Below are 54,544 nucleotides of genomic sequence, written 5' to 3'. Positions count from 1 at the left end.
TCACGGCCGGCTGGCAGAATCTGATCGCGCGAATGCGCGATCCCTACCGGCCCGAGCTGCACTACATGCGCGGGCCGGGCCCCAAATGGCGCGCGAAGCATCCCGTCCACGCCGCGTCAGCCGGTTGAACCCCGTGATCCGATTTAGAACGATCCCAAGAGAACGATCCCAGGAAATCGCGCCGAAGGCCGGGACGCGGTGTCGCAGTTCCCGGACGCGCTCGTTGCGAGATCGCAACACGATCGCCGATAAGTCCAACACTGGATGGGTTCTAATCGCCGCGCAACGGCGCGCGTCCTTCGTCGTGCTAGTGACGGCACAACGGAGACTCTGGAATTCAGGTAGCGAAGTTGACTGCAACGACCAAATCCCTGCGGCGGTGGGGTGCCGTCCACAAATGGACCAGCCTGATCTGCACGTTGTTCATGCTGCTGCTCTGCATCACCGGCCTGCCGCTGATCTTTCACGATGAGATCGACGATCTCCTGCACAGTTCGGTCAAGCCGGCCGAGGCGCCCGCAGGCACACCGGCGGCCGATCTGGATCATCTGCTCACCAACGCGCTCGCCCAAGCGCCGGGCAAGGTACCGCATTTCCTGATCTGGGATCGCGACGAGCCCGGCGCGATCTGGGTCAGCGTTGGCCCGACGATCGACGCCGATCCGACCAACAACCTCCTGATCCGGATGGATACGCATACCGGCGCCTATCTCGATTCCCCTGACGTGACCGGACGCTTCACCTACATCATGCTGAAGCTGCATACCGACATGTTCGCGGGGCTGCCCGGCAAGCTGTTCCTCGGATTGATGGGGATCCTGTTCTGCGTCGTGATCATTTCCGGCATCGTCGTCTACGCGCCGTCGATGCGGAAGCTGCGCTTCGGCGCCTACCGCGCGCAGCGGACCCGCGTCGTGCGCTGGCTCGACGTGCACAATCTCGCCGGCATCCTGCTGGTGGCCTGGACGCTGGTGGTCGGCGTCACCGGGGTCATCAACACCTGGGCCGACCTCGTCCTCAAGATGTGGCAGTTCGGCCAGCTCGCCGAAATGACCGCGCAGTACAAGGACCGACAGGTGCCGTCGAAGCTGACCTCGCTGAACGGGGCGGTCGAGGTGGCGAGGCACGCGGTACCCGGAATGACCCCGAGCTTCGTCGCCTTCCCGGGAACCCTGTTCAGCAGCAAAAGCCATTACGCGGTGTTCCTGCACGGCGATACGCCGCTGACCTCGCGGCTGCTGAAGCCCGCGCTGATCGATGCGGAAACCGGCGATCTGACCGACAGCCGCGACATGCCCTGGTATGTGTCGACGCTGTACGTCTCGCAGCCGCTGCATTTCGGCGATTACGGCGGCATGCCGCTCAAGATCGTCTGGGCGCTGCTCGACATCCTCACCATCTTCATTCTGGCCACCGGCGTGTATCTGTGGATGCGCCGACGCAAGGCGGGCGTGAGCGTGGAGCGCGCCATCGCCAGCGCCGCCTCGATCGACAATCCCGCGCTCACGTCGTGACATCAGCATGGTCGCACATCGTTCATTGACCCAGATCTTCGCCGCCCCGCTCGTGATCGCAATCGTGAGCACGGTGGGATTGATCAGCGCGCTGGTCGGCGACGGCTGGTGGGATGCCGTCTCCTGGGTGTCGCTTGGCCTGCCGGTGCTGCTCTATCTGCTGTTCATCTGGCGGCGGCGGCCGAATTGATCAGGCTCGCTTGATCGCCGTTCCCTGATCGAACGGTTTGGCCGTCGACTTCGGTCCACCTCTCCCAAAGGAGAGGTAAGCCGTCGCTGCTGTTCCAATTGGACCGCCATGATGGGTTGGACGGCGCGCTCGATGCCCTAAAGCGCGATGTGATTAGGTTGAATCGTCATCGCGCTTTAGCTCTTTGACTGAGCATGATCTTTTCGGAAAACCGCTTCGCACCTTTCCGGAGCATGCTTTAGATCAGTGCGTCCTTACGCAGTGTCGTTTCGATCTCGCCGAGGATGCGCGCCAGCCGCTCGGCCCATGCGGTCTCTCCGGCCTGGTCGGAGATCAGGTCCTGGCGGATCTCGATGCCGGAATTGATCAGGCCGCGCTGTTCGCCATGCACGGGAATCGTGTAGTCGGTCTCGTCGCTGACCGCATAGGGCTCGTTGTCGCCGACCACGAGATCGGCCTCGCCGCGCAGATGCTTCAGCAGCAGCGGCGGCAGCGCCTCGTCGTGGTGGTAGAGCGTGCCGATGTGCCAAGGACGCGCGATGCCGGCATAAATCGGCGTGAAGCTGTGCAGCGACACCAGCACTGTCGGCATGCCCTGACGCGCGCGCTCGTCGATGACCGCGTCGATGCGCTGATGATAGGGATCGAAGATCTGCCTGCGGCGCAGCTCGGCAGCCTCGCGCGACAGGCCTTCATTGCCGGGAATGGTGGTGGCTTCGCTGATCAGCGGGACCGAGCTTGCGACATGCGGCGGACGATTGCAGTCGATCACGAGCCGCGAGTAGCGCTGCGCGATCAGGTGCGCGCCGAGCAGGTCGGAGAGCTGCGTCGCGACGCCGGCGATGCCGATGTCCCAGGCGATGTGCTGGACGAGCTCGCTTTCGGGCAGGCCGAGGTCTCCGAGCCGGGAGGGAATCAGCCTGCCGTAATGATCGCAAGTCAGTAGGAACGGCGAGCGGCCGTCAGGATTATGTTCAAGAACCGGTGAAACATCGGTGTTTGTCAGCAGAAAGAACGGGCCACCGGCGTGATTCACGGGCTTTTTCCTCAACTTTGCCTATTCAAGGGGCATGCTGGTTTGGAATCAAGCAGCATTCTCTATAGATTTGGCGGCCGAAATCACGATGATTGTTTGAAGATGCCGCTCCTGACCATCCATCACAAGACAGTTTATCGCTATGTGCGCCCGGTGGCGTTCGGCGAACACCGCATCATGCTGCGACCCCGCGACGGCCATGATCTGCGCGTGCTCGACAGCGCACTTGTGATCGACCCCCAGCCGATGTCGCTGCGCTGGATCCACGACGTGTTCGGCAACAGCGTGGCGATCGCCACCTTTGACGAGCGCGCCGACACGCTGTCCTTTGTCTCGACCGCGACGGTGGAGCACAATGCGGCCGATACGTTCGCGCTGACGCCGGACGATGCCGCCTATTTCTATCCGTTCCTCTACGACGATGAGGAATTCCCCGATCTGCAGCAGTTCATCACGCCGCAATATGGCGATCCGAACGGCGAACTGTCCGCCTGGGCGCGGCGCTTCCTCGATGTCGAGGCGCCGACGCTGACGTTCAAGATACTCAGCGACATGACCCATGGCATTCGCGAGGCGTTCAGCTACCGCAAGCGGTACGAGCAGGGCACCCAGCATCCGCTCGATACGCTGCGGACGAAGTCCGGCACCTGCCGTGACTACGCGCTGTTCATGATCGAGGCGCTGCGCCGGCTCGGCATCGCCGCGCGCTTCGTCTCCGGCTATCTCGCGATGCCGCCCGGCAGCGCGCATGGCTATGTCGGCGGCGGCTCGACCCACGCCTGGGTGCAGGTCTATCTGCCGAGCGCGGGCTGGATCGAGTTCGACCCGACCAACGGCATCGTCGGCACGCGCGATCTGATCCGCGTGGCGGTGGCGCGCGATCCGCGCCAGGCGATCCCGCTGCATGGCGTCTATCTCGGCGCCGCGGATGCCTATCTCGCCATGGATGTCGACATCAAGGTGGTCTCGGTGGGTGAGAGCGCTGCGGAGCGGGAGACGGCCTGACGATGCTGATCAAGGTCGGCTTCGAAATCACCTACACGGCGCCGCAGCCGACCCCGATGGTGATCATGTTGTCGATCCATCCGTCGCGCTACGCCGACATCGTCGGCACCGAGCGCATTTCGGCCGAGCCCGATGTTCCGATCGGCCTCTATCGCGACGGTTTCGGCAATGTCTGCGGGCGTCTGGTTGCGCCAGCTGGTGGCGTCACCTTCCATGGCAGCGCGCTGGTGCGGGATTCCGGATTGCCTGACATCGTCAATCCGGCGGCGCAGCAGGTTCCGATCGAGCAACTGCCCGACGAGATGCTGCTCTATCTGATGCCAAGCCGCTATTGCGAGACCGACAAGCTGACGGACATCGCCTGGTCGCTGTTCGGCAACACGCAGCCCGGGTGGGCACGGGTGCAGGCGATCACCGATTTCGTGCATCACCATGTGACGTTCGGCTACCAGCACGCCCATCACATGAAGTCGGCGCACGACGTGTACGGAAGCGGCACCGGCGTCTGCCGCGACTTCGCGCATCTGGCGCTAACCTTCTGCCGCTGCATGGGGATTCCGGCGCGCTACTGCACCGGCTATCTCGGCGACATCGGCGTGCCGCGCGATCCGGCGCCGATGGATTTTTCCGGCTGGTTCGAGGTCTATCTGTCGGGCCAGTGGTACACCTTCGATGCCCGCCACAACACGCCGCGGATCGGCCGCATCCTGATGGCGACCGGCCGCGACGCCGCCGACGTCGCGCTCACCACGAGCTTCGGCCGCATGACGCTGACCAAGTTCGTCGTGGTGACCGATGAGGTGGAGGCGGCTTGATTCTTTTCGCCCATTCCGTCATTCCGGGCTCGCGGCTTCGCCGCGCCCCGGAATGACAGGTTGGCCATGACCTCCGATCTTCTCTTCGTCTACGGCACGCTGATGCGCGGCTTCGATCATCCGATGGCGAAGTTGCTTGCCGGCAATGCCGAATTCCTCGGGCCGGCGCAGTGCCGCGGCCGGCTCTATCTGGTGAAGCATTATCCCGGCCTCGTCGTGTCGGACGATCCCGCCGACATCGTGCACGGCGAACTGTTCCGCCTGCGCGAGCGCGAAGCGATGTTGCGCGAATTCGACATGTACGAAGCCTGTGGCGAAGGCTTTCCGCCGCCGACCGAATATGTCCGCGAGATGCTCAACGTCACGCGCGCCGACGGCAGCGTGAGCGAGGCCTGGACCTATCTCTACAACTGGCCGGTCGCCGAGCTGCCGCGGATCGCATCAGGAAAATTCCTCGAGCATTGATTGCTTCAAATTTCCCGCTCGACGCGGATGTCGACCTCGCGCTCGACATAGCTCCATTCCTCGGTCGCGCGCAGCATGGCGACCAGCTCGTCGAACAGGGCGACGTGCTCAGGCGCGAATTCGAACCAGGTCAGAAAGTCGAAGGGCATGCCGAGGTCGCGGGCGTGAAACAGCTGGCGGGCGATGGCGGGGAGGAATTTCAGGGTGCCGGCGATGTGGTGCGACTTGTCCTCGAAGATCTCGCGGCGCTCCGGCTGCGTCAGCTCCCACCAGGCCGCGGATTTCCGGATCGGGATCAGGGCCGCATGCGTTGCCTCGCTGCGGCCGAGCCCGGCCTGCACGGCGGCAAGCTTCTCGCGTTCGTCCTTGTCGGTGTAGCGCAGATAGCTGGCGACGCCGGCGAGCCGCCAGGAGGTCTGCGCCGGCAACAGCGGCAGCGCGATCGACTCGCTGGTCACTACCGACAGCGCCGCAACCTTCGGCAGCGTCTCGCCCTTCACCCGCGTGATGGACGTGACCAGCCAGCCGCCGCTTCGCCCGCCTCTGAATGTCGTGAACATGGCCTATCCAATCCCGGAAGCGCGGATGGGGCAAGCGCGCTGCGCGGCCTCTCCACTGTCATTCCGGGGCAGCCCGAAGGGCTGAGCCCTGGATCCATTCCTCCGCCTGCTCTGCGGGCCGATGGAGTCCGGGCTCGATGCTTCGCATCGCACCGGGGAGTGACGAGGGGTGTGGATAGCGGGAGCAGGCGGATAAACTTGATACGCTGAGGCCCGCCTCACTATATCGATGACCGATTCGTTCCGAGCCCGAGCCACATGCGTTTCACGCCCGAATTCCTCGATGAGCTGCGCGCCCGGCTGCCGGTCTCGGAAGTCGTGGGCCGGCGCGTCAAGCTCAAGAAGGCCGGGCGGGAGTGGAAGGGGCTGTCGCCGTTCCAGCAGGAGAAGACGCCGTCCTTCTTCGTCAACGATCAGAAGCAGGCTTGGTTCGACTTCTCGTCCGGGCTGAATGGCAACATCTTCGACTTCCTGATGAAGACCGAGGGCGTGACTTTCCCCGAGGCGGTGGAACGCCTCGCCGCGATGGCGGGTGTCCCGCTGCCGGCCGTGACGCCCGATGCGGCGCGGCACGAGCAGCATCGCCGCACCCTGCACGACGTGATGGAACTGGCGACCAAGTTCTTTGCCGACACGCTGGCCTCGCGGGGGGGCGCCAAGGCGCGCGGCTATCTCGCCGACCGCGGCATCTCGCCGGCGACCCAGCTCCAGTTCCGGATGGGCTATGCGCCGCCGGATCGTTTTGCGCTGAAGGAGCATCTCGGCGCGCAGGGCATCTCGACCGAGGACATGGTGGAGGCGGGGCTCTTGGTGTCCGGCGAGGACAAGCCGGTGCCGTTCGATCGCTTCCGCGACCGCGTCATGTTCCCGATCACGGACGCCCGCGGCCGCGTCATCGCTTTCGGCGGCCGGGCGCTGGAGAAGGACGTTCCGGCGAAGTACCTGAATTCGCCGGAAACCCCGCTGTTTCACAAGGGCGACAATCTCTACAATCTGTTCACCGCGCGCCAGGCCGCGCATGACGGTGCGCAGTTGATTGTCGTCGAGGGCTATGTCGACGTCATCGCGATGGTCACCTCTGGCTTCCCCGGCGCCGTCGCGCCGCTCGGCACCGCGCTGACCGAGAACCAGCTGGCGATGCTCTGGAAGATGGTGGACGAGCCGATCCTCTGCTTCGACGGCGACCGCGCCGGGCGGAAGGCGGCCTATCGCGCCGCCGACCTTGCCTTGCCCCAGCTCAAGCCGGGAAAGAGCCTGCGCATTGCGTTGCTGCCGGAAGGGCAGGACCCGGACGATCTCGCCCGCTCCGGTGGCCGCGGCGCGATCGAGGAGGTGATCTCGGCGGCGCGTCCGCTCGCCGACATGATTTGGTCGCGCGAGATCGAGGGCGGCAATTTCGACACGCCCGAGCGCCGTGCTGCGCTCGAGGCGCGCATCGGCGAACTCACCAATGGCATCCGCGACGAGGTGGTGCGCCGCTATTACCGGCAGGACCTGCAGGAGCGGCTGCAACGCAACTTTGCCCCGGAGGGCGGCCGCGGCGGTTACGGCCGCGGCGGCTACGGCGACAGGGGCAATTTCGGCGGTGGTCGCGGCGGCGAATCACCGCGCCAGTTTACGCCCCGGGGACCTACCCAGGGTGGCCGGTTCAGCGCCAAGGGCGGCGGCTCCCCCGGGATTTTACGGGGTCCCTATCAGGCTGCCAGCCCCCAGCTTGCCAACAGCCCGATCATGCGCGGCCAGCGCAGCGCGATCTCTCGCCGCGAGGCGCTGATCCTGCAATCGCTGATCAATCATCCCTGGCTGCTGCACGATCATCTCGAGGAGGTCGCAGCCCTCGAGCTTGCCCACCCCGAGGCCCACAAGCTCCGGGCCGCCATCATCGCCGCCTTTGCCCACGATCATCACCACTCTCCGGATGCCGAGGAGCAGGCCGAGAAGATGCGCGCCGACCTTGAAGCCGGCGGATTATCGCAGATTCTTCAAAGGGTTGAACGGGTGATCACAACCCAGGCGGTGTGGGGGGCGCAGATCGGTGCCGCGCGCGAGGATGTTTTATCAACCTGGCGTCAACTCGTTGCCTTGCATCAGAAAACCCACGCCTTACTTAGGGAAAGAAAAGATGCGGAAGCGGCCTTGGCTGAAGACTCCAGCGAGGCCAATCTGGCATGGTTGCAGGATATCCAGGCCCGGATGGCAGAAGCCGACGGGACCGAAGCCCTGATTGAAGGGTTCGGCGAATTATCGGGCCGGTTCCAGCGTAATGTCTGATAACAAAAATGCTGCGGACGGCGCTCGCCAAACCCGCAAAAAGACTCGCCAAATCCATGGTTTGGCTGCAAAAACAGGGTTAAGCGAAACTTAATAGCCTCGCGGCTATTGCAGATTGGAAACCGTCGAGACGGATGACAGGGGTGGCGAGATTTTGCGCCGCCCTTTGTGCGTCGAGAGAGTAAATCTAGATTTCGTGCGGATGCGCGTGCGTGGCGCCATTCTGCATGACCGCGTTTCGGGAGCTTAGTGAATGGCCACCAAGGCAAAGACGCTGCAGGTTAAGGACAAGGAAAAGGACGACAAGACAGCGGATGCTCCTGAGAAGGATGCCGCTGACGCGCCGTCGCCGTTGCTCGACCTGTCGGATGCCGCGGTGAAGAAGATGATCAAGCAGGCCAAGAAGCGCGGCTTCGTGACCTTCGATCAGCTCAACGAAGTGCTGCCTTCCGACACGACCTCGCCCGAACAGATCGAAGACATCATGTCGATGCTCTCGGACATGGGCATCAACGTCACCGAGGCCGACGATAGCGAAGGCGAGGACGAGAAGGACGACGGCGACGACGAGACCGACAACGAACTCGTCGAGGTCACGCAGAAGGCCGTCACCGAGGTCAAGAAATCGGAGCCGGGCGAGCGCACCGACGATCCCGTGCGCATGTATCTGCGCGAGATGGGCACGGTCGAGCTGCTGTCGCGCGAGGGCGAAATCGCCATTGCAAAGCGCATCGAGGCCGGCCGCGAGGCGATGATCGCGGGCCTCTGCGAAAGCCCCCTGACCTTCCAGGCCATCATCATCTGGCGCGACGAGCTCAACGAAGGCAAGATCTTCCTTCGCGACATCATCGATCTCGAGGCCACCTATGCAGGGCCCGAGTCGAAGGGCGGCATCAATCCGAACCTGATCGGCAACAATGCCGGCGAGGGCGCTGCCGCTGAGGCCAACGGCGCGGATGCCGCCGCGCCGGCCCATGTCGCGCCGCCTGCCGCGCCGCCGTCGCCGACCCCGTTCCGCGCCGCGCCCGCCGGTGGCGAAGCCGGCGTCGAGGAGAAGGATCCGGCCGAAGCCGCCGCCGAGTCCGACATGGACGACGACGAGTTCGAGAACCAGATGTCGCTCGCCGCCATCGAGGCCGAGCTGAAGCCGAAAGTGGTCGAGACCTTCGACAAGATCGCATCCGAGTACAAGAAGCTGCGCCGCCTGCAGGAGCAGGACATCGCCAACCAGCTGCAGAGCGAGTCGCTGTCGCCCTCGCAGGAGCGCAAGTACAAGAAGCTGAAGGACGAGATCATCGTCGAGGTGAAGTCGCTGCGCCTCAACCAGGCTCGCATCGATTCACTCGTCGAGCAGCTCTACGACATCAACAAGAAGCTGGTCTCGTTCGAAGGCCGCCTGCTGCGCCTCGGCGACAGCCACGGCGTCGCGCGCGAGGACTTCCTGCGCAACTACCAGGGCTCCGAGCTCGATCCGCGCTGGCTCAACCGCGTCTCCAAGCTGTCGGCCAAGGGCTGGAAGAACTTCGTTCATCACGAGAAGGATCGCATCAAGGACCTGCGCCACGAGATCCAGTCGCTGGCGGCGCTGACCGGGCTTGAGATCGGCGAATTCCGCAAGATCGTGCACGGCGTGCAGAAGGGCGAGCGCGAGGCCCGTCAGGCCAAGAAGGAGATGGTGGAAGCCAACCTCCGTCTCGTGATCTCGATCGCCAAGAAGTACACCAACCGCGGCCTGCAGTTCCTCGACCTGATCCAGGAAGGCAATATCGGCCTGATGAAGGCGGTCGACAAGTTCGAGTATCGCCGCGGCTACAAGTTCTCGACCTACGCCACCTGGTGGATCCGGCAGGCGATCACCCGTTCGATCGCCGACCAGGCCCGCACCATCCGCATCCCCGTGCACATGATCGAGACGATCAACAAGATCGTTCGCACCTCGCGCCAGATGCTGAACGAGATCGGCCGCGAGCCGACCCCGGAAGAGCTCGCCGAGAAGCTCGGCATGCCCTTGGAGAAGGTCCGCAAGGTCCTCAAGATCGCCAAGGAGCCGCTGTCGCTCGAGACGCCGGTGGGTGACGAAGAGGATTCGCATCTCGGTGATTTCATCGAGGACAAGAACGCGATCCTGCCGATCGATGCGGCGATCCAGTCGAACCTGCGCGAGACCACCACGCGCGTGCTGGCCTCGCTCACCCCGCGTGAAGAGCGCGTGCTGCGCATGCGCTTCGGCATCGGCATGAACACCGACCACACGCTGGAAGAAGTCGGCCAGCAGTTCTCGGTCACCCGCGAGCGCATCCGCCAGATCGAAGCCAAGGCGCTGCGCAAGCTGAAGCACCCGTCAAGGTCGCGCAAGCTGCGGAGCTTTTTGGATAACTAGGCTCTTGGCGGAGGCGAACAAAGGGGCCTGCTCTGGACAAGTCAGGGACGACCGTCCGAGCTTTGTCGAGGGGCAAGCATGAGGAGGCGCGCGGACGGGAGGTTGCAGGCATTCTTGAATGCGCACGCGCCGGTGCAAACGCTGTTGCCCTTCGTTCATATTACGCGTGCCTACAGCTTCGACGAAATGTTGGTGACCGAGCGGCTTGAGCCGGTCAAGGGCGATGACAATTTTGAGGAACCGCTAATATATTTGTTTTACGGGCGACCAGCCTACCGAGCGAAACGCGGAAACAACGCGAGGCTGGAGTTTGAATGGCCGGTGGTCCTCCTGTTCGATCCTGAGAAGATACAGAACGTTCTGCGCATTTACCCATTCGATACTGGGGCGTTCTTTCTCAAATTCTACGAGGAATTCTTTGATCCACTAGCAAAGGTCGACGACTTTGCCCTGAATCCCTCTCTTGCAGGTATTAGTCAGTTTGTTGGAGCGTTCTATACGGGCAACAAAGAGTACTTCGATGGTGGCAGTCGAAAGAACGTTCAAATCGAAACTAGACAGTTCGAGGCGCAGGGCCTTCTCGAGTTAGCCCGGCTACCGGGCGTCCAAGGGGCCAAATCCAGCCGGCGCGAACGAGATGAGCGGTCCTCCGCAATAGAAGTGCAAGTGTCGAAAGCGATTCCCTTTCGCGACACGTTGCTCGGAGTTGTGTTGCCCGAGCCCTATCTTGACGACGACGAGATCAAGAAGGCGCTAGCCTATTGGGGCGTCAAGGAAATCGAGACTTATGGAACGCTACACAACACCAGTGGTGACGTTTGGGTCGGACAAGTGTACCAGACTGTCCGGAAGCTCTATGAGCGGCTAAAGCTCTTCAAATGACGCGCCGCTTTGAACCCGTGCAAGACTTGGTGGCGCTGAATGTTTCGACGGCGTGTTTGGTAGGGTAGCTGTCCTTGCCCCGCCCGATGAACTGGTTGAGCTACTTCATAACTTGGCGCAACGCTATCCAAGCAATTCCCGCATCTCGAAGCTTTTGGCATTGACATATTTCGAAATAGGAGAGGTAGCCCAATCAGTTTCGATCTATAAGTCCATCGTAGAGCAGTTCCCGCGCGACCTTGATGCGCAGTTTCAGCTTGCCGACGTGTATTTGAAGACTTCAAATCTTGATTCTGCATTACGCTTGTACGAGAATCTTGTAGATCGGGCGCCTCGAAAGAGGAAATATAGGAAGGCCTTGATTTCTACGTTGCGCGCAGTTGGTAGGCGTGAGGAGGCCGAGAGATATTTATAGCACAACGGCCCGCTATTGAGCTAAGCGACGCCGAGGTCAAGCTTTGCGATCTAACCGCTGCGAGCCGTGCTATTTCTCGACTGATCGATGTCGACCGTAACGATTTACCATTGGCTCCGCTTCGTGGGTGTGTCTTCAGCCAGACGCTGCAGGCGGCTGTGTGTTCATACCATCCGCCCCGCTACTTCTTCTTCGCGCCGACGCGCTCGATGGTCTTGATTTCGAGCGGCGGGCGGCCGCCCTTTTCGGCGATCTCGCGGTCCTGCTCGCGCAGGAAGGCGCGCACCGGCTCGTCGCCGTCCAGCCCGCCCAGCAGCTCCGACGGCACGCGGCGGTTGGAGCGCTGCGAGCCGTCTTCATAGAAGACGTTGAAAAAGGCGAATTCGCCTTTGGGATTGGTCCCGGGTTTTTTCGGCATGCGCGGCTTGTCCCCGATCAGGCCGCCGCTGTCAAAGCAAATCGGCTGCGTACCCGCGCCGGTCTGCCCTGCGCAATCCTGCGGCGAAGGCTCTTGCGATGCGATCGGACGTAATCTGGCGACGTGTCAGGATGACAACGGCCTGCGAGATGTCCACCGTTCTCTTGCGTCCGGTGTCCGCCTCAGCCCTCGAACAGCACGAACGCCGCCCACACGCTGGCGTCCCTGGCGCCCGCGACCTTGCCGTCGCGCGCATCACGCCTCGTCTGGCGCAGCGCGTCCGAATAGGTCAGGCCCTCTGCGAGGTGCTCATAGAAGCGCACGGTGAAGTTCGCGGTGCCCTCGTCGGCGACCGGCCACAGTGTCAGCAGCGCGCGGCGGGCGCCGGCGATGCCGAGCGCGGTCGGCAGGCCGCGCAGGCCGCTGACGAAACTCTCGTCGCCGCGGCCGGTCTCGCAGGCCGAGAGCACCAAGAGATCAAGTCCCGAGAGGTCCCAGTCCATCACCTCGAAGGCATAGAGATAGCCGTCCTTGTCGTCGCGCAGCGGAAACCTGCTGTCGCCTGCGCCGGACAGCACGATGCCGCTCTGCCAGAGCGTATCGAGGCCGGACGCCGTGCTGTCGTGATAGAAGCCGTGGGTTGCCAGATGCGCGATGCGCGCCTTGCCGATCGCCTCGCGCAGTGCGGCTTCGCTGACGCCGCGCCCGGTCAGCATCTCGACCGGCGCGCCGCGCGCGCGGGCGAGTTTTGCGATCGCCTCGATCTCGGTCTTCGTGCCGGGCAGCGGCATCGGCCCCGGCTGGCCGTATTCGATGCCGCCGGCGAGCAGCATCGCGCCCGTGCGATCGAGCTTTTCGCGCGCATGGATCGCGATCAGCGCGTCGGGGCTGGTCAGCATCCGGATCGTGGCGCGATCCTCCTGCAGGCCGCCGTCGGCGCCAGGCAGAAGCGAGAACGGCACGGCAAACAGGAAGCCGTCCGGCACGACATAGAGCGTGGTCTTGTCCTTCAGCAAAGGCTCCAGCGGCGCTAGCAGCCGTGCGTGGAGGTTCTGGAAGCGGCCTTTGCTGTCGAGCGCCCTGTCGTCGGGCGTCTTGTTGCCTGCTGCCTTGGTGTCTGGATTCGGCGCGACGGCTTGCGTCGCACGCAGCCGCGCGATCTCGGTGCGCACGCCGGTGTCGACCATCCGGCCGGGATCGCCGAGATCGACCACGCGGGGCTCGCCCGTTGCGGTCTCGACGATGGCGTAGAGCACGGTTGCGGACAGCGGCTCCTTCGATTGCCGATCCGCCTTCCATTGTCGCGTGATGAAATAGTTGATGACGGCCTCGTCAGGCGCGAGCAGCTGTGACGGACGGATCGCCTCTTGCGGCAGCTTCGCGCCGATCGCGTCGAGCCGCTTGTTCAGCGCCTTCTCGGCCGCGTCCTGCCGCTGCCACACCGATCGTGCCCAGTCGTCGATATTGCCCGACGAGAACAGCTCCTGCTTCTCGCCGTTGAGCCGCAGCGCGGCGCGCAGCAGCGCCGCGGTCTCCTCGTCCTTATCAGCCATTTGCGTCTCGAGTTGGCGCAGCGCGGTGGCATCGCCGCCGCCGAGCGTCTTCCAGCGCAGCACCGCGGCGGCAAAGGCCGGCTGTGCCACCGACGATCCGGCCCCGGTGGCGAAGCGGCCGAACGCGAACAGCAAATGGTCGGCGTGGGCCCGGATCGCCTCCGCGACGGCACGATCGCCCGATGTGCCGACCTCGCGCTTCATCCAGTCGAACATCTCGCGATCGAGGGCGGTGAAGCTCTGCACGGCGTGGTTCGGATCGGTCGCGATCAATGCGACCGCGATACCGAGCTTGATCTCGAAGCTGAGCGGATGCTGCGCGGTGAAGGCGCGGGTCGAAATCGAAAGCGCGGTCTGGCGTAGCCGCATGCCCGCATCAGGCTCGCCGCGCCGCTCGCGCTGGCCCGCGGCCAGCACCGCGGCCTTGATGCGCAGGAAATCCGCAAAGTTCTCCTCGTTGGCGACGATCGCCTCCAGCCGTGCCAGGTCGGCCGGCGATATCGCAGCATCGCCTGCGGCGAGCATGTCGGTGTAGAACAGCCAGGCGTCGGCCTGCCCGGCGAAGCTCGGATCCTTCGGCGCGAGCACAGTCGCGATCGCGCGATGCCGGCGGAAATAGCGGCGGGCGTCGTCGAATCGGCCGAGATTGAGGAAATCCTGTCCGGCGTTGTTGACCGTCACCAGCGTGTTGAGATGGTTCTCGCCATAGTGCTTGGCGCGCTTCTCGATCGCGAACAGGTCGAGCTCGAGCGCCTTCGCCGGCGCGCCGATCTCGCGCAGCATGTCGGCATAATTGTTGGCGAGCTTCCAGGTGGTGCGATGGTCGGGCCCCAGCGCCTTCTCCGAGCGTTCGAAATTGTGCCGGCCCAGATTCGTTGCCGACGCTGCCGAGCCGTTGGCCGAGAGCGCGACCGCGAGCTTGTCGTTGGCGATCAGCGATTCCTCGGAGCCCTCGCCCCAATAGGCGTTGAAGGCCGCGATCGCCTTCATGTAGAGCGGCACGGCCTCCGCGATCCTGGCGTGGTCGGATACGAGGATCGCGTACATCAGGAGGACATCGGCATTGCCGGGCGGCGATTGCGCCGCCGCCTTGCCCTGGAACGCGCGCACGAACAGCTTCTCGGCGAGATCGTCGCGCTTGACCGCGCGCAGCGCGGCGGTCGCGTCGAAATACTGCTCCATGACGAACTGCGCGTCGTCGAGCTTGTCTGCCGCATCCAGTGCGGCAAGCAGCTGTGCATAGCCCGTGTCGATCTTGCCACCGCGGGTCAGCGCGACGGCGTTCTTGATCTGCGCGGTGACCACCTGCGCGCCGCCGGCGCCTTGCGCCGGCGCACGCCTCGCGGAGAAATTCTGCGCGACTGCAGCGTCGACCGGTCCGATCAGAACGGTGACGAATGCGAGGATGATACTGAGCGATGCGGTCCTGCGCGCGTGAGCAAAACCCCCGGTGATCTTCATCAGTAACACATCCTCATCGTGCAGTCCGTCGTCGGATCGCGTTCCCCGCACCTGACGGCGTCGTCGCAACAGGCTCGCGACGCTTTAGCGGTGCGCCTTTGCATGAACAAGACAGGGCGGCCGGTTCTGCGCGTGGCGCGGAACCGACGAGCCGAATTCGTGTTTCTTGGTCGCAGCCGATGCCTCTGGCGTTCACGCATCGCATCCCCGAATTGTGCCCGTGCCATGTGCCGCGGGATGCCGTCGGCCGCCGCTTGCGTGCCACCGGCATGGTCGAGCCATCAGATGATGTTACCGCCGGCATGCCGGCTGGCTGTGCCGTTCGTGTTGCGCAGGGGCTCAAGAGCCGCGGCCTGCCCGCAAGCCGTCGCCACTTTCCCGGCGACCGCCTTTCGCTTCCGAATGGAACCGCGCGCGGGCCGAAGGCGAAAATGAATTCTGACCATCGTCACTTGCGCCACCCCGTCCGATTCGCGTATGAGGCGCATCCTTCCTGTTCTGCAACTAACCCTTTCGATTGAGGGCGCCCTGCCGATGTCCAACGCCACCCTCGACGCCAACAAGGCGCTCGTGCTTGCGCATTACGACGCCGTGACCAACCGTCTCGATCCCGATGCGATCCGCGTGCAGCTGGCGTCCGACTTCTTCGATCATGCCCTGGGCAAGCGGATGAGTGCGGAGGAGGTGATCGCGCATGCGGCCGCGATGCACGAGACCTTCGCCGATCTGTCGGCGGTGGCGGAATGCCTGGTGGCCGAGCGCGACATCGTCGCCGGCCGTTTCGTCTGGCGCGGCCGGCACCGCAGCCCGTGGCGCGGCATTGCGCCGACCGGCCGCCACGTCGAGTTCCGCGGCATGACGTTCTGGCGGATTCACGACGGCAAGATCTCCGAGCGTTGGGCCGAGATCGATTTTGTCGACCTGGAGCGGCAGCTCAAGGACTGAGCTCCGGCAAACTCCCTGTCCTGTTACGAGACACGGTGGTCCGTTCGACCGGGACGGATCGTTGACGAGCGCTGCCTGCGTTGGCGATTTCACGTCGCGGTCGCCTTGACCAAAGGTTGTTGTCTGATAAAAATAATCCTTTGGATTGCTTGATGATATTTGGCCGCGGGCATGGATTTGCCCGTGTCCGAGGATGTTTGCGATGGCCATATTGGAAACGATTGCGAATCGCCAGGCGCAGTGGTCCGAGACCGCCAACCACCTGAAATCGACCATCGATCGGGCGCGCTGGTCGGTGTTCGCCCTATCGTCGCTCGGCGCGGTGCTGGCCGCGGTGGCGAGCCAGTTGCCGGACAACACGGCCGCGCCGCGCAGCACGGTTGCGATCGCAGGCGCCGTGAGCCTTGCGCTCGCGACTTTCTTCACGCAGCGTCTGCTCGGGACCGACCGGATCTCGGCCTGGGTGCGCGTGCGCGCGATCTCGGAGCGCCTGAAGCGGGAGGCCTATCGCTTTGCGGCGGGCGCAGCGCCTTACAACGATCCGGCCAAGGCCGATGCGCTGCTCGACGAGGAAGGGCGCAAGATCGAGGCCGATGGCGAGGATCTGCTGCCGCAGCTGGTGCGCACCGCGACGCAGGGGGCGTTGCCGCGCCAGAGCCTGCAACACGAGCAATACATCAAGCAGCGCGTGCAGGGCCACATCGACTGGTTCACCAAAAGGGCTGGCAGCAATCAGGCGGTCGTCGTGCGGCTGCGGCGCATCGAATTCGCGCTCGCCGCGCTGGCAACCCTGCTGACCGCGGTTGCCGGCGTGGCAGCCAAGCCCGTGATCGCGGGTGTTCCGTTCGACACAGTCGCCTTCACCGCGGTGCTGACCACGCTCGGCGGCGCGGTGCTCGCCCACATCGAGGCCGCGCGCTACGATTTCCTGGTCACGACCTTTCGCGCGACGGCGCGGCGGCTCGAGGACTGCACCAATCGGCCGCGGCCGTCATGGTCGGACTTCGTCAACGAATGCGAGAACATTCTGGCGACCGAGAACATGTCCTGGATCGCCAAGTTCACCGGCAAGCCTGAGGCGACGTCGAGTCCGTGAGGGCCCGGCGCGCGGTCTAGGCAAAATCTGCACAACTGCGCCGCGCTGCGACCGTGATCCGCCGCCATCGTCCGCGGCGTGCATCACAAGCTGACACCGACCGGACCGATCGCAAGCGCCGCGGCCAACTGGCCGCCGCTGCGCCGCTTCATCGCCGCCGAGCATCGGCTCGGCCTGGTGATGGCGCAGCGCCGCTGGACGGCGGGGCTTTACGAATTCCTGCGCTTCGGCGTGAAGCAGGCCTGGGCCTGCCTGTTCGGCGGCATCGCGGTGGCGCTGATGATCGGCACCTGGCGCTTCTATCCGCCGGATGCTGTGCTGGCACGCTACGACTTCCTGTTTCTCTGCATGCTCGCCGTCCAGGCCGTGCTGTTGGCAGGAAAGCTCGAGACGTGGGAGGAGGCCAGGGTCATCCTGGTCTACCATGTCGTCGGGACATTGATGGAACTGTTCAAGACGCATGTCGGCTCCTGGATCTATCCGGAGCCCAGCATCTTCCATATCGGCGGCGTGCCGCTGTTCTCGGGCTTCATGTATTCCTGCATCGGCAGCTACATCTGCCGCTGCTGGCGGCTGTTCGATTTCCGTTTTGTCCGGCATCCGCGCCACCTCAGCCTGATCGCCCTCAGCATCGTGATCTATCTCAACTTCTTCAGCCACCACTACATCATCGACCTGCGCTGGCTGCTGTTTGCCTGGGCCGTCTGGCTGTTCGGCCGCACCAGCATCCATTTCAAGGTCTGGACCACCTACCGCGCAATGCCGCTGCTGCTCGGCCTCGTACTGGTCTCGCTGTTCATCTGGTTCACCGAGAACATCGGCACCTTCACCAAGACCTGGCTCTATCCGTCGCAGCGGCTCGGCTGGTCGATGGTCGGAATCGAGAAGCTCGGCTCCTGGTTCCTGCTGCTGATCATCAGCTACACGCTGGTCAGTTTGGTCAATCCGCCGCGGAAGTGGCGGGGCGAGAGTGCGGGTGCCGATGTGCGGCGGCGTGACGCCGAGACCGTCGGAAAGATGTCGCTGCCGACGCTTTGACTGCCTCGTTTGCTCCATGCCATGATCGGCCATTCGAAGCAGAAGGGATGTTTGCATGCTCAGGTGTCGTTTGGCGGTTGTGTTCGGCGCCTTGCTGCTTGCCACCCCCTCCTATGCCGCCCGCTGCGGCGGCAGTTTTCCGGCCTTCGTCCAGTCGTTCTCGCAGGAGGCAGCCAGCGCCGGCATCCAGCAGGATGTGATCTCGGCGGCGCTCGGCGGCGTGCAGCAGGACGGCGGGGTGCTCGCCTTCGACCGGCGGCAGCGCTACACCTTCAACAAGACCTTTGAGCAGTATGTCGCAACCCGCGTCGGCTCCGGCCGCATCAATGGCGGCCGCGCCATGCTGCAGCGGCACGCCGCGCTGCTGTCGAAGATCGAGCAGCAATACGGCGTGCCGCGCCAGATCCTGGTTGCGATCTGGGGGCTGGAGACCGATTTCGGCAAGGGCGACATGGGCAAGCTGCCGGTGTTCCGCGTGCTCACGACGCTGGCGCATGACTGCCGCCGCACCGACCTGTTCCAGGGCGAACTGCTCGCCGCGCTTAAGATCCTGCAACGCGGCGACCTTCGTCTGAATGACATGATCGGCGCCTATGCCGGCGAGATCGGGCAGACACAATTCCTGCCGTCGTCCTACATCAAGTATGGCGTCGATTTCGACGGCGACGGCCATGTCGATCTGCGCCATTCGGTGCCGGACGTGCTGGCCTCGACCGCGAACCTGTTGCACTCGAGCGGCTTCAAGATGGGCGCGCCCTATGGCGAAGGCAGCGCCAATTTCGAGGCGATGCGCGAGTGGAACAGGGCGGTGATCTATCGCAAGACCATCGGGTATTTTGCCGATCAGCTCGTGGGGCGGTGAGGGCGCGGCTTTTGCGTCTGTCGTCATTGCGAGCGAAGCGAAGCAATCCATCTTTCAGCATGTGCGGGAAGATGGATTGCTTCGTCGCTTCGCTCCTCGCAATGACGTCTGCTACCAACAAGCCGCATAACGCGCTGAGAAATGGATTCTGGCTCTCGCTTTGCGAGCCCCGGAACGACGGATTGAGAGTGCGGGGCCATGGAAACCATCGGCAGCCAAAAGATCTGGTCGTTCTTCGACCGCCGAGGATGCCAGGTTGCGAAGAACTCGGCGGTGCGGGAGGGGCCGGGGCATCGCGTTGGCTCCTATCTCGAACTCGCAACCAAGATCGCCGAACTGCAATTCCTCAACCGCGACCATGTGCTGCTGTTCCGTGGCCAGGGCGCCGACTTCCGGAACGTCAAGCGCAACTCGTCGCTGAAGCCGACTCTGTTCCGCGCCGGCCGCGGCAATCCGGACCGCGAGACGCTGGCGACGCGGTTTGCGGCGCTGGCCCGCGCCGAGCGGATCCTGATCGCGGACTACGCCAGGGCAAAGCTGCTCGGGCTGGAGCGGCTGAAGCGGCATCGCATCCTGCGCTGGTCGATCCTGCAGCATTATGAGGTCTGCACGACGCCGCTGCTCGACGTCACCCATTCGATCCGGATCGCCGCCTCGTTCGCCTCGCTGGCGGAGACCGGCACCGCCTTCCTCTATGTGCTCGGCGTGCCGAACTTGAGCGGCGCGATCACCGCGAGCGCGGAGGCCGGCCTGCAGATCGTGCGTCTCGCCAGCGTCTGTCCGCCGGCGGCGGTGCGGCCGCATATCCAGGAGGGTTATCTGCTCGGCGAATATCCTGAAATGTCGGGTACCGAGCAGAAGGAGAACTATTTTCCCTACGAGATGGATTTCGGCCGGCGGCTGGTCGCAAAATTCTCGTTCGCGCCGGCCTCGTTCTGGAAGAACGACAATTTCCCGCAGGTGACGAGGAGCGCGCTCTATCCGTCGGAGAAAAGCGATCCGCTGTTTCAGCTGGCGCTCGGGGTGAAGAAGCAGTTGGGGTGATCAGCGCTTCGTGACACACCGCTCGTGCAACATCGTCGGTGTCGCCCCGGGCTTGACACGGGGACCCAGCCACAAATGTCCGTGTCGCACGACGCTGGAGCCACAGCGTGTCTTACTAACCCAATCTCGTGGTTATAGGTCCCTGCTTTCGCAGGACGACGGACGTTGTGTGCTGCATATCGCCAATCGTTCGGCCGCCCCTCACTTCGCCACCTCGCGCATTGAGCCGGCCTGCGCCGCCTCGCGCGCGATCCGCCGCGCCGCCGTCTTCTCCATCAGCCGCTGCATCACCTTCCAGTAGGTGCCGGGGCGGAAGCGTTGCAGCAGGTCCATGAAGCGGGCGTCCTTGCCGATCAGGATGCGCGGCTGGTTTTTCTCGATGCCGGTGATGATGCGTTGCGCAGCCGCGGTCGGTGTGGTCCTGGCCAGCGCGTCGAAGCGCTCGATGGCTTCCGAGCGGCGGGCATTGTCGGTGATGCCGGCGCCGGTGCGTGAGTTGCGTGCGATGTTGGTGGCGACGCCGCCGGGATGCACGACCGAGAGCCGCACCGGGCTGTTCGCCACCGCAAGCTCGTGGCGCAGGCTCTCCGAGAAGCCGCGCACCGCGAACTTGGCCGCGCAATAGGCGCTCTGGCCGGGCGGGGCGAGGATGCCGAAGATCGAGGAGATGTTGACGATATGCGCCTCGCGCTGCCGCGCAAGCTGCGGCAGGAAGGCGCGAGTGCCATGCACCACGCCCCAGAAATTGATGTTGAACAGCCACTCCATCTGCGCCTGCTCGATCTCGCCGAATTCGCCGAGCAGCGCGACGCCGGCATTGTTGACGACGATGTTGAGCCCTGGATGGGCGGCGCCGGCGGCCTCGGCAAACGCCGTGATCTGGCCGGGCTCGCTGACGTCGAGGCGGTGCACCGTGACCTTGCGCGGGTTGACCTTGGTGATCTCGATCGCCTTGGCGATCTCGGCGGCGCCGGCCTGCAGGCCCGCCTCGTCGCGGTCGGCAATCGCCAAATCGCAACCGCGCAATGCCAACTCATGCGCGAGCGCGCGGCCGATGCCGCTGGCGGCCCCTGTCACGGCGGCGGCGGATCCAGAGATCGCGGTCATGTCAGCTCCATCTGAAAAGGCGTTGGATGAAAGAGTGTTGGACATGCTGGACGGGAACACGGCGGTTTCCCCACTTTTCTCAAATTGGAACCGAACCATCCAGTGATTCTAGGCATTTGGAATGTGTTCGTTTCGAAACCGCGATCAGCAGGGAGGTTCAGCCATGGGACAGTCGAGACCCTATCGTGCGAAAGCCCTGGTTGTCGAAGACGATCCGATGCAGCGCGAGATGATCGAGCTGCTGCTCGCGGAGAGCGAGTTCGACGTCATCTGCTGTGAGAGTGCGGAAGCCGCAGAACTGGTCCTGCAGGGCAGCGGCGATAGTGTCGTGCTGATGTTGACGGATGTCGAACTGGCCGGAAACATGACCGGGATCGAGCTCGCTTACGCTGCGAAGAAATACAAACCCGATCTCGACGTGATCGTGACCTCGGGCAGGCCGCTGCGGCAGCGCCTGCCGGACGGCGCCCTGTTCTGGTCCAAGCCCTGGGCGCCGCTGGACGTCATCCGGGTCGCCGAGATGAAGGCATCCGAACTGTCGGGCAGCGGGTCGCGCAGATCCTGACCGGGCCAGGCTGGTCCTCATAGCGGAGTTGTCAGCCCGGGCGGGCGGCGGCCGACCGGAGGCCGCTTCCGTCCCGGGGGCGGGACGTGATATTGGCTGCGGATGTCCCGTTGAGGATTTGAAATGACCTGGTCCTTCCTGCTGACCACCCTGATCGTGGTCGCCTCGCCCGGCACCGGCGTGCTCTACACCCTGGCGCTGGCGCTGACCCGCGGCTCGCGCGCCAGCGTGGCGGCGGCGTTCGGCTGCACGCTCGGGATCGTGCCACAGATGATCGCGGCGATGCTTGGGCTGGCCGCCATCCTGCACACCAGTGCCGTGGCGTTCGCGGCGCTGAAATGGGGCGGCGTGGTCTATCTGCTCTACATGGCCTGGCAGGCGCTGCGCGAGCGCGGCGCGCTCGCCGTCGATACCGAGATCAAGCCGCGCTCCAGCGGGCGGGTGATCGTGACCGCGATCCTGATCAACATCCTCAATCCAAAGCTGTCGATCTTCTTCCTCGCCTTCCTGCCGCAGTTCATCGCGGTCGACGAACCCTACCCGCTGACGCGGATGGTCGAACTCAGCGGCGTATTCATGGCGATGACCTTTGCGGTGTTCGCGGTCTACGGGCTGTTCGCGGCCTCGGTGCGCGACCGCGTCATCACCCGGCCGAAGGTGATGGCCTGGCTGCGGCGCAGCTTTGCCGCGGGCTTTGCCCTGCTCGGCGCCAAGCTCGCCTTCGCGGAGCGTTGAGTTCGCATTCGCCCCCAGGGCTTGCAGCAGGCAATAAAAAAGCAGGCCTTGCGCCTGCTACCTTGCGTCCTTGCCTGCGGTGGCGGTCCGGATCGGGTGCCCGGGCAGGGCAAGAGCCGCTACCCGGGCCAGAAATTCGCTACTTCTTGGCGGCCTTCTTCTTGGTGGCCTTTTTCGCCTTCGCCTTCTTCGCTTTCTTAGCCATAGTATCCTCTCAGGGTTTCATGGATTGAACGCGACTCCGAGGCATGCTTGGCGGAGGGCCAGCCTCGCAACATCCTCACTAGCAAACTCAGCAGATTCGGAGGCTGCTGCCGCGTGCTGTCACCACGCTGTCATCGTGTTATCCACAGCTGTTACGTGTTTTCGCCAGTTTTTCGCCAGCGTGCGCGTGTCACGCATCGCTGCATCGTCGCATCCGTCATGCTTAACGATGCGCAAACGGCCGGTTCGGGAATCTTCATCAATTCAAAACCACGGCGCGGATTGGCGCGTGGCGGGTGAGAGTCCGTTAAGCGGCGCGGCCGCATCCTGTCACGCAAGGCAACGGGGATTGCCATTGGGAGAAACGCCTCAAGGGGCGGACGGTCATTTCAGGAGAGGCGAGGCCGATACGGGTCTCGAACAGGGGCGATGTTGAGCGTTCCGACGCTTTGGACGGTATTCGTTATCAATTTTCTCGCGCTCGGCCTGATCTGGGCCTATGTCGCGCGCAGCTATCCAGCTTTCGGCGCCGCGCGGTTCTGGACCGCGTCCGCACTCACGGCGTCCACTGGGGCCGCCTGCGCGATGCTCCGCGTCATGATGACGGATTCGCTGCTGCCGCTGCTCGCGGCGGGGACGCTGATGGTGTTCGCCGCCGGCCTTGCCGCGATGGGCATCGAGCGCTTCTACGGCAAGCCGGTCGGCTGGCGCAGCACCGCGCTGTCCACCGCACTCGCCTTCGCCGGCCTCGGCGTCTTCATCTTTGCCTATGACAGCATGCCGATGCGCATCGTGGTCTACACCACAGCCCAGGTCATGCCGCTGGCGTTGACGCTGAAGCTGCTGCTGTCGCCCGAGAACGGCCGCGTCAGCCCCGGCGCGCGGCTCGCCGGCATCGTCGCCTCGGTGCTGATCGGCATCTATGCGCTGCGCCTCGTCGGCGCCGTGCTGCAGCCCGGCGAGTTCGGCTTCGTTCGCTTCAATGCGAGCCAGTCGCTGGTGATCCTGCTGATGGTGTTCCTGTCGATGGCGCTCAATTTCGGCTTCCTGCTGATGGCGATCGACCGGCTGCGCAACGAGGTCGCCGACCTCGCGCTGCTCGACGATCTCACCGGCGTCGGCAACCGCCGCCAACTGTTGCAGCGGCTGACCGAGGAATGCGCTCGCTCCGACCGCAACGGCGAGGCCTTCGCGCTGCTGGTGATCGACCTCGACGGCTTCAAGGGCATCAACGACACCCATGGCCATGCCGCCGGCGATGCCTGCCTGCAGCACTTCACGCTGATGGCGCAGACGAGGCTCCGCCCGGGCGACATGCTGGCCCGCACCGGCGGCGACGAGTTCTGCATCGTGCTGCCGTCCTCGACGCTGCGCGAGGGCGCGATGATCGCGCGCCGCGTGCTGGAGGTCTGCCGCGCCGACGCCGAGCAGTGCACCGGCAACGACATTCCGATCGCGGTCTCTATCGGCGTCGCGCAATGGACCCGCGAGATCGGCCTCCACCCCGACCGCCTGGTCGCCGCTGCCGACCACGCGCTCTACGACGCCAAGAAGGGCGGCAAGAACGGCTACGCGACCTACGAGCCGAAGCTGCCGCCCGACATGGTCGATCTGGTGAAGGCGAGCCTGCGCCAGAGCGCCTGAGCGTGCTAACTGGGAGCGACACAGGATCCTTCCGTGATGCATCGCCTGCTCGCCACACTTCTTGCACTCGTCCTGTCGTCCGCCGCATCAGCCGAAACTGATCTTGCGGCGATCGCGCGATCGCAGGGCACGCCGGAGATTCCCGGGTTGAATATGGTGTGGCTGTCGCCGTGGGGCGACGTCGCCAAATCCCATCCCTGGCGCAACATCATCGTGCACCAGACCGAAGGTCCAGCCGGCTCGGCACGAAATGGCGCCGCCGAGCAGCACAAGAACCCGACACGCCGCGGCGTGATGGTCTGGGTCGAAACCGACGGCACGGTCTATTGGGCGGTCGCCGACAATCTGGTCCCGACCCACACCGACGGCGCCGACCGCAACGACAACAAGTACATCGACAACAGCAAGACCTATCGCCAGGTCAACAAGGACACCTCGATCGGCGTCGAGTTCGCCGGCAATTACCCCGACGTCACCAAGGGCCCGACCGACGCGCAGGTCGCGGCCTGGCGGGTGCTCGTGAAGCTGCTGCGCGCCCGTTACGGCATCCCGCTGGAGCGGGTCTATGCGCACAACTGGATCGACTTCAAGGACGCCCGCTACTGCGAGGGCTGCGCGCTCGCGACCATGGCACGAGAGTGGGGCGAGTAGCGCCGAGCATTTCTGGGGACGGCCGGGTGAGCTGGCGCATCACGGTTGACCTGCTATTTGTGGTCACCGGATTTAAGGGCCGCTCGATGTTTCGACAGTTTTGGTTTGGCGCCGCGATCCTGTGCGCCTTGGCTTCCCGCGCGTGGTCGGCGGCGGGGTCGTCCGTGCCGTTTGCCGACGGTGGTTATATTCCGGACTACTTGAAGATCGTCCGTCAATACAATGCAAGCGGCGATGAATTTCGCATCGAGGGAATCTGCAAATCAGCCTGCACGGTGTTCCTCGGCATCCGCAATGTCTGTGTCCAGCGCGATGCGCAACTGATGTTTCACGCTGGCCATGACCTTGCGGAAAACCGTACCGGTCCGGACTCGCGTGCGAGCCAGGCGCTGCTTTCTCGTTACAATGAAGCATTGCGGCGCTATCTGCTCGAAGGCCATCACATGGATACAGAAACATTCCATACGCTGGAAGGTCGCGTGTTGATCGAGCGCTTCGGCTATCGGGAGTGTTCACCGGTGCCGGCCCCATAGGATGGATCGACGTCAGGGACGTCCGCTATTGCGGATGCCATATTCTTGCATCACGCCCGTGGTGTAGCTTGGCCCCGTACGCGCGGGTCTGAAAGCGCCGCCCTCCGGCTCCAACCGTCCGCCCCAGCAAGGATCGAGATATGACGTACGCAATTACCACAAGGTTGGCACCATCATTGATCGGCCTTGCGGTCGCGGCGCTGCTCGCGCTCGGCGCGTCGGCGCCGGCTGTTGCCCAGGATGCGGTCGTCGCAACGCTTCCCAAGGATATTCATTTCGAGGGACCCGCCGGAGCGGTGGGGATCGCTGTCCTCTTTGGCGACCCGAAGAAGGCGGGCGTGTTTTCGGAGCGGGTGAGGATCCCGGCCGGCTTCAAGATCATGCCACATTGGCACGGTGAGACACGAACGGCCGTGGTTCTGGCCGGCACCTTCTATTACGCGAACGGTGATCAGTGGGATGAGAGCAAATTCAAGGCTTACCCGCCCGGCTCGTTCTTGATCGAACCTGCGAAAATATCCCATTACGCGATGGCCAAGGACGGCGAGGTCGTTCTTCAAGCGACCAGTGTCGGTCCGAGCAGCACCATCAGGATCGACCAGGCGAAGCAATAGGCTGGCGCCATTTTCAGCCGGAACCGGCGATCGCGGACGATGGGTATCGCAGAACCGGAGCCGGCGTTAACGACGCTTGGCGATTTCCAGCCCGGCCGACATCACTTCGAGGCTTGTTAAAACTTGCCTTGTACCTCCTCCAGACACGGGACCAGGGGAGAGGTATGGGTAAGCGGGCCAAACGCAAAAAGACCGAGGCGCTCGCGCTGCCGGTGGCGGCAAGAGTTGCAATTGGCGCTGTGGCGGCTGTCGCATTGGGGTACGGTTTGCTGTGGCGGCCGGCGAGCGTTCAACCGACACGGAAGCAGGTTGCGCACCAGGTCCCGGCGCCATCGGCTCCTGTACCATCCACGCCTGTGCCATCGGCTCCCATTCGCGTAGCGGCGTCGGTCCAGGCTGCAGTGCCGGCTCCGGTTCCAATTCCGGTCCCGGCGCCTCGGGTCGAACCACCAAGAATCGAAACGCCAAAAACCACTGACGCTCCCGGAAAATTTGTTCGGCAGGTGGTCGACTACACAAGTCACCAGACGCCGGGCACCGTCGTCATCGACACCGGAAACACGTTCCTCTACCTCGTTCTGAACGACGGACAGGCGATGCGCTACGGCATCGGTGTCGGCCGCGAAGGTTTCGCGTGGTCCGGTGAACAGACCGTGGCCCGCAAGGCAGAATGGCCGGACTGGCGTCCGCCGGCGGAGATGATTTCGCGCCAGCCTTATCTGCCGCGGTTCATGGCTGGCGGTCCCGGCAATCCGCTCGGCGCCCGGGCGATGTATCTCGGCGAGACCGAGTATCGAATTCACGGCACCAACAAGCCCGACACGATCGGCAAGCGGGTGTCGTCCGGATGCATCCGGCTGACCAACGAGGACGTCGCGGACCTCTATGATCGGGTGAAGGTCGGAGCAAAGGTGATCGTGCTTCCGGCACAAGCTGCCCATCGACCATCCCAGGGCGCGCCGCCCTACACCGCCTCGACGCCGGACCCGGCGTCGCTGTCGAACCGACCCTCGGCAACGAACGTGCAGGTGCAGTCATCTGACCGAAGCTGACCACGGCCACCCGGGGCGCCAGTGCCCCGCCGCTTGCGGCAGCGAGGAGCGATTTGGCTCCCGCGGCCGCACCTTCCCCTGTTGAGGGGAAGGCCTGTGTCGAGGCGAAGGCCTTGTTCAGGCGAACGCCTTGGGAAGATCGGCCGACGGCTTGGTGACAATCTGGTGCGCATCGCGCCAGAGCAACTCGCGCTGACGCGAGGTCGTGATCGTGCGCACCGGTAGCCCGCCCTCCTCGAGCAGCCAGGCGCAGTAGCGCGCGCGGCTGATCGCTTCGCGGGCTTCGGGGTCGAACCAGCAAATGCCCCAGATCGAATTGCGCCGCTTGAAGTGCCGCGCGATGCGGCCCGGAATCGGCAGATGCTGCCCGAACCAGTCGAACTGCTCCGACAACTCGTGTCGGATCCAGTCCGGGCAGCCGTTCCGGTGGATGTACCAGGACGCACGAAAGAAGCCGCTCTCCACGCGGCTGTGCGGGTGGATGAGCGGTGTAACGAACCGCAAATACATGGCGACACGGCGCGACGCCGTGTTGCGTCACGCCCCTCGTAGCCGGATCAAATGAATGGAAGAACAGCCGCGATGCGGCGTTCAGCGCGTGGCCGATCGCCGATCAACCGATCGGGCGGTCAGATGTATCGATCTACGCTTCATGCCGCCCCCCTCGTGCGCGCTGGAACGGCGCGACATCGCGCCGGGGGCGCAGCACATACACCCGCAAGGGCGCGACGGCAAGCGGCGTAGGATGAAGTGATACCCATCGATCTCGTGCCGCGCGGCGGGATGATGGGTATCCCTGCGCTCCACCCATCCTACAGGCAACAAAAAAGCCGGCGTTGCCGCCGGCTTTCGTGTCTGTTGGCTTGCGCCGTGCGATCAGTGCGCGGCTTCCAGAGCGGCTTCCTGCCGGGCAATCGTGCCCTTGACGGCCGACTGCACCTTTTCGAAGGCGCGGACCTCGATCTGCCGCACGCGCTCGCGCGACACGCCGAACTCGGCCGCGAGGTCCTCCAGCGTCATCGGCTCATCCGCCAGACGCCGCGCCTCGAAGATGCGGCGTTCGCGCGGGTTGAGCACGCCGATTGCCCCGGTCAGGGCCTGACGACGATGATCGAACTCCTCGCTCTCGGCCATCATGGCTTCGGCGTTGGGCGAGTTGTCGACCAGCCAGTCCTGCCATTCGCCGGCTTCGCCGTCGTCGCGGATCGGGGCGTTGAGCGACGCGTCGCCGCCGAGGCGGCGGTTCATGTCGATCACGTCCTGATCGGTCACGCCGAGGCGCTTGGCGATCAGCTTGACCTGGTCGGGGTGGAGATCACCCTCTTCCAGGGCCGAAATCTTGCTCTTCGCCTTGCGCAGGTTGAAGAACAGCTTCTTCTGGTTCGCAGTGGTGCCCATCTTCACGAGCGACCAGGAACGCAGAATGTACTCTTGTATTGACGCCTTGATCCACCACATGGCGTAAGTGGCGAGACGGAAGCCCTTCTCGGGCTCGAATCGCTTCACCGCCTGCATCAGGCCGACATTGCCTTCCGAGACGACCTCGGAGATCGGCAAGCCGTAGCCACGATAGCCCATGGCGATCTTGGCCACGAGCCTGAGATGGCTGGTGACGAGCTTATGCGCCGCGTCGCGATCGTCGTGCTCGCGCCAACGCTTGGCGAGCATGTACTCCTGCTGGGGCTCCAGCATGGGGAACTTGCGGATCTCGGCGAGGTAACGTGAAAGGCCGGATTCTCCATTGAGGACCGGCAACGTAGCTGTACGGGCCATTCGAGCGCCCTCCAGTGGTTCAGGCCCCCGATAGCGGCGGGCCAGGCAGGTGGCCGCTGGGTTAAAGCCGGCCATGCTGCGATGTTCCGCGTTGGATATTCAACGCAGGTGCAACATACACCAAACTGTCCGTGATAGGGAAGGATTGCTGACGTCACGTCCCCGTGTGGCAGCTATAACCTGTTGTCATAACAAGGCTTTTCATCAGGGGGTGCGTCATACCGCCGCTGCCAGCGCCTGTTGCAGGAGAAGCAAATCCTCCGGCAGGGCCGACTCCCAGTGCAAAAGTTCCCCGGTGCGGGGGTGCTCCAAAGCCAGCAAATAGGCGTGGAGGGCCTGCCGGTCGAGCGCGGTAAGTGCGTGCTTACCTTCCGGGCTGAGCTGCCCGGCCTTGGTCTTGAAGTGCGCGCCGTAAACGCTGTCGCCCATCAGGGGATGGCCGAGATGGGCGAGGTGCACCCGGATCTGATGGGTCCGCCCGGTCTCGAGCCGGCAGGCCAGGAGCGAGGCGACCGGCTTGCCGTCGCGGCCGGCAAAGCTCTCGCACACCTCGAAATGGGTGATCGCCTCGCGGCCGCCCGGGCGGACGGCCATTTTCTCCCTGGCATGCGGGTGGCGGTCGATCGGGGCGTCGATCGTGCCGTGGGGCCGGTTCGGCACGCCCCAGGCGAACGCCATGTAGCCGCGCTCCATCGGCCCGGTGCGCCCGTGATCGGCGAATTGCGCGGTCAGCGACTGGTGCGCCTGGTCGTTCTTGGCAACCACCATCAGCCCTGTGGTGTCCTTGTCGAGCCGGTGCACGATGCCCGGCCGCTTGACCCCGCCGATGCCGGACAGGCTGCCGCCGCAATGCGCGATCAGCGCGTTGACCAGCGTTCCCGAGGCGTGGCCGGCAGCGGGATGCACAACGAGCCCCCTGGGCTTGTTGATGACGATGATGTCGTCGTCCTCGAACACGATGTCGAGCGCGATGTCCTCGCCCTGAGGCTGGGCGGGCACGGCCTCCGGGACGTCGATTATGATCGTATCGCCGGTGGCGACATGATAAGCGGGGTCGCGGACGACGGCGTCCTTGACGGTCACGGAACCGGCGAGGATCAGCGCCTTCAGCCGGGACCGCGACAGCTCCGAAGTGCGCTGTGCGAGCACGCGGTCAAGCCGGGCCGAGCCCTCGTCGCCTGCGACGATGACCTCCAGCTTCCGACCGCCATTCGAAGAAACCTGATTCAAATCGACCTGTTGCAAAGATAGAGCCTTGTGATGACCGACACCGCTGTGACCGAACCGACCCCCGACCAGGCCGCGCTGATCGCGCGGGTTCGGCGCATGATGCTGATCGCGGGTCTGACCTCGGCATTGGCCGTGGCCGTCGTGTTGATCGCCATCGGCTACCGCCTTTATCGCAGCGAGGGAAGCCCCGTTTCCGTATCCGACGTCACTGCTGCGTTGCCGAAGGGCGCCCGCATCGTCGCAACCGGCGTCGCCGGCGAACGGCTGGTGCTCACGCTTGATATAGGCGGTGCAACAGAGATCCGCACATTTGATGCAAAGACACTGAAACCTGTCGGCAGGCTGAGCTTCGTCAACGAACCCTGATCGAAGCAGTCGCGAAGCCGCGCAGGCAATCCGCAACCAATAGCTGCAGCGTATTTTTTGCGCATGCGTTCGCGCATCGAGAATGTGTGCTGCCATCTTTTCGGCCGAGTTGCACGCTCAGCTTGCGCCATGTCGGAGTCCAACCCCAACGCTTCCAGCGAACAGTGCGTTGAATCCGAAGCGGCCGCGTCCTGCATCGAGCCGACGCGTCGCGCGGTGTTGACTGCGCTTGCGGGCTGCGCCTGTCTCGCCGCGATCGAGCCCGCAGCCGCTGACGATGATGAACAGCCGGGCGCCAGCGAGCGACCGCAAAAAGCCGATGTGCTTGTGCGTGCCGAAGGCGACAAGGCCAGCCAGGTCATCAAGTCGGATGATCTGACCTTGGGCGGACCGCCCATTCGCGCCTGGCCGCAGGACCCGAAAACCTCCGTCGTTCGCAAAGGTTCGCGGCTCAACGAGGTCGTGCTGATCAAGCTCGATCCGAACGAGCTGGACGATGCCACGCGTGCCCGCGCGCCTGACGGCGTCGTCTGCTACTCGGTGATCTGCACGCATGCCGGATGTCCGATCACCGCCTGGGTGAAGCAGGATCAGGGCGACAAGAACGTTCTGAAATGTCTCTGTCACAACTCCGAATACGATCCGCGGCAGAATGCGCAGGTCGTGTTCGGGCCGGCGCCACGTCGCCTCGCGGCCTTGCCGCTGACGGTTGCCGACGGCGCGATCACGGTCGCAGCGCCATTCGTCGGGAAGGTGGGTGCTCAGCAGGGAGGATGAGGCCAAATCGAGATTTCTGCATGACCTAAAAACAAAACAGAGCAGGGAGGTAGCATCTCATGACAAGCAAGCAGTGGTTACTGTCGAGTTGTGTCGCATTCACGTGCCTCATTTCGACCTACGCTGTCGCAGGGCCGATCGAAAACTACAGTTCCGTCACCTCTGCGCGTCTCGAAAATCCCGAACCCGGCAACTGGATGCTCTATCGCCGGACCTATGACGGCCAGGGTTTCAGTCCGCTCACCCAGATCAACACATCCAACGTCAAGGACCTCAAGCCAGTCTGGACCTTCTCGACCGGCGTCATCGAGGGCCATGAGGCACCGCCGATCGTCAACAACGGCGTGATGTTCGTCGCGACTCCGATGGGGCAGGTGATCGCGCTCAACGCCAAGACCGGCGAGGAGTACTGGCGCTACAAGCGGCAGCTGCCCGACGACCTGTTCCAGCTGCATCCGACCAGCCGCGGCGTCGGCCTGTGGGAAGACAAGCTCTATCTCGCCACCACCGACGACCACGTCGTCGCGCTGGACGCCAAGACCGGCAAGGTGGTCTGGGACACCAAGGTGCAGGACTACAAGAAGGGTCAGTACATGACCCTGATGCCGCTCACCGTCGACGGCAAGGTGATCGTCGGCGGCTCCGGCGGCGAGTTCGGCGTGCGCGGCTATATCGCCGCGTTCGACGCCAGCAGCGGCAAGGAACTGTGGCGCACCTTCACCATCCCCGGCGAGGGCGAGCCCGGCCACGAGACCTGGAGCGGCGACGACTGGAAGTCGGGCGGCGGATCGGCCTGGATGACCGGCACCTACGACAAGGACACCAAGACGGTCTATTGGGGCGTCGGCAACGCGGCGCCATGGCCCGGCTCGATGCATCCCGGCGACAACCTCTACACCAGCTCGGTGCTGGCGCTCGATCCCGACACCGGCAAGATCAAGACCCACTTCCAGTATCACCAGAACGATTCCTGGGACTGGGACGAGGTCGATGCGCCGATGCTGATCGACATGCAGCGCGACGGGCGCTCGTTCAAGAGCCTGGTCCATCCCGGCCGCGACGCGATCTTCTGGGTGCTCGAGCGCAAGCCGGACAAGATCAACTATGTCGCCGGCTGGCCGTTCGTGAAGACCAATGTCTGGAAGGGCGTCGAGGCCGAGACCGGCCGGCCGATCCTCGATCCCGACCACAAGCCGGTGCTCGGCAAGCGGGTCGAGTTCTGCCCGTCGCTGTGGGGCGGCAAGGACTGGCCGTCGGCCGCCTACAGCCCGAACACCAAGCTCGTCTACGTTCCCGCCAACGAGAACTTCTGCGGCGGCTTCACCGGCGAGAAGCAGCCGCTGGTTCCCGGCCAGCTCTGGCTCGGCACCAAGCCGGAGGACATCGGCCTGATACCCGCACCCAATGCCGATCACTTCGGCGAGCTGCAGGCGTGGGATCCGGCGACCGGCAAGAAAGTCTGGCAGCACGACTACAAGACCTCGCAGCTGTTCGGTGCCGTGACCGCGACTGCCGGCGATCTCGTTCTCGCCGGCGGCACCAACGACCGCGCCTTCCGCATCTTCAACGCCAAGACCGGCGAAGTGTTATGGGAGCAAAAGACCAACTCCGGCATCATGGCGATGCCGATGTCCTATGAGGTCGATGGCACGCAATACATCGCGGTCCAGTCGGGCTGGGGCGTCGACGCGCAGCGCATCCAGGACGCGCTGGCCGGCAAGGTCGCGGGCTTCGAGAACAACGTCCCGCAAGGCGGCGTGATCTGGGTGTTCGCGCTCGACAAGAAGTAAGGCGCGAACCAAAGCTTCGGTTCTGTGGATTCAGAACCGAAGCTTCAGCAAACACTTCTCACCGATAGGGGGCGATGCGATCGGGAAGCGGCGGTTGGGGAGACCGCCGCTTCCCGGTCCGCTCTGTTACTTGCCCTTGGTGTCGACCTTCTGCTTCTCGTCCTCGTTCATCTTCTTGATCGTGGGATCCTTGGAGACTTCGCCGGTGCTTTGGCCGGTGGTCGCCGGCGGAGCATTGCTTGGAGCCGAGGTCTGGTCGGGCAGCACCTTGGCCGGACGCGTTGCCGTCGTGCTCGGCGGCGAATTGGTTTGTGCGGAAGCCTGTGCGGCAAAAAGCAAGACGCCCGCGGACAGCAATGCCGCGAGCGTCCCGAATGTCTGAGGTGGGGTTCTCATCGATCTGCTCCAGAGTATCGATCGATGAGAACCGCCCGTCTCGCCTAACGTTCCAACCTCACGTCTCCAGCTGCTTGCCGATCGGCAGCGCGCGGATGCGCTTGCCGGTGGCGGCGAAGATCGCGTTGCTGAGCGCCGGTGCGAACGGCGGTACGCCGGGCTCGCCGACGCCGCTCGGCGGAGTGTCCGCTCCGGGCGGCACGATGTAGACGTTGGTGATCGCAGGCGACTCGTCGATCCGGATCACCGGGAAGTCGTCGAAATTGCTCTGCTGCACCTTGCCGTCCTTGAAGCTGATCTCGCCGTATTTGGCCAGACTCAGTCCCATGATCGCAGCACCCTCGATCTGCGAGGCGATCCGCTCCGGATTGACGTACGTGCCGCAATCGATCGCGGTGTCGACCCGCGGCACAGTGAGCTTGCCCTTGTCGTCAACCGCCACCTCGACGATGGTCGCAATGTAGCTGACGAACGAACGGTGCACGGCGATGCCGAGACCATGGCCCTTCGGCACCTGACGGCCCCACTCGCCCTTTTCGGCGACCAGCTCGACCACCTTGCGCAACCGCGCGGTGTCGATCGGGTAGCTGTCATAGGGCTCGCCGTAGTTCCAGGGATCTTTCACCGAGGACAGGTTGACGATCCGCGGGCTGCCGATCAGCTCCAGCAGCATCTCCTTCTGGTCGCGGTTCGTCGCGTGTGCGATTTCCCCGACCATCGACTGCACCGCGAAGGCGCGCGGGATGTTGGAGACCGAGCGGAACCAGCCGATCCGCGTGAATGCGGCCGCTTCCGGATTCTCGCACTGCAGATTGGCGATCTCGAACGGGTTGTCGATCAGGCCCATGCCGAGCTCGAACGGCGCTTCATGGTTGGCCCCGGCGGCAAAGGTCGAGGCGATGGTCGGTGCCACGCTGCGGTGCCGCCACGCAATCACCTTGCCGCTCTTGTCGAGACCGGCCTCGATCCGTTCCACCGAGACGGTGTGCAGGAAGTCGTGATGCACGTCGTCTTCACGGGTCCACTGCACCTTGACCGGCGCGCCGAGTTCCTTCGACAGCAATACCGCCTCCAGCGCGAAGTCGCATTTCGACTTGCGGCCGAAGCCGCCGCCGAGCAGCGTCACGTTGACGGTGACATTGTCCTCGGGAATGCCGAGCGTCTTGGCGACGTCCTCGCGGGTGCCGCCGGGGCTCTGGACGGGTGCCCAGACCTCGGCCTTGTCGCCCTTGACGTCGGCAACCGCGACCGGCGGCTCCATGCTGACATGGGCGAGATGCGGCAGGTAATATTCGCCGACAATGACCTTGTCGGCGCTCTTCAGTGCCGCATCGACGTCGCCTTCCTTGCGCACCACGAGGCCGGGTTTTCGCGCGGCTTCCTCGAGGGAAGCACGATAGGTGACGGAGTCGTATTTGGCATTGGTGCCGTCATCCCAGACGATCTTCAGCTGGTCGCGGCCCTTGATCGCGGCGCCGGTGTTGCGCGCGATCACAGCCACGCCGCCGAGCGGCTGGAACTTTGACGGCCAGGGCCAGCCCTTGACCTCCATCACCTTCTCGACGCCGGGCACCTTCATCGCCGCACTGTCATCGAACGACTTGACCTTTCCGCCGGTGACCGGCGGCCGGGCGATGACAGCGTATTTCAGGCCGGGCAGGCGAGTGTCGGCGCCGTAATGCGCCTTGCCGGTGGTGATGTCGTGCAGGTCGACGATCGAGACCTGGCCCTTGCCGAGATAGCGGAAGTCCTTCGGGTCCTTCAGCTTGAGGCCCTCGATGCTCGGCACCGATTCCTTCGCAGCGTCGGCGGCGAGTTCGCCGAAGCCGGCCTTGCGTCCGCTCGCGCGGTGCACGACCTCATGGTTCTGCGCCTTCACTTCGGTGACCGGCACGCCCCATTTCTTGGCGGCGGCGGCTTCCAGCATCGAACGCGCCGAGGCGCCGATCTGGCGCATCGGGATCAGATAGTGCCGGGTCGAGCGCGAGCCGTCGGTGTCCTGGTTGCCGAACTTGACCTCGTCGCCGTGTGCCTGCTGGACATGGACGCGCGACCAGTCGGCCTCCATTTCCTCGGCGACGATCAGCGGCAGGCTGGTGCGGACGCCGGTTCCCATCTCCGAGCGATGCGCCAGGATGGTGACGATGCCATCGGGGGCGATCGCGACGAACACGCGCGGATCGACCACGACGCCGTGCGGCATCTTGCCGGCGCCGGTCTCATAGGCGAATGCCTGGCGCGTCATCACAGGCGCTGCGAGCACGAACGAGCCGGCAATGCCGAGCCCCTTGAGGATGCTGCGGCGCGACAGGTTCTCGACCTTCACTTGCTTCTCGAAACCGCGAAGCTTTCCGGGGTTGGTGCGAATGTTCATGTCACACCCCCGTCGATGCGAGATGGACGGCATTCTCGATCCGCTGGTAGCAGCCGCAGCGACAGATATTGCCCGACATGGCCTCGCGGATCTGGTCGTGGCTCGGCTTCGGGTTCTGGTCCAAGAGTGCCGCGGCCTGCATGATCTGGCCGGCCTGGCAGTAGCCGCACTGCGGAACATTGACCTGGCGCCACGCCTTCTGCACCGGATGGTCGCCGGTCGGGTGCAGTCCCTCGATGGTGGTGATCTCGCGGCCAGCCGCGTCGGAGACCGAGGTGATGCAGGCGCGCACTGCCTCCTTGTCGATGATCACGGTGCAGGCGCCGCACAGGGCCTGGCCGCAGCCGAACTTGGTCCCGGTGAGGCCGACTTCGTCACGCAGATACCACAACAGCGAAAGATCCGGGTCGCCGTCCCAATTCTGTTCCTGGCCGTTGATTCTTAGTTTGATCATGGTCTGTCCTCGCTCTGCTTAAGCTATTGACCGGTGCGGGGGCAGGGACGGAACATCTTCCATCGCCAGCGGCCGCGCTGATGTTTGTTGTGCCAAGATACTGGTGAGCCAAATTGCCGTGCGCCAAGGTCTCGCGCTTTGTTCCAAGCACTCCTCTTGCTTGTCCGGCGCCGTGCGGGCGCAGCATGGTGAAGGGCTGCGATGTTAGCAGAGGCCGGCGCCGGGTGACTTCACAGGCAGGTGTTTACAGAACGGTGTTTTTGCATTTGCGGTTTGTCAAAAGCAGGGCCGTGCACGATGCAGAGATGACATCCGGAGGTGGCCGTGCCAGCGGCGCGGCCGCATCGCTGGCCCGTGCAGGTGCGGCGCGCTGCGGCCCCTCGGGGCGCAGGGGCGTTCCGGGGCTGCTGCCGCGCCGAAACCGCCGGCACGGCATGGTAAGCATGGATGACAAAATCCCCGCCGCAATGCACAAGCCATCTTGCGGCAGGCCGATTTCAAGGCTATTGCCTTCCCTCTCAACGCTCCCTTCGTCTAGCGGTTAGGACGCGGCCCTCTCAAGGCTGAAACAGGGGTTCGATTCCCCTAGGGAGCGCCATTCGGGAAATCATGACCTTGTTTTTCCGTGGCCTTTTGCCTGTTTTCCCAGATTCTCAGATGCGGTTTGGGAATTCTGTTCGACCTATGTTCGTTGAGGCGTGCTGCTGCGCGCTTGCCGCCACGGCCGCGATCGGCCTCACGGGTATATCTCTCCGCCTCTGACAGTGTGGTGTGACCAAGCGCGGCCATGATGTCATGCGCGCTACATTCGGCATCAGCGAGGAGTCGGCCAGTGTCTTACGCAACCCATGCGGCTTGCAGTCGAGCGGAAGGCCTGCGGCGCTGATCGTATCACGCATGAATCGGCTGAAGCCATCGACTGTGCATGGCTTGCCGTACTCGGTGTTGATGACGGTAACGTGCTTGCGCCGTGTTGCCGCCAGCGCCTTCTGCAGGTCTTCGCTCTCCGCCATGTCGACCAAGACGCCAGTCTTATGCCGTCTGTAGCAGGCGCCGCCGTCGACCTGGTGCCACGTCAACAGATGCGTGTCGACGCGCGCCGTGCCCTGTTCAGCATCAAGCTCTATGCGGTCCGCTGCTTTGTTCCGATTGGCCAGCGTTTCTCGAATGCGGCCATCTCTCGATCCGTCCAAGATCTGATCTTGCCGCCCTTGGGCGTTTGATGCCTGCGGTTGGATCAGGCGTGAGACCGAAATGGTTGATCAGGATGCGCTGCTTGCGAGGGCGAGAGTTAGTGGTTGGCCAAAGTCCAGCTCAACCCGACTTCGCTGCTTCCGGCTCAGCGGGGGATAGCGGTGGCAGTCGATGTCTGCTTATTCTCCGCCCCGAGGGCACCGCGCCGCCGTAACTGGGAGGGCGCGATGCATTGACTTGCGTCAAACTGAGGCCAAGCCAACACCGCTAGATGAGCCTATCCGAAGAAGAACTGGGGCATGATATGAGTATCCGTGGCCTGAAGTCTTTCATGATTGCCGGTGTGACCGCTGGTTTCGCCGCGGCCGCTCACGCTGAAGATGTCGATGTTGGTAAGGCGGAGTTTCAAGCTTCGTGCGCAAGCTGTCATGGCGTAGATGGAAAGGGCAAAGGACCTGTTGCTGGGCAGCTGAAGGTGCCGCCTGCCGATTTGACGGCCTTGGCCAAGAACAACAACGGGGTCTTTCCGATAACCGCCGTTTATGAAGCCATAGATGGGCGGAGAACAATTTCCGCGCACGGCACTCATGAAATGCCGATCTGGGGAGAACGATTCAATCCCGTCAAGAGCGCGCCTCACACGATTGATCCGACCTACGACGCGCTCGATCCTTCGCGGGACTTGCGGGAAGTCGTCGTGCGAACACGCATCCTCGCCGTTATCGATTACCTGAACCGCATCCAGCAGAAGTAGCGGCGCCGAAGGCGTTCGGGATCGCCGTGCCGCCGGCTCGCCGCTCGGCCGCGGAGGCGATAGATGAGCGGCAGCCGTACGCGCATCAAGTGCCGCCCCATCATTGATCCCCATCAAGGCCGCTGCGAGCAAAGTCGCTCATGGTCATATAGAAATGGAGGATCAACGATGACCGGCATTGTGCTCGATGCCCGGCAAATTCAGAACGCCCAGCTCCCGTTCGCCTCTGGCTCGAACAGCAGATTTCGGCCGCTCTTGGTCCGAGGCCGACATCCGGAGCTGATGCGGAAGTGGTCCGACTGCCTGCTGTCATCCATGACCATCATCGCGGGGCTGTTCCTGCTCTGGCCCGGACCGGCGCAAGCTGGGGAAATCCGGGATGTGCAAACACTTGCGCCTCTGGTCGGGAAGGTCATCCAAAGTGTCGTCGGCATAAAGGTCGGCACTGAGACTTCCCGGTCAATGGACGCTGGTCCCGAGCTTCCGCCTCGCATCATGCAGGATGTGTATGGTGCGGGCGTCGTCATCAAGGCGGAGTCCGGATTGATCGTGACGAGCAATCATCTGGTCAGCGGCGCCACGACGCTTGCGGTCCGATTGCCGGACGGGCGCCAGCTTGACGCCCGGTTCGTGGTAGCCGACGAGCGATACGACCTCGCGATGCTGAGGATTTCGGCGTCCGGCCTGACCTCGGCCCGCATCGGCCGATCGATCGACGTAGAGCCTGGGGATTTCGTCGTTGCGGTCGGTGGCTCCTCGGGGTTCACTCAAAGCATTAGTTTCGGCATCGTCAGCGCCCTGCATCGTTCGTCGCCTGGTGTTCCCTGCCAGGATCTCATTCAGACCGACGCGTTGCTGGATCGCGGCAGTGCAGGCGGGCCGCTGTTCAATCTGCGGGGCGAAGTGATCGGCATTGTTGCCGCCATCACCGGCGAGACCGAATCCGAGCGCGCCTTTGCGATTCCCTCGGATGCCATCGATCGCCTCTTCGTCCGGATGAACTAGATGTTCAGTGCGCCCGTGGATCGATTTGCAGCCGTTTGATCCGCTGAAATCACGACAGCCGCATGAATTGCAGTCACTATCGCGACGTACACCGTCAATGATCTCTTGTGGTGCATCTCGCCATCCTTGCCAGGCAAGCCAAAGCAGGTAGGGGCGCGCAACGGCCGCGAGCTTCCGGGAGTGGCTCTCGACGTGCGTAGCCAGCGCTGCGGCTCCATCCTCGACGGTGCTTCCCATATGAACCGATAGCTCGCCGAATGATCCTGCGGCGAAAACGGGCGGTTACAAAAAGCTGCACGGCTTATTGATCCAGATCAGCTTGACCTTCCATTTTTGATCGATGCTGGCGGATCATCGTGTACGCGAAGCTCTGGGGAATTTGCCATGTTGGCCTTGGATGTCATGCGCACGTCTTTCGCGACGATCACGCCCGGCGCACCATTGCTCGATGCTGTTCGTCTATTGCTGGAAACGGGACAGCGCGGCTTGCCTGTGCTCGATGCCGCAGGGGCGTTGATCGGAGTCATCTCGGAGGGCGACTTCCTTCACCGTCGCGAACTCGGCGTGCATTGGCCGGAGGGCTTTTGGCTCGAATGGCTGCTGAGCAGAGAGGAGGGGCGGCTGGTCCGCGAGCGGACCCGGGCGCTGAGCGTCGACGCTGTGATGAGCCGCAAGCCCGTCTGCGTCGACGAGTGCGCGACTGTGGACGAGATCGTGGTCGAAATGGACAAGCATCAGATATCGCAAGTCATGGTACTCCGGGGTACACGCGTCGTCGGCATCGTCGGGCGTGTGCAGCTGATCACCGCGCTTGAGCGGATACTCGCGCGATCCGAGGGCAACTGACGCGGAAGACCCGGCAGGCAATTGCGGAGCGTGCGATTGCTCCGGACGCGCTTCCGGTCGAGCCGCAACGGCGGCGAGAAACTAGGCTCAGTTTGGCGCCTTGCCATCAAAGAAATTTCCGAATTGACCTCGCTCAAGGCGCCCGTGCAGCCGATTGCGGATGCTAGGCAATGCCTATCAAATGCTGACGAGGTTCGCCATGACTGACCTAGTGAAGTCGCCGACCGTCAGGCAACGGGCAAATTTTGAAGCAGATATTGGTAGCGCGAAGTCGACCGATCACCGCTGGCTACTGGATGCGTTGGAGGATGACGAGGTTCGTGAGGCCCTGAAGCACGATGCGGCGCCCACATCCTCGGAGGCGGACGGCAGGCCGGCGCATGACTGACGATCCGCCATCGACTCGTCCGAGCCCGAAGCCGGCTCACCGTGTCGACAGGGCCGTGGTACTCCCGGATCGGCAGCCCAACAGCGCCGAAGAGGACGGCCGTGTGCCTGGCGCTCTGCGCAGCATCCTGCAATCGCCAAGCTATCAGGAGGCGGATCAGGACGAAGAATTTCTGCAGAGCGAAGCCACACGCGGCATTCGCCTCCAACTTGATTTCCTCAAGACCGAAACCCTGCTTCGGGAGCATCAGATCGCTCACACCATCGTCGTCTTTGGCAGCACTCGCATTTGCGAAGCGCAGGCGGCACGCCGGGCCGTCGCCTCGATGGCTGACGTGCTCGCGTTGAATCCTGACGATGACGACCTGCAGCGCCGTCTCAAGACGGCACGGAGTCTTGCGGCGAAGAGCAAGTACTACAAAATCGCACGCCAGTTCGGGCAGATCGTCGGTGCCGCAAGCGAAAAGGCCATCGGCGGCCGTCTGATGATCATGACTGGCGGCGGGCCTGGTATCATGGAAGCCGCCAACCGGGGTGCGCACGATGCCGATGCCCCATCGATCGGACTCAACATCGCCCTTCCGAAAGAGCAGGACCCCAACCCCTATGTCACGCCGGAGCTCTGCTTCAGGTTCCACTATTTCGCGATGCGAAAGTTGCATTTCTTGATGCGCGCCCGCGCGCTGGTGGCATTCCCTGGCGGCTTTGGCACGATGGACGAACTGTTCGAGGTGCTGTCGTTGGCGCAGACCCGGAAGATTGCGCCGGTGCCGGTTGTGCTGGTTGGCGAGTCGTACTGGCGTCGCGTGTTTGATCCGGACTTCCTGGTCGACGAGGGTGTCATCAATCCGGAAGACAGGTGCCTGTTCTGGTTTGCGGAGTCCGCCGAGGAAACCTGGCAGGGCATTCTGCGGTGGTACGAGGCGGCCGGCCGACCGCTTCTGCCGATCGGAGACGACGCCTCACGGGGCAAGTCGATCAGGAAAGAGGGCGAATCGTGAAATTATCCTTTCATGGCGCCGATCGAGCGGTGACCGGGTCCTGCCACCTGGTCGAATGTCTGAACCGGCGCATTCTCATCGATTGCGGTCTCTTTCAAGGAAGCCGCGACCTAGTGGAAGAGAACATCGCCGCCTTCGGGTTCGATCCTTCAACGATCGACTATGTTCTGCTGACCCATGCCCACCTGGATCACTGCGGCAGGATTCCATTGCTTGCGAAGCGCGGGTTCAAGGGTGAAGTGATCACGACTGCGGCCAGTCGCGAGCTGGCCCGCCTCGTTCTGGTCGATGCGGCGCATCTTCAGGAAGAAGACGCACAGCGGAGAGCGCGCCAATGGCGCCGGCGCGGCGAAGAAGATGTGCGGTCGCCGCTCTACACCGTCGTGGATGCGCTCGATTGCTTTGATCGGTTTGGAAGGACGGCTGAATATGGGCAGCCTTTGCCGCTCGCGGAGGGACTTCGTGCGACCTTCTTCGATGCCGGCCATATCCTGGGCTCTGCTAGCATTCTGATCGAGGTCGCCGAGCATGGCCGCGCGCGTTCGGTCCTGTTCTCGGGCGATCTTGGCAACGCCGGTCGCCCCTGCTGCGGCTCCCCAGTCCTCCCGCTCGCGCCGACATTGTCGTCATGGAATCGACGTATGGAGACAGGCTCCATCGGTCGCTGAAAGACTCCATCGAAGAGCTTTACGGCGCGATCAGCAGCACGCTGGCGCGCGGCGGCAACGTCATTATCCCGACCTTCGCGCTCGAGCGCGCCCAGGAAATCCTATATGTCCTGCGTCAAGGGGTGGAGTACAGCAGGCTGCCGCCGACTATGCAAATCTTTCTGGACTCGCCGATGGCGATCTCGGCGACCGAGATATTCAAGCGGCATTCCGAATCTCTCAGCTCCGAAGCCGCTTCCATGTTTCGCGAAGGGCGGGATCCGCTGCAGCCGGCAAACCTGCGTCTGGTCCGCGAGAGCGCCGATTCGGTTGCCATCAACAGGATAACCGGAGGCGCGGTCATCATGGCAGGCTCGGGGATGTGCACCGGCGGCAGAATTCGCCATCATCTCCGGCACAATATCTGGCGCAAGGAATCGGCGATCGTGTTCGTCGGATACGCCGCTTCGGGAACGATTGCGCGGCAGATCATCGATGGGGCCAACTTCGTGCGGTTGTTCGGCGAAGACGTTGCGATTCGCAGCACGATCTACACGATCAACGGATTTTCAGCTCACGCGGACCAGCAGGAGTTGCTGGTATGGCGACGCGCGATCGAGGGATGCGAGGCAACGTTCCTGGTTCATGGCGAAGAGCCTGCAATGCAGGCGCTCGCCGCGCATTTGGAGGACCAGCGAGTCGAGTTGCCGCGTCTGGGCGACGTGTTTGATCTGTAGATGGCGGGCCGGACAATTCGGCCAAACGAGCTTGCTGAGCCGCCTGTCGCTTCAGCTCGCTGCCTTCATGTCCTCGGGGGATTCGACGTAGAAGCCGGTATAGGTATCCACGAAGCAGAGATGGTCGTGCACCTTCTTGACGCCGGCAGTGTTCTCCGCGGCTACGATGGTCGCTTCGCGCGCTTGGTCGCTGGTGACGATCCCATGCAGATGGACAACGCCGTTGCGGACGGTGACCTCGAACCCGATAGGGCGCCAGGTTACGGCGTCGATCTGCCGGAGGATACGATCGCGGATATGGTCGTCGTCCGCGGTCGGATCCGGGATCTCATGCGCCAGACTGGCCACGGCCTGGAGCAGGTTCGAACGGGTCACGATGCCGACGAGGTCCTTGCCGCGCATCACGGGCAGGCGCTTGATGTCCTTCTTCTCCATAAGGTGCACCAGCTCCTCGAGCGGCGTTTCTTCCCCGACCGTGACCGGATCCGGCGTCATCACGTCCTCGATCTTGCGACCGCGCTCGTGGACGAAGTCCTCGGCGGCGCGGCCAGGTCCAAACAGGAACTGGAGAATGGCCGAACGCTTGCGCCCGGTTCCGATCTCCCCGCGGCGCAAGAAATCGCTTTCCGAGACGATTCCCGTCAACCTGCCGTCATCGACGACCGGCAGCCCGCTGATGTGATTTCGAAGCATGATGTTGGCGGCATCCTCGATCGCGGTTCGAGGCGTAACAGTGATGACGTTCTTGGTCATGATCTGGTGGGCGCGCATCGATGCCTCCGATGAACCTTTCGATTACAAAGCAGTCGCTTTCGCACGGCATTCCTTGACGAGGCTCAACCGCTTGCAATGGCGCGTACGAGATCTGGACCTGCGTGTCAGGAAGATTGGATGTCGTGAGTGCTTCAGCCTATCGCGAGCGAGAGCGTCGTAGTGCCCGTAGCGCCAATGCTCTCAGTCGCTTCGTCGCGATGCTTTCCGATACGTGAATGGTGATCAGAAGCGACCCGAATATGAGAATCATCAAGATTGCCTTTGCTGTTTCACTGGCCATTGCAGAAACTCCGAATGTGCGGCGGTTTTGGTTGCCTTTAGCGAGCCTGTTTCTCCGACTCCTGGTCTTCAGGAGATTTCAGACAGAAGCCCGAGAAGCTATCGCCCCAGTAGAGGTGATCATGCACCTCGCGGACGCCGGGAACGTTCTCGGCCGCGACGACCGCAGCCTTGCGGAATCTGCTTTCCGTGATCAGGCCACTCAAGTGGACGATGCCATCCCGGACGATGACGCTGAGTCCGAGCGGGCACCAGGCGTTGTGTTCGATCTCGTCCAGAATGCGCCGCCGGATCCGGTCGTCATTCTCGGTTGGAGCAGGTACGCCGCGTGCAAGGCTCGCCACGGTTCGCAGCAGGTTGCTGCGGGTGATTATGCCGACAAGCTTGCCGCCGCGAACAACCGGCAGCCGCTTGACGTTGTTCGTCTCCATCAGTTCGACGACCGTCGTCAGCGGCGCATCCTCGGCTACGGTGACCGGCGCGCGTGTCATGATCTCGGAGACCTTGCGGCCGTGCTCGAACACGTAGTCTTCAGCCCATTTTCCTGGTCCGAGAATGAAGGTCATCAACCAGTTTCGCTTCCTTTCGGTGCCGAGCTCGCTGCGATGAAGAAAATCCCCTTCGGTGATGATTCCGACGAGCGTTCCGTCGCGACCGACGACCGGCAGGCCGCTTACGTGGTGCCGAAGCATGATGTTTGCCGCGTCGAGGATGGTGCTGTCCGGCGCTGTCGAGAGCACCTTGCGGGCCATGATCTGGTGCGCGTACATCCGATATCTCCCATCGTCCTGGAAAGTAACAATCAGCCTAACTCCAGATGCGTGGGACGCGTTGATCTGACACAAGCGGCAAATTGGGTGCGGTTTGATCTGGCGCAAAGATCAAGCGCGATCGCTGCGTTACAAGGTCGGGGTCCTTGCAAGCCGAACACGCACGTCCTTTAGAGAGGCCAGATCGCGTTGCCGGGCTGCGTTGGATGAAGGGCGGCGTTCGCCGTTGCACCCCCGTCGGCGGAGCCGCCCTTCCTCTGGACCGTTCCAATAGCGAAGACCGAGGGTCGCATGCAAAAGGACTATGCCGACGTCTGCAAGCACATCTCCAACAATCTGGGCCAGCTTCGCAAGGGCATTCCGGAAACCATGCGAGCGTTCTCGGCCATGGCGCAGGCGGCCACCAGAAATGGTGCGCTTGATGCACGAACGAAGGAACTGATCGCGCTTGCACTGGGCGTTGCCGCTCACTGCGACGGCTGCATCGGCTTCCACGCCGAGGCCCTGGTCAAGAGCTTGGCGTCGGCCGCAAGGAGGTCGAGGAGGCGCTCGGATTGGCGGTCTATATGGGCGGAGGACCGTCCCTGATGTACGCCGCTGACGCTCTGGGGGCGTACGACCAGTTTCAGGAGCGCGCGGCGGTTGCCGAGCCGGCGATGGATTGATCCGATCGTCGCCACGCGCCGCGAGGCGTTGGCGAGTTGCTGAAGGATCCGGAGCTGTCGTCGTTCGATAGCCGGGAGAATGGTGCGATGTGCTCTGGAGATGGCAAGCGGCGGCTGCCGCAGCAACATGGGAACGAAGCCGTCATCGTTGGGCGGCCGCCACGTCAAGCGGCGAAGAATGCCGATGAGGCGGTGCAGAAGAAGCCGCGTGCCCGAAAGCTTCAGGACGACGCTTCATATTGGGCGTCCCGCGCCGAGCGGACGAAGCGGCAAGCCGCGCGACATCCGGACCAGGCGACTCGCGATCATTTCATGAAAATCGCGGCCGGATATGAGGCACTCGCCCGCTCGGCCCGTAGCGTCGGGCGGGATCCAGATTAGGCCGACGACGGACGTAGAGCTCCGGGGTGGCAGGACGCGCGGTCCATCCGCGTGAATTGATCATGATCAAGGGCTTTGGGCCGGAGTGCGTTCAAAATGGGGCCTGCAGAAAAGGAGGCGCTTTGCCATGACGCGCAACGTCGGACTCATCGATCAGTACGCCCGGATCGTCATCGGTCTGGCTCTGATTGCATATACCGTGAAGGACGGCTCGCTTGGAGCGGGATGGCTGATCGTCGGGACTCTCGGATTCGTTCTGATCGCGACAGCACTCCTCTCGTACTGTCCGCTGTACACGTTGTTGGGAGTCAATACTCGGCAAAAGTCCAGCTCGGTCTAGAAATCCGAGAACAATAATGGATGAAAACCTCACTCTTGCCGAGTTGCGGTCGCGACTCGATCGTCTCGGCGCGGGCGCTGTCTTGAGAATTTCCGATCGTGATTACGAGCGGCTGTTTGGGATCAACGAAGTCGCTGCCGCCAAGGCCGCAGAGTTTGCCAGGAAGCATCGCTGCGTGAGTGTTCCGGGCGAAGGTTCGGTGTACTTCCGAAAGTCGAATTCCGACGCGTATGGTTCAGTCGATCTGGTGCAGGACGCGCCCTCAATTGCCAGCTGAACCCGACATCCGTTCAACGAAACGGTCAGTCGAGAGTGATGATGGTCAGAAGCAGCTGGAAGATCTCCCAGCCGGCGGCGACCAGTAATGTCCCAACGATGAGCAGACGGCCGTACCATGAGACGGTCGGACCGCTCCGACGCTGCCGGCGTCGAAGCTGATTGACCGTCGCCATTGAGGCAAGGGTTGGAACGGCGTGAGCATGCCGATCGCTCGGGTCGTCAAGTCTCAGTTCGTTTTGTTGCCGTGATCGATCCATTTGTGGTCAAAGCCGTGCATCGTACAATCGAAGCGGGCACCTCAGATCTGTCTTTCGCATGCCTACAGGGGCTGATCGTCTTCTGTCGATGGTTCTTCCTCCAACGAGACAAAGTCGCCACCGCCATAGTCGTCCTCCGGCGGCGGGTAGATGATCTTCACCAACTGGTCGTCGACCCGCTTTACGCCAGCGACGTTCTCAACCGCAACGGTCGCGGCCTTGCGTGCATTGTCGCTCCGGATGTTGCCGCGCAGGCTGACGACCCCGTCGCGCACGCTCACGTTCAGCGCAGCCGGTCGCCAGGGCGCATGCGCCAGCGCCGCAATGACAGATGCACCAATCTGGTCATCGTTGCCGGAGGAGGATAGGTCGAGACGAAGGCTTGCGATGGCGGTCATGAAATCCGTGCGTGTGACCATCCCGACCAGCTTCTTGTCTCGCATGACCGGAAATCGCGTGACGCCGTGCGATTCCATCAGTTGAACGACCTGCTCGAGTGGGGTGTCCTCCTCGATAGTGATAGGATTGGGGGACATGATCTGACTGACCTTGCGGCCGTGTTGGCGGGCGAAGTCGAGTGCGACCTGGCTCGTGCCGGCGAGCATCGCAAGCCAGCGGCCGCGGCGCTTCTCCGTTCCGACTTCCACGCGCCGGACGAAGTCTCCGTCCGACAGCATCCCGATCAGTGCTCCATCCCGATCGACGACCGGAAGGCCGCTGATGTGATGCGATAGCATCGTCTTGATGGCATCGATCACCGATGCATCGGCATCGATCGTGATGACGTTTCGCGACATGATCTCCCGTACGTGCACGGCGCCGATCCTCCGACGTGAGCTGACAAAGCTCAGCTAACTCCTTGAAGAAGCAACGCGCGTTGATCCTTATCAACCGGACGGTCGTGCAGTTGCGTTGATACTGCCTGATATTTGGCAGGCAACCGAGTTCGCCACGTGGCTGACAACTGCGCTTCGTCCGGCGGTCGGAGCTAGACGGCTCGGCTATGTCGCGCTGCGGCGCGGCCGAGGTGAGCGTCGAATGCCGAGGCGACGCTGCGGACCAGGAATTCCGCGTCATCGTTGATCAGGAGGCGGTCACCCCTCATCGTCACAGCGCCGTCCGCGATCAGCCTGTCGAGCCGGGAGCAATCGACGACGGCCGAACGCGGGTCCCAGCGGTGCCGGCGGCATATCTGCGGCAAGTCGACGGCCATGTCGCACATGATGCGTTCGATGATGTCGGCGCGGAAGCGATCCTCCGCCGTCAGCCTGTAGCCCTTGACGGTGGCAAGCCGGTTCTCGGCGATGCGCGCCAGGTAGTCGCGTGTCGCGACTGCATTCTGCACGAAGCCCTGCGGCATGCGGCCGATTGCGCTGGCGCCGAGACCGATCAAGATCTCGGCAGAATCGTCCGTGTAGCCCTGGAAGTTACGCCGCAGCTGGCCGGCGCGCTTTGCCATGGCCAGATTGTCGCCGGGGAGCGCGAAATGGTCGAGGCCGATGCGGATGTATCCGGCATCGGTCAGTGCCTGCGCGATTGCCTCGGACTGACGATGCCGCTCGAGGCTATCCGGCAGCAAGTCCTCGTCGATCATGCGCTGGTGCTTCTTGAAGGAAGGAATATGGGCGTATCCGAACACGGAAAACCGGTCGGGCCGCAGCGCGACGCATTTGTCGATGGTGTCCAGGCAGGAAGCGACAGTCTGAGCGGGCAGGCCGTAGAGCAGGTCGAAGTTGACGCGGCCGACGCCGGCATGGCGCAGCCGCTCGACCGCTTCCGCGGTCTGCTCAAGGCTCTGCGACCGATTGATGGCGTGCTGAACGACAGGATCGAAGCTCTGAACGCCAAGGCTCGCGCGGTTGACGCCGCTGTAACCCAATGCTTCCGCCATCGGCTCGGTCAGGGTGCGGGGATCGATCTCGACGGCGATCTCGGCGTCGGCCTGCACGAAGAACGAGTAGCGCAGCGCACTGACGAGGTCGGCAAAGGTCTCCGGCGTCATGATCGTCGGGGTGCCGCCTCCGAAATGGATATGGGAGACGGGCAATCGCTGACCGACCGCTTCCGCAACGAGGTGGGCTTCGGTGCGAAGGCCGGCGGCGTAAATGGCGATCGGTTCGCTGTGCTTGGTGATGGAGGTGTGGCACCCGCAGTACCAGCACATCGACCGGCAAAACGGCACATGCAGGTAGATCGAGGCCGGCCGCCGAGCTGGAACAGACCTCAGCCATGTCCCGTAATCAGCCTCGCCGACCGACGCAGAAAAATGAGGAGCTGTCGGATAGCTGGTGTAGCGCGGCAGTCTGTCCTGCCCATAGGTGATTGCCAAGCTCGACCGCATTGGATTCCTTGCCTCTCGCGCGCCCCCGATCATCGGGGCCCGGCTCGCCCTTTCACGCCGCCATGACCCGGTTCGACATCGCACGGTTGCGAAGCTCCACCCGGCGCGAGGTCGGCAGCGAGATCACGCCGCTGTGCTCGAGCTGGGTAAAGGTACGTGACACCGTTTCGATCGTCAGACCGAGATAGTCGGCGATATCCTGCCGCGACATCGGAAGCTCGATGGCGGCATTCTTGACGGCTCGGTGGGCCATGTCGTTGAGGAAGCCGACGACGCGATCTTCTGCGCTGCAGATCAGCAGCATCAGATGCTCCTGAAAGCGACGCAATTCCTGAGCCGTCGCATCCCACAGTTGCCGTGCCAGATCCTTTTCGTGCGTCGCACGGACCATGAGCGCGGCCCGCTTGACCACGATGACCCGCGTCTCGGAAACGGCCTCGGCCGAGGAAATATGGGTCTCGCCGGCTTCGAAGCCGAAGATGTCGCCGGGCAGATAGAATGCGCCGATCTGGCGACGTCCGTCTTCCAGTATCTTGTAGGTTCGGACCGCGCCGGAAACGACCTGGTAGAGGTATTCCGCGGCCTCGTCCTCGCCGTAGATCTCGCTGTTGCGAGCGAACCGCATCGGCATCCCGATCATGCCGAAGGGCCCTTCGACGCGCGCCTGCCGGCTGAGGATGCTGGTCGGGTGACGGCTGTTCTCGAGAGAAATGGCGTTCTGGGTCTGCATGGCGACGCTCCATGGATGGGAAGTTCGATGGAGCCAGACTGATCGCATCTCCTGGATCGGGAAATTTGGATATTTCCCCTAAGTAGAAGCCACTTACGTATTTGTACGTAGGCTCCGGACAAGGCAGCCTCGCCTCGCGCCGAGCGGGTCGCTGGGGGTACGGGGCGAAGCGGGGCTAGCTCCCGTTCTTGTCAGGATAGGCAGCGCGCGTGCTGGCTCCATTCCTGTCCTGTTCCTGACGCCAGCGCGTCGTGCTGCGATCGGTCACGGCGAGCACGAGCGCGAAGATCGAGAAGATCAGACAGACGGCCGTGACGACAAGCAGTGTACTCAGTGCCATGTTGGACCCCTCGATCTGATCAGCCAGCCGCCTTGATGTCTTCCGGCGATTCGACGTAGTAGCCCGAGTAACCATCGACGAAGCAAAGATGGTCGCGGACTTCCTTGACGCCCGAGGTGTTCTCGGCAAGCACGATTGCGGCCTGGCGAGCTCGTTCATCGAAGATCAGGCCGTGCAGATGCACGGCGCCGTTGCGCACCCAGACCTGGAAGCCGGCGGGGCGCCAGCCGGTAGCGTTGATTTCGCGCAGAATCCGTTCACGGATATGGCTGTCATCGGCGGTCGGATCGGGAACTTCACGCGCCAGCGAAGCGACGGCCTGCAGGATGTCCGCCCGGGTGACGATCCCGACCATGGTCTTGCCGTTCACAACCGGCACCCGCTTCACGCCATGCTTGTGCATCAGATGCACGATTTCGTCGAGCGACGTCTGCTCCTCCACAGTGATTGGGTTCGCTGTCATGACATCTTCGACTTTGCGGCCGCGCTCATGCACGAAATCGGTCGCGGCACGACCCGTGCCGGTGAACAGCTCCAGCCATGCCGATCGCTTGTGTCCTGTGCCGATCTCGGTGCGCCGCAGGAAATCTCCCTCGGACACCATGCCCCTGAGCGTGCCGTCTTCGTCCATCACCGGCAGACCGCTGAGATGGCATCGCAGCATGATGTTGGCCGCGTCAAGGATCTTGGTGTGCGGACTGACGGCGATGATGTGCTTGGTCATGATCTGATGCGCGCGCATGTTGGGACCTCCGTGTTGAAAAACGAACCATAAACCGTCGCGCGCCCCGCACGTTGACCTGGCTCAACGGTCTGCCTGGCTGCGCTCCAGAGATTTCAAGAACAGCATGAAGTCGCCCACCTGGTCCGGCTCGAAGCTGAACTGCGGCATGGTCGGATGGCCGGTGACAATCCCTTCCGCCAGCGCCTCCTGCAGCATCTCGACCGGATAGCGTTCGTGCAATGTCCGGAACGGCGGTGCTATTTTCAGCGGGCTCGGGCTTACCCGGTCGATTGAATGGCAGCGAGCGCAATAGAGCTGCGCAAGGCGACGACCTTGCTCCTGGTCGGCTGCGGCCGGAGTCAGTGCGGCGCAGATCACGCCGATGATGGCGAGGCCGCGAGCGACATGATACTGAAATGTCCTGGCAGGATGTCTCACGAGACGGCTCGCGCTTAGTGAGACATCAGGACCGGGACGGTCATCGCACGCAGCATGTCGCGCGTCACGCCGCCGAGCAAAGTTTCCTGCAGGCGGGAGTGCCCGTATCCGCCCATTACCAGAAGGTCGAGGCTCTCGTCCGCCGCGATCGACAGCAGCATCGACTGAACCTCCGGTTTTGACGCCGGCAACGACGTGATCTTGGCCGGAAGCCCTTGCTTCGCAAGATAGCGCACCAGATGGTCGGTGGAGCTTTCAGAGGGAATTGGATCGGCCCCGCCGATCGTGATGATGGCGAGAGCGTCGGCTGCGCGCAGCAGCGGCATTGCGTCGTGGAGGGCGCGGGCAGCGAGCCGGCTGCCGTCCCAGCAGATCCCGATTCGCTTCGCCGAGAATGCGCCATGGAACGTATAGGGCATGAACAGGACGGGGCCACCGGCCTGGAACAGCAGTTCCCGCGGGATCACATTGTCGTAGCTGTGATATTCGCCCAGCGGCTGCGCCACCACGGTTAGGTCATGTAGTCGTGCGCTGGCGCAGATCATCTCGCGCGCATCGATGGGGAGTGCGCCCACAGCGCGGGTCGCATAGGATATCCCCGCATTCCGCGCCTCGATATCGAAGACGCGTAGCGCGGCCTCGGCGCGTTCGAGGGCCTGTGCGTGTTCCACCTCGAACAGCGAGGCGACCGCCACGCTCCCTTCAACGACGAGCGGCACGCTGGCAGTCTCGTAGCCGATCGCCATTGCGTCGAGATGGGCGCCGGTGGCGAGCGCGAGGGAGACCGATCCGTCGACCGCCGGACGCGGCGACAGCTCTGTCGGAATGTGGACCAGGATGTTCTTGAACATGACCGTTCTCCAAAGGGGTGGAAGCACACTCGCCATCAAAGCACGGGACGAGGCAGGCCGATTTGATCTGTCTCATGCGCGTTTGCGGATTTTGATTGAGCGAGATCAATTCGTCGCGCGCGTACTTCGCGCAAATGTTGCTCTCAGCCTGGAGGAGCCGGCATGGCGCGCGTCGCATTGGTTACGGGTGGGAGCAGGGGAATTGGCGCAGCAATATCGCGTGCCCTCGCTGCTGCCGGATGCCGGGTTGCGGCCTGCTATGCCGGAAATGCGGCGGTCGCCCGGTCGTTTCAGGATCAGACCGGAATTCCCGTATTCCAGTGGGATGTCGCGAACTTCCAGGCCTGTGCGGCCGCTGTCCGCGAGGTGGAAGCCGCGTTGGGCCCGATCGACATCCTGGTCAACAACGCCGGTATCGTGCGCGATGCCACGCTGCATCGAATGACCAAGCCGCAATGGGACGCGGTGATCCGAACCGATCTCGATTCGCTGTTCAACATGTGCCGGCCACTCATCGAGGGCATGCGGGCGCGCAAGTTCGGGCGGATCATCAACATCTCGTCGATCAATGGCCAGAAGGGCCAGATCGGCCAGACGAACTATGCCGCGGCGAAGGCCGCCGAGCTCGGCTTCACCCGCGCGCTCGCGCTCGAAAGCGCGCGGTTCGGAATCACGGTCAATGCGGTCTGTCCCGGTTACATCAGCACCGAGATGCTGGCCACGGTGCCGACCGACGTCATGCAGAACTCCATTCTGCCGCAGATTCCGGTCGGGCGGCTGGGGCAGCCGGAGGAAATCGCCCGTGCCGTCGCGTTTCTTGCCGCCGACGAAGCGGGGTTCATCACCGGATCGACGCTGTCGATCAATGGCGGTCAACACATGTGCTGAAGGAGAGCGATGACTATGCTCGCAACCGATGTGATGCGCAGCTCGTTCGCGACGATCAAGCCGACTGCCACAGTGCTCAATGCCGTCGAGCTGCTGCTTGAAACCGATCAGCGCGGCCTGCCGGTGATCGACGACGCCGGCGAACTCGTCGGCATGGTTTCGGAAGGCGATTTCCTTCATCGCGATGAGCTGGGCATCAGTCCGCCGTCGGGAAACTGGCTGGAGTCTCTGCTCGGCATTGCGGAGAACACGCCTGAACGCGAACGCATGCGCACGCTGCAGGTCGGCTCGCTCATGAGCGGCTCGCCGATCACGGTCGATATCGAAGCATCGATCGAGGACGTCGTCACGCAGATGGACGTCTACAATGTCGCCCAGATTCCGGTGCTCTGCGCCAGAACCGTCGTCGGCATTGTCAGTCGCAGGGAGCTGCTTGCGGCACTGGCGCGCCGATTGAGAGGAGCAGAGAAAGCAAGCACCGGAGTTACATCATGAACGAGATGGCCCTGCAATCACATGCGCACGCCGTCGTCTGGATCGATCACCTTGTTGCGAAGGTTTTCGGCATTGGGTTGACAGGCATCAGCACGACGGCCGTCCATGCGCATTTGGCGTCGCAGCATCTGCATCACAGGGCGAATACGATCGGCGACGGCCGCGTCCAGGCCGACGCGACCTTCCTCGCGAGGGTGGGGGAGGCCGTGAGCGATTGCAGCGATCTGCTCGTCATCGGTCCGGGCATCGAGAAGGTCGAGCTGACGCAGTATCTCAGGGCGGAGCGGCCCGACCTCAACTTGCACGTTGAGTCGAGTGATCATCCGACTGACGCGGAGATCGTGGCGCTGGGTCGGAAGCGGTTCCACCTCGGAGACGAGCGATGACAGTGCAGGCAGTCCTCGACCAGCCCAGGTCTCCTGCCAACGACGATGTGACGGGTGCCGGAACGCCTGCTTCAGTGCAGCCTGAGAGCAAGCCGGTAGCGGGTACCGACTTGCTTGACCAACTCGTTCACGCGGCGATGGCGCGATGGACCGGGGGGCTTTCACCAGCCGGCCTCGCGCTCGCTTTCGCCGATTGGCAACTCCACCTTGCGGCCTCACCCGGCAAGCGGCTTCAACTGGCGCTGAATGCGCTGGCTGACGGCGCGCATTTCGCGCGCATGGTATCGACGCCCCATGCGGCGTGGCAGCCCTGGTTCATGGTCAAGCCTCAACCGAGTGACAACCGGTTTACGGGCCAGGATTGGACGTTGCCGGCCTTCAACGTCATGGCGCAGGCGTTCCTGCTGGCGGAGCAATGGTGGCATTCGGCGACCAGCGGCCTGCACGGTGTCTCGAAAGCAAATGCAGCGGTCGTGGATTTCACCGTCCGGCAATGCCTCGACGTCGTTGCGCCGTCCAACTTTGCGTTCAGTAACCCCGAGGTGCTGCGCGAGGCAATGGAGTCGGGTGGCGGAAACTTCGTCTCGGGCTGGCATAACTGGCTGGAAGATTGCAGAAATCTGCTGAGCGCCAAGCCAGCCGAATCCGTCCCCTTTGTGGTCGGCAAGGACGTCGCCGTGACCAAGGGCAAGGTCGTCTACCGGAATGAGCTGATGGAGCTCATCCAGTACGCGCCTGCAACAGCCGACGTTTGCCCGGAGCCGGTGCTGATCGTGCCGGCGTGGATCATGAAGTATTACATCCTCGATCTCTCGCCGCG

Annotated in this window: 60 protein-coding genes, 1 tRNA gene and 1 pseudogene (2 of these 62 running past the window's edge); 41 read left to right on the top strand and 21 right to left on the bottom strand. The window is 63.4% G+C overall.

Translation table 11 applies throughout. From position 1 onward, the window contains the following. The 3 genes from ACVISU_RS14105 to ACVISU_RS14095 form a co-directional block, all read left to right on the top strand. Positions 1 to 128 carry the 3' portion of a hypothetical protein gene (locus ACVISU_RS14105; protein ID WP_172803527.1) on the top strand. 46 nt of this gene lie to the left of the window's left edge, so only the last 128 of its 174 coding nucleotides appear in the window; the start codon falls outside the window, past its left edge; its stop codon occupies positions 126 to 128. A gap of 222 nt (positions 129 to 350) precedes the next feature. Then, the gene (locus ACVISU_RS14100) at positions 351 to 1,514 is read left to right on the top strand and encodes a PepSY-associated TM helix domain-containing protein (protein WP_456707338.1); all 1,164 of its coding nucleotides are present in this window, start codon (positions 351 to 353) and stop codon (positions 1,512 to 1,514) included. A 7-nt stretch (positions 1,515 to 1,521) separates the two neighbouring features. After that, positions 1,522 to 1,704 (top strand): hypothetical protein, encoded by a 183-nt coding sequence (locus ACVISU_RS14095; RefSeq protein ID WP_456707337.1) that lies wholly within the window; start codon positions 1,522 to 1,524, stop codon positions 1,702 to 1,704. A gap of 238 nt (positions 1,705 to 1,942) precedes the next feature. On the opposite strand, the gene ACVISU_RS14090 is transcribed toward ACVISU_RS14095, so the two are convergent. Then, positions 1,943 to 2,740 (bottom strand): N-formylglutamate amidohydrolase, encoded by a 798-nt coding sequence (locus ACVISU_RS14090; RefSeq protein WP_456707336.1) that lies wholly within the window; start codon positions 2,738 to 2,740, stop codon positions 1,943 to 1,945. A 102-nt stretch (positions 2,741 to 2,842) separates the two neighbouring features. Between ACVISU_RS14090 and ACVISU_RS14085 the strand changes: the two genes are divergently transcribed. The 3 genes from ACVISU_RS14085 to ACVISU_RS14075 all read left to right on the top strand — a co-directional run bounded on the left by ACVISU_RS14085 (position 2,843) and on the right by ACVISU_RS14075 (position 5,025). Further along, entirely contained in the window at positions 2,843 to 3,745 is a 903-nt protein-coding gene (locus ACVISU_RS14085) for a transglutaminase family protein (RefSeq protein WP_050402793.1), read from the top strand. A 2-nt stretch (positions 3,746 to 3,747) separates the two neighbouring features. Next, positions 3,748 to 4,560 (top strand): transglutaminase-like domain-containing protein, encoded by an 813-nt coding sequence (locus tag ACVISU_RS14080; RefSeq protein WP_050402691.1) that lies wholly within the window; start codon positions 3,748 to 3,750, stop codon positions 4,558 to 4,560. A gap of 66 nt (positions 4,561 to 4,626) precedes the next feature. Beyond that, entirely contained in the window at positions 4,627 to 5,025 is a 399-nt protein-coding gene (locus ACVISU_RS14075; protein ID WP_456707335.1) for a gamma-glutamylcyclotransferase family protein, read from the top strand. 5 nt (positions 5,026 to 5,030) lie between these two features. Here the strand turns inward: ACVISU_RS14075 and ACVISU_RS14070 are convergent, their stop codons facing one another. After that, positions 5,031 to 5,585, bottom strand: a complete 555-nt coding sequence (locus ACVISU_RS14070; protein WP_050402689.1) for a chlorite dismutase family protein — start codon at positions 5,583 to 5,585, stop codon at positions 5,031 to 5,033. 258 nt (positions 5,586 to 5,843) lie between these two features. On the opposite strand from ACVISU_RS14070, the gene dnaG reads away from it, so the two are divergent. The 4 genes from dnaG (at position 5,844) to ACVISU_RS14050 (ending at position 11,533) form a co-directional block, all read left to right on the top strand. Beyond that, positions 5,844 to 7,856, top strand: a complete 2,013-nt coding sequence (gene dnaG / locus ACVISU_RS14065) for a DNA primase (RefSeq protein ID WP_456707334.1) — start codon at positions 5,844 to 5,846, stop codon at positions 7,854 to 7,856. A 253-nt stretch (positions 7,857 to 8,109) separates the two neighbouring features. Next, the gene (gene rpoD / locus ACVISU_RS14060) at positions 8,110 to 10,236 is read left to right on the top strand and encodes an RNA polymerase sigma factor RpoD (RefSeq protein ID WP_456707333.1); all 2,127 of its coding nucleotides are present in this window, start codon (positions 8,110 to 8,112) and stop codon (positions 10,234 to 10,236) included. A gap of 102 nt (positions 10,237 to 10,338) precedes the next feature. Beyond that, entirely contained in the window at positions 10,339 to 11,118 is a 780-nt protein-coding gene (locus ACVISU_RS14055; RefSeq protein WP_456707332.1) for a hypothetical protein, read from the top strand. 52 nt (positions 11,119 to 11,170) lie between these two features. Next, positions 11,171 to 11,533 (top strand): tetratricopeptide repeat protein, encoded by a 363-nt coding sequence (locus ACVISU_RS14050; RefSeq protein ID WP_456707331.1) that lies wholly within the window; start codon positions 11,171 to 11,173, stop codon positions 11,531 to 11,533. A 181-nt stretch (positions 11,534 to 11,714) separates the two neighbouring features. Here the strand turns inward: ACVISU_RS14050 and ACVISU_RS14045 are convergent, their stop codons facing one another. Both ACVISU_RS14045 and ACVISU_RS14040 read right to left on the bottom strand, forming a co-directional pair. Beyond that, positions 11,715 to 11,951 (bottom strand): hypothetical protein, encoded by a 237-nt coding sequence (locus ACVISU_RS14045; protein ID WP_024581032.1) that lies wholly within the window; start codon positions 11,949 to 11,951, stop codon positions 11,715 to 11,717. Between the two features lie 182 nt (positions 11,952 to 12,133). After that, positions 12,134 to 14,965, bottom strand: coding sequence for a CHAT domain-containing protein (locus ACVISU_RS14040; RefSeq protein ID WP_456707330.1), 2,832 nt, complete (start codon positions 14,963 to 14,965; stop codon positions 12,134 to 12,136). Between the two features lie 534 nt (positions 14,966 to 15,499). Between ACVISU_RS14040 and ACVISU_RS14035 the strand changes: the two genes are divergently transcribed. The 5 genes from ACVISU_RS14035 to ACVISU_RS14015 all read left to right on the top strand — a co-directional run bounded on the left by ACVISU_RS14035 (position 15,500) and on the right by ACVISU_RS14015 (position 19,950). After that, a complete protein-coding gene (locus ACVISU_RS14035; protein WP_050402684.1) occupies positions 15,500 to 15,910 on the top strand; it encodes an ester cyclase in 411 nt (136 codons plus the stop codon). A 202-nt stretch (positions 15,911 to 16,112) separates the two neighbouring features. Next, positions 16,113 to 17,006: a DUF4231 domain-containing protein gene (locus ACVISU_RS14030; RefSeq protein WP_172803528.1), complete on the top strand. Its 894-nt coding sequence runs from the start codon at positions 16,113 to 16,115 to the stop codon at positions 17,004 to 17,006. 78 nt (positions 17,007 to 17,084) lie between these two features. Continuing rightward, positions 17,085 to 18,044 (top strand): DUF817 domain-containing protein, encoded by a 960-nt coding sequence (locus ACVISU_RS14025; RefSeq protein WP_456707329.1) that lies wholly within the window; start codon positions 17,085 to 17,087, stop codon positions 18,042 to 18,044. A 55-nt stretch (positions 18,045 to 18,099) separates the two neighbouring features. Continuing rightward, the gene (locus ACVISU_RS14020; RefSeq protein ID WP_456707328.1) at positions 18,100 to 18,906 is read left to right on the top strand and encodes a lytic murein transglycosylase; all 807 of its coding nucleotides are present in this window, start codon (positions 18,100 to 18,102) and stop codon (positions 18,904 to 18,906) included. Positions 18,907 to 19,104: 198 nt separating this feature from the next. After that, positions 19,105 to 19,950 (top strand): FRG domain-containing protein, encoded by an 846-nt coding sequence (locus ACVISU_RS14015; protein ID WP_456707327.1) that lies wholly within the window; start codon positions 19,105 to 19,107, stop codon positions 19,948 to 19,950. Positions 19,951 to 20,151: 201 nt separating this feature from the next. On the opposite strand, the gene ACVISU_RS14010 is transcribed toward ACVISU_RS14015, so the two are convergent. Then, complete coding sequence (locus ACVISU_RS14010; protein WP_456707326.1) at positions 20,152 to 21,057, bottom strand: SDR family NAD(P)-dependent oxidoreductase; 906 nt, start codon at positions 21,055 to 21,057, stop codon at positions 20,152 to 20,154. A 163-nt stretch (positions 21,058 to 21,220) separates the two neighbouring features. Between ACVISU_RS14010 and ACVISU_RS14005 the strand changes: the two genes are divergently transcribed. From ACVISU_RS14005 to ACVISU_RS13975, 7 genes are all read left to right on the top strand, one after another. Next, positions 21,221 to 21,622 carry a response regulator gene (locus ACVISU_RS14005; protein ID WP_456707325.1) on the top strand — a complete coding sequence of 134 codons (402 nt, stop codon included), beginning with the start codon at positions 21,221 to 21,223 and terminating at the stop codon, positions 21,620 to 21,622. 123 nt (positions 21,623 to 21,745) lie between these two features. Next, positions 21,746 to 22,357, top strand: coding sequence for a LysE family translocator (locus ACVISU_RS14000; RefSeq protein WP_456707324.1), 612 nt, complete (start codon positions 21,746 to 21,748; stop codon positions 22,355 to 22,357). A 633-nt stretch (positions 22,358 to 22,990) separates the two neighbouring features. Next, the gene (locus tag ACVISU_RS13995) at positions 22,991 to 24,205 is read left to right on the top strand and encodes a GGDEF domain-containing protein (protein WP_050402677.1); all 1,215 of its coding nucleotides are present in this window, start codon (positions 22,991 to 22,993) and stop codon (positions 24,203 to 24,205) included. A gap of 36 nt (positions 24,206 to 24,241) precedes the next feature. Further along, positions 24,242 to 24,856: a peptidoglycan recognition protein family protein gene (locus ACVISU_RS13990; protein ID WP_050402676.1), complete on the top strand. Its 615-nt coding sequence runs from the start codon at positions 24,242 to 24,244 to the stop codon at positions 24,854 to 24,856. Between the two features lie 26 nt (positions 24,857 to 24,882). After that, positions 24,883 to 25,389 carry a hypothetical protein gene (locus ACVISU_RS13985; protein WP_456707323.1) on the top strand — a complete coding sequence of 169 codons (507 nt, stop codon included), beginning with the start codon at positions 24,883 to 24,885 and terminating at the stop codon, positions 25,387 to 25,389. A 176-nt stretch (positions 25,390 to 25,565) separates the two neighbouring features. Beyond that, positions 25,566 to 26,003, top strand: a complete 438-nt coding sequence (locus ACVISU_RS13980; protein ID WP_456707322.1) for a cupin domain-containing protein — start codon at positions 25,566 to 25,568, stop codon at positions 26,001 to 26,003. Between the two features lie 164 nt (positions 26,004 to 26,167). Further along, the gene (locus tag ACVISU_RS13975; protein ID WP_050402674.1) at positions 26,168 to 27,055 is read left to right on the top strand and encodes a L,D-transpeptidase; all 888 of its coding nucleotides are present in this window, start codon (positions 26,168 to 26,170) and stop codon (positions 27,053 to 27,055) included. A 117-nt stretch (positions 27,056 to 27,172) separates the two neighbouring features. Here the strand turns inward: ACVISU_RS13975 and ACVISU_RS13970 are convergent, their stop codons facing one another. From ACVISU_RS13970 to ACVISU_RS13960, 3 genes are all read right to left on the bottom strand, one after another. Then, positions 27,173 to 27,565, bottom strand: coding sequence for a hypothetical protein (locus ACVISU_RS13970; protein ID WP_050402673.1), 393 nt, complete (start codon positions 27,563 to 27,565; stop codon positions 27,173 to 27,175). Between the two features lie 366 nt (positions 27,566 to 27,931). Beyond that, complete coding sequence (gene rpoH / locus ACVISU_RS13965; protein WP_050402672.1) at positions 27,932 to 28,828, bottom strand: RNA polymerase sigma factor RpoH; 897 nt, start codon at positions 28,826 to 28,828, stop codon at positions 27,932 to 27,934. 216 nt (positions 28,829 to 29,044) lie between these two features. Beyond that, positions 29,045 to 30,025, bottom strand: coding sequence for an RluA family pseudouridine synthase (locus tag ACVISU_RS13960; protein ID WP_456710821.1), 981 nt, complete (start codon positions 30,023 to 30,025; stop codon positions 29,045 to 29,047). Between the two features lie 63 nt (positions 30,026 to 30,088). Here ACVISU_RS13960 and ACVISU_RS13955 point away from each other — a divergent pair, with 63 nt between their 5' ends. From ACVISU_RS13955 to ACVISU_RS13945, 3 genes are all read left to right on the top strand, one after another. After that, a complete protein-coding gene (locus ACVISU_RS13955) occupies positions 30,089 to 30,424 on the top strand; it encodes a hypothetical protein (RefSeq protein WP_050402671.1) in 336 nt (111 codons plus the stop codon). 129 nt (positions 30,425 to 30,553) lie between these two features. Continuing rightward, positions 30,554 to 31,201, top strand: a complete 648-nt coding sequence (locus tag ACVISU_RS13950) for a QcrA and Rieske domain-containing protein (RefSeq protein ID WP_456707321.1) — start codon at positions 30,554 to 30,556, stop codon at positions 31,199 to 31,201. A gap of 59 nt (positions 31,202 to 31,260) precedes the next feature. Further along, the gene (locus ACVISU_RS13945) at positions 31,261 to 32,991 is read left to right on the top strand and encodes a methanol/ethanol family PQQ-dependent dehydrogenase (RefSeq protein ID WP_456707320.1); all 1,731 of its coding nucleotides are present in this window, start codon (positions 31,261 to 31,263) and stop codon (positions 32,989 to 32,991) included. A 126-nt stretch (positions 32,992 to 33,117) separates the two neighbouring features. On the opposite strand, the gene ACVISU_RS13940 is transcribed toward ACVISU_RS13945, so the two are convergent. Genes ACVISU_RS13940 through ACVISU_RS13930 form a run of 3 tightly spaced genes read right to left on the bottom strand, consistent with a single transcriptional unit; the run spans position 33,118 to position 36,215 of the window. Further along, a complete protein-coding gene (locus ACVISU_RS13940; protein ID WP_456707319.1) occupies positions 33,118 to 33,387 on the bottom strand; it encodes a hypothetical protein in 270 nt (89 codons plus the stop codon). A 58-nt stretch (positions 33,388 to 33,445) separates the two neighbouring features. Next, the gene (locus tag ACVISU_RS13935) at positions 33,446 to 35,761 is read right to left on the bottom strand and encodes a molybdopterin cofactor-binding domain-containing protein (RefSeq protein ID WP_456707318.1); all 2,316 of its coding nucleotides are present in this window, start codon (positions 35,759 to 35,761) and stop codon (positions 33,446 to 33,448) included. Position 35,762: 1 nt separating this feature from the next. Next, complete coding sequence (locus ACVISU_RS13930) at positions 35,763 to 36,215, bottom strand: (2Fe-2S)-binding protein (protein ID WP_050402667.1); 453 nt, start codon at positions 36,213 to 36,215, stop codon at positions 35,763 to 35,765. A 523-nt stretch (positions 36,216 to 36,738) separates the two neighbouring features. On the opposite strand from ACVISU_RS13930, the gene ACVISU_RS13925 reads away from it, so the two are divergent. Next, positions 36,739 to 36,813, top strand: a tRNA-Glu gene (locus tag ACVISU_RS13925). A gap of 55 nt (positions 36,814 to 36,868) precedes the next feature. Here the strand turns inward: ACVISU_RS13925 and ACVISU_RS13920 are convergent. Continuing rightward, entirely contained in the window at positions 36,869 to 37,408 is a 540-nt protein-coding gene (locus ACVISU_RS13920) for a hypothetical protein (protein ID WP_456707317.1), read from the bottom strand. Positions 37,409 to 37,680: 272 nt separating this feature from the next. On the opposite strand from ACVISU_RS13920, the gene ACVISU_RS13915 reads away from it, so the two are divergent. From ACVISU_RS13915 to ACVISU_RS13885, 7 genes are all read left to right on the top strand, one after another. Next, positions 37,681 to 38,163: a c-type cytochrome gene (locus tag ACVISU_RS13915; protein ID WP_456707316.1), complete on the top strand. Its 483-nt coding sequence runs from the start codon at positions 37,681 to 37,683 to the stop codon at positions 38,161 to 38,163. A 168-nt stretch (positions 38,164 to 38,331) separates the two neighbouring features. Continuing rightward, on the top strand, positions 38,332 to 39,168 hold the full coding sequence (locus tag ACVISU_RS13910; protein ID WP_456707315.1) for a S1C family serine protease: 837 nt from the start codon (positions 38,332 to 38,334) through the stop codon (positions 39,166 to 39,168). 384 nt (positions 39,169 to 39,552) lie between these two features. After that, a complete protein-coding gene (locus ACVISU_RS13905; protein ID WP_050402664.1) occupies positions 39,553 to 40,014 on the top strand; it encodes a CBS domain-containing protein in 462 nt (153 codons plus the stop codon). 199 nt (positions 40,015 to 40,213) lie between these two features. Further along, the gene (locus ACVISU_RS13900) at positions 40,214 to 40,402 is read left to right on the top strand and encodes a hypothetical protein (protein ID WP_157113327.1); all 189 of its coding nucleotides are present in this window, start codon (positions 40,214 to 40,216) and stop codon (positions 40,400 to 40,402) included. Next, complete coding sequence (locus ACVISU_RS13895) at positions 40,395 to 41,402, top strand: LOG family protein (RefSeq protein WP_456707314.1); 1,008 nt, start codon at positions 40,395 to 40,397, stop codon at positions 41,400 to 41,402. Before ACVISU_RS13900 ends, ACVISU_RS13895 begins: the two co-directional genes overlap by 8 nt. After that, on the top strand, positions 41,399 to 42,070 hold the full coding sequence (locus ACVISU_RS13890) for an MBL fold metallo-hydrolase (protein ID WP_456707313.1): 672 nt from the start codon (positions 41,399 to 41,401) through the stop codon (positions 42,068 to 42,070). The genes ACVISU_RS13895 and ACVISU_RS13890 overlap by 4 nt, the downstream gene beginning before the upstream one ends. After that, on the top strand, positions 42,031 to 42,786 hold the full coding sequence (locus ACVISU_RS13885; protein ID WP_456707312.1) for an MBL fold metallo-hydrolase RNA specificity domain-containing protein: 756 nt from the start codon (positions 42,031 to 42,033) through the stop codon (positions 42,784 to 42,786). The genes ACVISU_RS13890 and ACVISU_RS13885 overlap by 40 nt, the downstream gene beginning before the upstream one ends. Before the next feature lie 51 nt (positions 42,787 to 42,837). Here ACVISU_RS13885 and ACVISU_RS13880 read toward each other — a convergent pair whose 3' ends face one another. Beyond that, on the bottom strand, positions 42,838 to 43,557 hold the full coding sequence (locus ACVISU_RS13880) for a CBS domain-containing protein (protein WP_050402660.1): 720 nt from the start codon (positions 43,555 to 43,557) through the stop codon (positions 42,838 to 42,840). Between the two features lie 320 nt (positions 43,558 to 43,877). Next, positions 43,878 to 44,609 carry a CBS domain-containing protein gene (locus ACVISU_RS13875; RefSeq protein WP_456707311.1) on the bottom strand — a complete coding sequence of 244 codons (732 nt, stop codon included), beginning with the start codon at positions 44,607 to 44,609 and terminating at the stop codon, positions 43,878 to 43,880. Between the two features lie 291 nt (positions 44,610 to 44,900). Here ACVISU_RS13875 and ACVISU_RS13870 point away from each other — a divergent pair. The 4 genes and pseudogenes from ACVISU_RS13870 to ACVISU_RS13855 all read left to right on the top strand — a co-directional run bounded on the left by ACVISU_RS13870 (position 44,901) and on the right by ACVISU_RS13855 (position 46,272). After that, positions 44,901 to 45,274 (top strand): annotated as a pseudogene (locus tag ACVISU_RS13870) (carboxymuconolactone decarboxylase family protein). Positions 45,275 to 45,310: 36 nt separating this feature from the next. Further along, entirely contained in the window at positions 45,311 to 45,655 is a 345-nt protein-coding gene (locus ACVISU_RS13865; RefSeq protein ID WP_456707310.1) for a hypothetical protein, read from the top strand. A 127-nt stretch (positions 45,656 to 45,782) separates the two neighbouring features. Further along, positions 45,783 to 45,995 (top strand): YgaP family membrane protein, encoded by a 213-nt coding sequence (locus ACVISU_RS13860; RefSeq protein WP_050402656.1) that lies wholly within the window; start codon positions 45,783 to 45,785, stop codon positions 45,993 to 45,995. 16 nt (positions 45,996 to 46,011) lie between these two features. Further along, positions 46,012 to 46,272: a hypothetical protein gene (locus tag ACVISU_RS13855; protein WP_456707309.1), complete on the top strand. Its 261-nt coding sequence runs from the start codon at positions 46,012 to 46,014 to the stop codon at positions 46,270 to 46,272. Positions 46,273 to 46,593: 321 nt separating this feature from the next. Here the strand turns inward: ACVISU_RS13855 and ACVISU_RS13850 are convergent, their stop codons facing one another. The 7 genes from ACVISU_RS13850 to ACVISU_RS13820 all read right to left on the bottom strand — a co-directional run bounded on the left by ACVISU_RS13850 (position 46,594) and on the right by ACVISU_RS13820 (position 51,955). Further along, positions 46,594 to 47,328, bottom strand: a complete 735-nt coding sequence (locus tag ACVISU_RS13850) for a CBS domain-containing protein (protein WP_456707308.1) — start codon at positions 47,326 to 47,328, stop codon at positions 46,594 to 46,596. Positions 47,329 to 47,519: 191 nt separating this feature from the next. Beyond that, positions 47,520 to 48,872, bottom strand: a complete 1,353-nt coding sequence (gene hemN / locus ACVISU_RS13845; RefSeq protein ID WP_456707307.1) for an oxygen-independent coproporphyrinogen III oxidase — start codon at positions 48,870 to 48,872, stop codon at positions 47,520 to 47,522. A 52-nt stretch (positions 48,873 to 48,924) separates the two neighbouring features. Continuing rightward, the gene (locus tag ACVISU_RS13840) at positions 48,925 to 49,602 is read right to left on the bottom strand and encodes a helix-turn-helix domain-containing protein (RefSeq protein WP_456707306.1); all 678 of its coding nucleotides are present in this window, start codon (positions 49,600 to 49,602) and stop codon (positions 48,925 to 48,927) included. A 175-nt stretch (positions 49,603 to 49,777) separates the two neighbouring features. Then, positions 49,778 to 49,942 carry a hypothetical protein gene (locus ACVISU_RS13835; protein WP_157113328.1) on the bottom strand — a complete coding sequence of 55 codons (165 nt, stop codon included), beginning with the start codon at positions 49,940 to 49,942 and terminating at the stop codon, positions 49,778 to 49,780. Positions 49,943 to 49,961: 19 nt separating this feature from the next. After that, positions 49,962 to 50,684, bottom strand: coding sequence for a CBS domain-containing protein (locus ACVISU_RS13830; protein WP_050402653.1), 723 nt, complete (start codon positions 50,682 to 50,684; stop codon positions 49,962 to 49,964). 63 nt (positions 50,685 to 50,747) lie between these two features. Further along, positions 50,748 to 51,041 (bottom strand): c-type cytochrome, encoded by a 294-nt coding sequence (locus ACVISU_RS13825; RefSeq protein ID WP_430641539.1) that lies wholly within the window; start codon positions 51,039 to 51,041, stop codon positions 50,748 to 50,750. Between the two features lie 77 nt (positions 51,042 to 51,118). Next, positions 51,119 to 51,955: a universal stress protein gene (locus tag ACVISU_RS13820; RefSeq protein ID WP_050402651.1), complete on the bottom strand. Its 837-nt coding sequence runs from the start codon at positions 51,953 to 51,955 to the stop codon at positions 51,119 to 51,121. Positions 51,956 to 52,117: 162 nt separating this feature from the next. On the opposite strand from ACVISU_RS13820, the gene phbB reads away from it, so the two are divergent. The 4 genes in view from phbB to ACVISU_RS13800 are tightly spaced (at most 9 nt apart) and all read left to right on the top strand, a layout consistent with a single transcriptional unit that may run on beyond the window. After that, entirely contained in the window at positions 52,118 to 52,843 is a 726-nt protein-coding gene (phbB, locus tag ACVISU_RS13815) for an acetoacetyl-CoA reductase (protein WP_456707305.1), read from the top strand. A 9-nt stretch (positions 52,844 to 52,852) separates the two neighbouring features. After that, entirely contained in the window at positions 52,853 to 53,338 is a 486-nt protein-coding gene (locus ACVISU_RS13810) for a CBS domain-containing protein (RefSeq protein WP_456707304.1), read from the top strand. Then, positions 53,335 to 53,724, top strand: coding sequence for a hypothetical protein (locus ACVISU_RS13805; protein WP_456707303.1), 390 nt, complete (start codon positions 53,335 to 53,337; stop codon positions 53,722 to 53,724). The genes ACVISU_RS13810 and ACVISU_RS13805 overlap by 4 nt, the downstream gene beginning before the upstream one ends. Further along, positions 53,721 to 54,544, top strand: partial view of a PHA/PHB synthase family protein gene (locus ACVISU_RS13800; RefSeq protein WP_456707302.1) — the start only. 991 nt of this gene lie beyond the right edge of the window; 824 of the gene's 1,815 nt are visible here — the first part of the coding sequence; its start codon is at positions 53,721 to 53,723; the stop codon falls past the right edge of the window. The genes ACVISU_RS13805 and ACVISU_RS13800 overlap by 4 nt, the downstream gene beginning before the upstream one ends.

The organism is Bradyrhizobium sp. USDA 4452 (assembly GCF_054063575.1).
This window is presented reverse-complemented; position numbering and strand designations above follow the sequence as displayed.

Bases quoted from the DNA above. Each gene is read 5' to 3' on its own strand.
- ACVISU_RS14095 (WP_456707337.1), top strand. From the start codon at position 1,522: ATGGTCGCACATCGTTCATTGACCCAGATCTTCGCCGCCCCGCTCGTG.
- ACVISU_RS14085 (WP_050402793.1), top strand. From the start codon at position 2,843: ATGCCGCTCCTGACCATCCATCACAAGACAGTTTATCGCTATGTGCGC.
- ACVISU_RS14080 (WP_050402691.1), top strand. From the start codon at position 3,748: ATGCTGATCAAGGTCGGCTTCGAAATCACCTACACGGCGCCGCAGCCG.
- ACVISU_RS14075 (WP_456707335.1), top strand. From the start codon at position 4,627: ATGACCTCCGATCTTCTCTTCGTCTACGGCACGCTGATGCGCGGCTTC.
- ACVISU_RS14070 (WP_050402689.1), bottom strand. From the start codon at position 5,585: ATGTTCACGACATTCAGAGGCGGGCGAAGCGGCGGCTGGCTGGTCACG.
- dnaG (WP_456707334.1), top strand. From the start codon at position 5,844: ATGCGTTTCACGCCCGAATTCCTCGATGAGCTGCGCGCCCGGCTGCCG.
- rpoD (WP_456707333.1), top strand. From the start codon at position 8,110: ATGGCCACCAAGGCAAAGACGCTGCAGGTTAAGGACAAGGAAAAGGAC.
- ACVISU_RS14045 (WP_024581032.1), bottom strand. From the start codon at position 11,951: ATGCCGAAAAAACCCGGGACCAATCCCAAAGGCGAATTCGCCTTTTTC.
- ACVISU_RS14040 (WP_456707330.1), bottom strand. From the start codon at position 14,965: ATGAAGATCACCGGGGGTTTTGCTCACGCGCGCAGGACCGCATCGCTC.
- ACVISU_RS14035 (WP_050402684.1), top strand. From the start codon at position 15,500: ATGTCCAACGCCACCCTCGACGCCAACAAGGCGCTCGTGCTTGCGCAT.
- ACVISU_RS14030 (WP_172803528.1), top strand. From the start codon at position 16,113: ATGGCCATATTGGAAACGATTGCGAATCGCCAGGCGCAGTGGTCCGAG.
- ACVISU_RS14020 (WP_456707328.1), top strand. From the start codon at position 18,100: ATGCTCAGGTGTCGTTTGGCGGTTGTGTTCGGCGCCTTGCTGCTTGCC.
- ACVISU_RS14015 (WP_456707327.1), top strand. From the start codon at position 19,105: ATGGAAACCATCGGCAGCCAAAAGATCTGGTCGTTCTTCGACCGCCGA.
- ACVISU_RS14010 (WP_456707326.1), bottom strand. From the start codon at position 21,057: ATGACCGCGATCTCTGGATCCGCCGCCGCCGTGACAGGGGCCGCCAGC.
- ACVISU_RS14005 (WP_456707325.1), top strand. From the start codon at position 21,221: ATGGGACAGTCGAGACCCTATCGTGCGAAAGCCCTGGTTGTCGAAGAC.
- ACVISU_RS14000 (WP_456707324.1), top strand. From the start codon at position 21,746: ATGACCTGGTCCTTCCTGCTGACCACCCTGATCGTGGTCGCCTCGCCC.
- ACVISU_RS13995 (WP_050402677.1), top strand. From the start codon at position 22,991: ATGTTGAGCGTTCCGACGCTTTGGACGGTATTCGTTATCAATTTTCTC.
- ACVISU_RS13990 (WP_050402676.1), top strand. From the start codon at position 24,242: ATGCATCGCCTGCTCGCCACACTTCTTGCACTCGTCCTGTCGTCCGCC.
- ACVISU_RS13975 (WP_050402674.1), top strand. From the start codon at position 26,168: ATGGGTAAGCGGGCCAAACGCAAAAAGACCGAGGCGCTCGCGCTGCCG.
- ACVISU_RS13970 (WP_050402673.1), bottom strand. From the start codon at position 27,565: ATGTATTTGCGGTTCGTTACACCGCTCATCCACCCGCACAGCCGCGTG.
- rpoH (WP_050402672.1), bottom strand. From the start codon at position 28,828: ATGGCCCGTACAGCTACGTTGCCGGTCCTCAATGGAGAATCCGGCCTT.
- ACVISU_RS13955 (WP_050402671.1), top strand. From the start codon at position 30,089: ATGACCGACACCGCTGTGACCGAACCGACCCCCGACCAGGCCGCGCTG.
- ACVISU_RS13950 (WP_456707321.1), top strand. From the start codon at position 30,554: ATGTCGGAGTCCAACCCCAACGCTTCCAGCGAACAGTGCGTTGAATCC.
- ACVISU_RS13945 (WP_456707320.1), top strand. From the start codon at position 31,261: ATGACAAGCAAGCAGTGGTTACTGTCGAGTTGTGTCGCATTCACGTGC.
- ACVISU_RS13940 (WP_456707319.1), bottom strand. From the start codon at position 33,387: ATGAGAACCCCACCTCAGACATTCGGGACGCTCGCGGCATTGCTGTCC.
- ACVISU_RS13935 (WP_456707318.1), bottom strand. From the start codon at position 35,761: ATGAACATTCGCACCAACCCCGGAAAGCTTCGCGGTTTCGAGAAGCAA.
- ACVISU_RS13930 (WP_050402667.1), bottom strand. From the start codon at position 36,215: ATGATCAAACTAAGAATCAACGGCCAGGAACAGAATTGGGACGGCGAC.
- ACVISU_RS13915 (WP_456707316.1), top strand. From the start codon at position 37,681: ATGAGCCTATCCGAAGAAGAACTGGGGCATGATATGAGTATCCGTGGC.
- ACVISU_RS13910 (WP_456707315.1), top strand. From the start codon at position 38,332: ATGACCGGCATTGTGCTCGATGCCCGGCAAATTCAGAACGCCCAGCTC.
- ACVISU_RS13905 (WP_050402664.1), top strand. From the start codon at position 39,553: ATGTTGGCCTTGGATGTCATGCGCACGTCTTTCGCGACGATCACGCCC.
- ACVISU_RS13900 (WP_157113327.1), top strand. From the start codon at position 40,214: ATGACTGACCTAGTGAAGTCGCCGACCGTCAGGCAACGGGCAAATTTT.
- ACVISU_RS13895 (WP_456707314.1), top strand. From the start codon at position 40,395: ATGACTGACGATCCGCCATCGACTCGTCCGAGCCCGAAGCCGGCTCAC.
- ACVISU_RS13885 (WP_456707312.1), top strand. From the start codon at position 42,031: ATGGAATCGACGTATGGAGACAGGCTCCATCGGTCGCTGAAAGACTCC.
- ACVISU_RS13880 (WP_050402660.1), bottom strand. From the start codon at position 43,557: ATGCGCGCCCACCAGATCATGACCAAGAACGTCATCACTGTTACGCCT.
- ACVISU_RS13875 (WP_456707311.1), bottom strand. From the start codon at position 44,609: ATGTACGCGCACCAGATCATGGCCCGCAAGGTGCTCTCGACAGCGCCG.
- ACVISU_RS13860 (WP_050402656.1), top strand. From the start codon at position 45,783: ATGACGCGCAACGTCGGACTCATCGATCAGTACGCCCGGATCGTCATC.
- ACVISU_RS13855 (WP_456707309.1), top strand. From the start codon at position 46,012: ATGGATGAAAACCTCACTCTTGCCGAGTTGCGGTCGCGACTCGATCGT.
- ACVISU_RS13850 (WP_456707308.1), bottom strand. From the start codon at position 47,328: ATGTCGCGAAACGTCATCACGATCGATGCCGATGCATCGGTGATCGAT.
- hemN (WP_456707307.1), bottom strand. From the start codon at position 48,872: ATGCGGTCGAGCTTGGCAATCACCTATGGGCAGGACAGACTGCCGCGC.
- ACVISU_RS13840 (WP_456707306.1), bottom strand. From the start codon at position 49,602: ATGCAGACCCAGAACGCCATTTCTCTCGAGAACAGCCGTCACCCGACC.
- ACVISU_RS13835 (WP_157113328.1), bottom strand. From the start codon at position 49,942: ATGGCACTGAGTACACTGCTTGTCGTCACGGCCGTCTGTCTGATCTTC.
- ACVISU_RS13830 (WP_050402653.1), bottom strand. From the start codon at position 50,684: ATGCGCGCGCATCAGATCATGACCAAGCACATCATCGCCGTCAGTCCG.
- ACVISU_RS13820 (WP_050402651.1), bottom strand. From the start codon at position 51,955: ATGTTCAAGAACATCCTGGTCCACATTCCGACAGAGCTGTCGCCGCGT.
- phbB (WP_456707305.1), top strand. From the start codon at position 52,118: ATGGCGCGCGTCGCATTGGTTACGGGTGGGAGCAGGGGAATTGGCGCA.
- ACVISU_RS13810 (WP_456707304.1), top strand. From the start codon at position 52,853: ATGACTATGCTCGCAACCGATGTGATGCGCAGCTCGTTCGCGACGATC.
- ACVISU_RS13805 (WP_456707303.1), top strand. From the start codon at position 53,335: ATGAACGAGATGGCCCTGCAATCACATGCGCACGCCGTCGTCTGGATC.